This is a genomic window from Burkholderia sp. JPY481 (assembly GCF_038900515.1).
Taxonomy (GTDB): Bacteria; Pseudomonadota; Gammaproteobacteria; order Burkholderiales; family Burkholderiaceae; genus Paraburkholderia; species Paraburkholderia youngii.
Genome location: NZ_JAYMRT010000002.1, coordinates 684276 through 741946, shown reverse-complemented (window position 1 = coordinate 741946; position 57671 = coordinate 684276). Strand labels below are relative to the sequence as shown.

54 protein-coding genes and 1 pseudogene (2 of these 55 cut by a window edge) are annotated in these 57671 nt (G+C 59.7%); 13 read left to right on the top strand and 42 right to left on the bottom strand.

From position 1 onward, the window contains the following. From VSR82_RS08880 to VSR82_RS08870, 3 genes are all read right to left on the bottom strand, one after another. A protein-coding gene (locus tag VSR82_RS08880; RefSeq protein WP_498857634.1) for a c-type cytochrome crosses the window boundary here: on the bottom strand, positions 1-286 show its beginning. Its footprint begins 1061 nt before the window's first position; only the first 286 of its 1347 coding nucleotides appear in the window; it begins with the start codon at positions 284-286; the stop codon falls past the left edge of the window. Further along, on the bottom strand, positions 283-954 hold the full coding sequence (locus VSR82_RS08875; RefSeq protein ID WP_498857651.1) for a c-type cytochrome: 672 nt from the start codon (positions 952-954) through the stop codon (positions 283-285). Before VSR82_RS08875 ends, VSR82_RS08880 begins: the two co-directional genes overlap by 4 nt. Positions 955-1329: 375 nt before the next feature. Then, positions 1330-1641, bottom strand: a complete 312-nt coding sequence (locus tag VSR82_RS08870) for a DUF3331 domain-containing protein (RefSeq protein WP_498857650.1) — start codon at positions 1639-1641, stop codon at positions 1330-1332. Positions 1642-2518: 877 nt separating this feature from the next. Here VSR82_RS08870 and VSR82_RS08865 point away from each other — a divergent pair. Beyond that, the gene (locus VSR82_RS08865; protein ID WP_429455966.1) at positions 2519-3556 is read left to right on the top strand and encodes a LysR family transcriptional regulator; all 1038 of its coding nucleotides are present in this window, start codon (positions 2519-2521) and stop codon (positions 3554-3556) included. Positions 3557-3637: 81 nt separating this feature from the next. Here VSR82_RS08865 and pdxR read toward each other — a convergent pair whose 3' ends face one another. The 3 genes from pdxR to VSR82_RS08850 all read right to left on the bottom strand — a co-directional run bounded on the left by pdxR (position 3638) and on the right by VSR82_RS08850 (position 7449). Then, positions 3638-5161, bottom strand: coding sequence for a MocR-like pyridoxine biosynthesis transcription factor PdxR (pdxR, locus tag VSR82_RS08860; protein WP_429455967.1), 1524 nt, complete (start codon positions 5159-5161; stop codon positions 3638-3640). A 499-nt stretch (positions 5162-5660) separates the two neighbouring features. Continuing rightward, entirely contained in the window at positions 5661-6404 is a 744-nt protein-coding gene (locus VSR82_RS08855) for an SDR family NAD(P)-dependent oxidoreductase (RefSeq protein WP_368585518.1), read from the bottom strand. Positions 6405-6786: 382 nt separating this feature from the next. Beyond that, a complete protein-coding gene (locus VSR82_RS08850) occupies positions 6787-7449 on the bottom strand; it encodes a response regulator transcription factor (protein ID WP_429455968.1) in 663 nt (220 codons plus the stop codon). Positions 7450-7745: 296 nt separating this feature from the next. Here VSR82_RS08850 and VSR82_RS08845 point away from each other — a divergent pair, with 296 nt between their 5' ends. The 5 genes from VSR82_RS08845 (at position 7746) to VSR82_RS08825 (ending at position 11974) form a co-directional block, all read left to right on the top strand. After that, a complete protein-coding gene (locus tag VSR82_RS08845; RefSeq protein WP_429455969.1) occupies positions 7746-8123 on the top strand; it encodes a response regulator in 378 nt (125 codons plus the stop codon). A gap of 343 nt (positions 8124-8466) precedes the next feature. Further along, on the top strand, positions 8467-9039 hold the full coding sequence (locus VSR82_RS08840; protein WP_176368732.1) for a YbhB/YbcL family Raf kinase inhibitor-like protein: 573 nt from the start codon (positions 8467-8469) through the stop codon (positions 9037-9039). Positions 9040-9246: 207 nt separating this feature from the next. Then, positions 9247-10245, top strand: a complete 999-nt coding sequence (locus VSR82_RS08835; RefSeq protein WP_429457727.1) for a bestrophin family protein — start codon at positions 9247-9249, stop codon at positions 10243-10245. 255 nt (positions 10246-10500) lie between these two features. Further along, positions 10501-11337, top strand: coding sequence for an alpha/beta fold hydrolase (locus VSR82_RS08830; protein WP_368585514.1), 837 nt, complete (start codon positions 10501-10503; stop codon positions 11335-11337). A 178-nt stretch (positions 11338-11515) separates the two neighbouring features. Beyond that, entirely contained in the window at positions 11516-11974 is a 459-nt protein-coding gene (locus tag VSR82_RS08825; protein ID WP_368585536.1) for an MEKHLA domain-containing protein, read from the top strand. A gap of 134 nt (positions 11975-12108) precedes the next feature. Here VSR82_RS08825 and VSR82_RS08820 read toward each other — a convergent pair whose 3' ends face one another. After that, the gene (locus VSR82_RS08820; RefSeq protein WP_498857649.1) at positions 12109-12864 is read right to left on the bottom strand and encodes an SDR family oxidoreductase; all 756 of its coding nucleotides are present in this window, start codon (positions 12862-12864) and stop codon (positions 12109-12111) included. Between the two features lie 363 nt (positions 12865-13227). On the opposite strand from VSR82_RS08820, the gene VSR82_RS08815 reads away from it, so the two are divergent. Further along, a complete protein-coding gene (locus tag VSR82_RS08815) occupies positions 13228-14160 on the top strand; it encodes an MBL fold metallo-hydrolase (protein ID WP_498857633.1) in 933 nt (310 codons plus the stop codon). A 125-nt stretch (positions 14161-14285) separates the two neighbouring features. Here VSR82_RS08815 and VSR82_RS08810 read toward each other — a convergent pair. Next, positions 14286-14885 (bottom strand): annotated as a pseudogene (locus VSR82_RS08810) (sensor histidine kinase); the annotation flags it as partial. 148 nt (positions 14886-15033) lie between these two features. Between VSR82_RS08810 and VSR82_RS08805 the strand changes: the two are divergent. After that, positions 15034-15726 carry a cytochrome b/b6 domain-containing protein gene (locus tag VSR82_RS08805; protein ID WP_429455972.1) on the top strand — a complete coding sequence of 231 codons (693 nt, stop codon included), beginning with the start codon at positions 15034-15036 and terminating at the stop codon, positions 15724-15726. A 44-nt stretch (positions 15727-15770) separates the two neighbouring features. Here VSR82_RS08805 and VSR82_RS08800 read toward each other — a convergent pair whose 3' ends face one another. Beyond that, entirely contained in the window at positions 15771-16232 is a 462-nt protein-coding gene (locus tag VSR82_RS08800) for a CHRD domain-containing protein (protein ID WP_368585510.1), read from the bottom strand. Positions 16233-16569: 337 nt separating this feature from the next. Between VSR82_RS08800 and VSR82_RS08795 the strand changes: the two genes are divergently transcribed. After that, positions 16570-17778 (top strand): GGDEF domain-containing protein, encoded by a 1209-nt coding sequence (locus VSR82_RS08795; RefSeq protein WP_498857632.1) that lies wholly within the window; start codon positions 16570-16572, stop codon positions 17776-17778. Positions 17779-17896: 118 nt separating this feature from the next. Here VSR82_RS08795 and ilvD read toward each other — a convergent pair whose 3' ends face one another. From ilvD to VSR82_RS08750, 9 genes are all read right to left on the bottom strand, one after another. Continuing rightward, the gene (gene ilvD, locus VSR82_RS08790) at positions 17897-19759 is read right to left on the bottom strand and encodes a dihydroxy-acid dehydratase (RefSeq protein ID WP_368585508.1); all 1863 of its coding nucleotides are present in this window, start codon (positions 19757-19759) and stop codon (positions 17897-17899) included. A 274-nt stretch (positions 19760-20033) separates the two neighbouring features. Further along, positions 20034-21179: a branched-chain amino acid ABC transporter substrate-binding protein gene (locus VSR82_RS08785; protein ID WP_429455974.1), complete on the bottom strand. Its 1146-nt coding sequence runs from the start codon at positions 21177-21179 to the stop codon at positions 20034-20036. Between the two features lie 355 nt (positions 21180-21534). After that, entirely contained in the window at positions 21535-21966 is a 432-nt protein-coding gene (locus tag VSR82_RS08780) for an NUDIX hydrolase (RefSeq protein WP_368585506.1), read from the bottom strand. 24 nt (positions 21967-21990) lie between these two features. Then, the gene (locus VSR82_RS08775) at positions 21991-22635 is read right to left on the bottom strand and encodes a LysE family translocator (protein WP_429455976.1); all 645 of its coding nucleotides are present in this window, start codon (positions 22633-22635) and stop codon (positions 21991-21993) included. 78 nt (positions 22636-22713) lie between these two features. Next, positions 22714-23682 carry an amino acid ABC transporter permease gene (locus tag VSR82_RS08770; protein ID WP_429455977.1) on the bottom strand — a complete coding sequence of 323 codons (969 nt, stop codon included), beginning with the start codon at positions 23680-23682 and terminating at the stop codon, positions 22714-22716. 76 nt (positions 23683-23758) lie between these two features. Continuing rightward, positions 23759-25129, bottom strand: a complete 1371-nt coding sequence (locus VSR82_RS08765; protein WP_429455978.1) for an NAD(P)/FAD-dependent oxidoreductase — start codon at positions 25127-25129, stop codon at positions 23759-23761. A gap of 18 nt (positions 25130-25147) precedes the next feature. Next, positions 25148-25990 (bottom strand): transporter substrate-binding domain-containing protein, encoded by an 843-nt coding sequence (locus tag VSR82_RS08760; RefSeq protein ID WP_368585502.1) that lies wholly within the window; start codon positions 25988-25990, stop codon positions 25148-25150. 247 nt (positions 25991-26237) lie between these two features. Further along, positions 26238-27218 carry a substrate-binding domain-containing protein gene (locus VSR82_RS08755; RefSeq protein ID WP_429455979.1) on the bottom strand — a complete coding sequence of 327 codons (981 nt, stop codon included), beginning with the start codon at positions 27216-27218 and terminating at the stop codon, positions 26238-26240. Continuing rightward, positions 27215-28594 carry a leucine-rich repeat-containing protein kinase family protein gene (locus VSR82_RS08750; RefSeq protein ID WP_429455980.1) on the bottom strand — a complete coding sequence of 460 codons (1380 nt, stop codon included), beginning with the start codon at positions 28592-28594 and terminating at the stop codon, positions 27215-27217. Before VSR82_RS08750 ends, VSR82_RS08755 begins: the two co-directional genes overlap by 4 nt. A 299-nt stretch (positions 28595-28893) precedes the next feature. Between VSR82_RS08750 and VSR82_RS08745 the strand changes: the two genes are divergently transcribed. Beyond that, the gene (locus tag VSR82_RS08745) at positions 28894-29517 is read left to right on the top strand and encodes a methylated-DNA--[protein]-cysteine S-methyltransferase (protein ID WP_429455981.1); all 624 of its coding nucleotides are present in this window, start codon (positions 28894-28896) and stop codon (positions 29515-29517) included. Between the two features lie 133 nt (positions 29518-29650). Beyond that, on the top strand, positions 29651-29956 hold the full coding sequence (locus tag VSR82_RS08740) for a panthothenate synthetase (protein ID WP_368585498.1): 306 nt from the start codon (positions 29651-29653) through the stop codon (positions 29954-29956). An 8-nt stretch (positions 29957-29964) separates the two neighbouring features. Here the strand turns inward: VSR82_RS08740 and VSR82_RS08735 are convergent, their stop codons facing one another. The 6 genes from VSR82_RS08735 to VSR82_RS08710 form a co-directional block, all read right to left on the bottom strand. Continuing rightward, positions 29965-31206, bottom strand: coding sequence for a Zn-dependent hydrolase (locus VSR82_RS08735; protein ID WP_429455982.1), 1242 nt, complete (start codon positions 31204-31206; stop codon positions 29965-29967). Positions 31207-31210: 4 nt separating this feature from the next. Further along, on the bottom strand, positions 31211-32239 hold the full coding sequence (locus VSR82_RS08730; protein ID WP_498857631.1) for a helix-turn-helix domain-containing protein: 1029 nt from the start codon (positions 32237-32239) through the stop codon (positions 31211-31213). A 505-nt stretch (positions 32240-32744) separates the two neighbouring features. Next, the gene (locus VSR82_RS08725) at positions 32745-33218 is read right to left on the bottom strand and encodes a hypothetical protein (protein ID WP_368585494.1); all 474 of its coding nucleotides are present in this window, start codon (positions 33216-33218) and stop codon (positions 32745-32747) included. A gap of 106 nt (positions 33219-33324) precedes the next feature. Beyond that, entirely contained in the window at positions 33325-34890 is a 1566-nt protein-coding gene (locus VSR82_RS08720) for a methyl-accepting chemotaxis protein (protein ID WP_429455985.1), read from the bottom strand. Between the two features lie 344 nt (positions 34891-35234). After that, positions 35235-35774, bottom strand: coding sequence for a MarR family winged helix-turn-helix transcriptional regulator (locus VSR82_RS08715; RefSeq protein WP_429455986.1), 540 nt, complete (start codon positions 35772-35774; stop codon positions 35235-35237). Positions 35775-36100: 326 nt separating this feature from the next. Next, on the bottom strand, positions 36101-37288 hold the full coding sequence (locus tag VSR82_RS08710) for a porin (protein WP_429455987.1): 1188 nt from the start codon (positions 37286-37288) through the stop codon (positions 36101-36103). Between the two features lie 634 nt (positions 37289-37922). Between VSR82_RS08710 and VSR82_RS08705 the strand changes: the two genes are divergently transcribed. Continuing rightward, positions 37923-38963, top strand: coding sequence for a Bug family tripartite tricarboxylate transporter substrate binding protein (locus tag VSR82_RS08705; RefSeq protein WP_429455988.1), 1041 nt, complete (start codon positions 37923-37925; stop codon positions 38961-38963). A gap of 438 nt (positions 38964-39401) precedes the next feature. Here VSR82_RS08705 and VSR82_RS08700 read toward each other — a convergent pair whose 3' ends face one another. The 5 genes from VSR82_RS08700 to VSR82_RS08680 all read right to left on the bottom strand — a co-directional run bounded on the left by VSR82_RS08700 (position 39402) and on the right by VSR82_RS08680 (position 43785). Next, positions 39402-40757, bottom strand: a complete 1356-nt coding sequence (locus VSR82_RS08700) for an MFS transporter (RefSeq protein ID WP_498857630.1) — start codon at positions 40755-40757, stop codon at positions 39402-39404. Positions 40758-40852: 95 nt separating this feature from the next. Beyond that, positions 40853-41833, bottom strand: coding sequence for a TRAP transporter substrate-binding protein DctP (gene dctP / locus VSR82_RS08695; RefSeq protein WP_429455990.1), 981 nt, complete (start codon positions 41831-41833; stop codon positions 40853-40855). 167 nt (positions 41834-42000) lie between these two features. After that, positions 42001-42522 carry a DoxX family membrane protein gene (locus VSR82_RS08690; RefSeq protein WP_368585486.1) on the bottom strand — a complete coding sequence of 174 codons (522 nt, stop codon included), beginning with the start codon at positions 42520-42522 and terminating at the stop codon, positions 42001-42003. A gap of 24 nt (positions 42523-42546) precedes the next feature. Next, positions 42547-43050: a hypothetical protein gene (locus tag VSR82_RS08685; RefSeq protein WP_429455991.1), complete on the bottom strand. Its 504-nt coding sequence runs from the start codon at positions 43048-43050 to the stop codon at positions 42547-42549. A 471-nt stretch (positions 43051-43521) separates the two neighbouring features. Next, complete coding sequence (locus VSR82_RS08680; protein ID WP_498857629.1) at positions 43522-43785, bottom strand: DUF4148 domain-containing protein; 264 nt, start codon at positions 43783-43785, stop codon at positions 43522-43524. A gap of 424 nt (positions 43786-44209) precedes the next feature. Between VSR82_RS08680 and VSR82_RS08675 the strand changes: the two genes are divergently transcribed. Then, entirely contained in the window at positions 44210-45586 is a 1377-nt protein-coding gene (locus VSR82_RS08675; RefSeq protein ID WP_429455992.1) for a porin, read from the top strand. Between the two features lie 511 nt (positions 45587-46097). Here VSR82_RS08675 and VSR82_RS08670 read toward each other — a convergent pair. The 13 genes from VSR82_RS08670 to VSR82_RS08610 all read right to left on the bottom strand — a co-directional run. After that, positions 46098-46286 carry a hypothetical protein gene (locus VSR82_RS08670; RefSeq protein WP_368585482.1) on the bottom strand — a complete coding sequence of 63 codons (189 nt, stop codon included), beginning with the start codon at positions 46284-46286 and terminating at the stop codon, positions 46098-46100. A 12-nt stretch (positions 46287-46298) separates the two neighbouring features. Then, complete coding sequence (locus tag VSR82_RS08665) at positions 46299-46835, bottom strand: hypothetical protein (RefSeq protein WP_246391931.1); 537 nt, start codon at positions 46833-46835, stop codon at positions 46299-46301. Positions 46836-46954: 119 nt separating this feature from the next. Beyond that, entirely contained in the window at positions 46955-47149 is a 195-nt protein-coding gene (locus VSR82_RS08660) for a hypothetical protein (RefSeq protein ID WP_087738133.1), read from the bottom strand. Next, positions 47146-47661, bottom strand: coding sequence for a hypothetical protein (locus VSR82_RS08655; RefSeq protein ID WP_429455994.1), 516 nt, complete (start codon positions 47659-47661; stop codon positions 47146-47148). The genes VSR82_RS08660 and VSR82_RS08655 overlap by 4 nt, the downstream gene beginning before the upstream one ends. Positions 47662-47728: 67 nt before the next feature. Further along, on the bottom strand, positions 47729-48901 hold the full coding sequence (locus VSR82_RS08650; protein ID WP_429455995.1) for a mandelate racemase/muconate lactonizing enzyme family protein: 1173 nt from the start codon (positions 48899-48901) through the stop codon (positions 47729-47731). A 69-nt stretch (positions 48902-48970) separates the two neighbouring features. Continuing rightward, positions 48971-50311 carry an MFS transporter gene (locus tag VSR82_RS08645; protein ID WP_429455996.1) on the bottom strand — a complete coding sequence of 447 codons (1341 nt, stop codon included), beginning with the start codon at positions 50309-50311 and terminating at the stop codon, positions 48971-48973. Between the two features lie 38 nt (positions 50312-50349). Continuing rightward, positions 50350-51930 (bottom strand): FAD-dependent oxidoreductase, encoded by a 1581-nt coding sequence (locus VSR82_RS08640; protein ID WP_429455997.1) that lies wholly within the window; start codon positions 51928-51930, stop codon positions 50350-50352. Positions 51931-51965: 35 nt separating this feature from the next. Then, the gene (locus tag VSR82_RS08635) at positions 51966-53024 is read right to left on the bottom strand and encodes a Rieske 2Fe-2S domain-containing protein (protein WP_368585477.1); all 1059 of its coding nucleotides are present in this window, start codon (positions 53022-53024) and stop codon (positions 51966-51968) included. A 241-nt stretch (positions 53025-53265) separates the two neighbouring features. Beyond that, complete coding sequence (locus tag VSR82_RS08630; RefSeq protein ID WP_429455999.1) at positions 53266-54111, bottom strand: amidohydrolase family protein; 846 nt, start codon at positions 54109-54111, stop codon at positions 53266-53268. A 46-nt stretch (positions 54112-54157) separates the two neighbouring features. Further along, the gene (locus VSR82_RS08625; RefSeq protein ID WP_368585475.1) at positions 54158-55261 is read right to left on the bottom strand and encodes a zinc-dependent alcohol dehydrogenase; all 1104 of its coding nucleotides are present in this window, start codon (positions 55259-55261) and stop codon (positions 54158-54160) included. Positions 55262-55287: 26 nt separating this feature from the next. Continuing rightward, positions 55288-56082, bottom strand: coding sequence for an amidohydrolase family protein (locus tag VSR82_RS08620; protein WP_429456000.1), 795 nt, complete (start codon positions 56080-56082; stop codon positions 55288-55290). Between the two features lie 7 nt (positions 56083-56089). Continuing rightward, positions 56090-57343, bottom strand: a complete 1254-nt coding sequence (locus tag VSR82_RS08615) for a Rieske 2Fe-2S domain-containing protein (protein WP_429456001.1) — start codon at positions 57341-57343, stop codon at positions 56090-56092. Positions 57344-57402: 59 nt separating this feature from the next. Beyond that, positions 57403-57671 carry the 3' portion of a hypothetical protein gene (locus VSR82_RS08610; protein ID WP_368585472.1) on the bottom strand. Its footprint extends 37 nt past the window's final position, so only the last 269 of its 306 coding nucleotides appear in the window; its start codon lies beyond the right edge, outside the window; it ends in the stop codon at positions 57403-57405.

The window sequence follows — 57671 nt, the reverse complement described above, 5'->3', positions numbered from 1 at the left end:
GCCCGCCCGCGAAAAGCTTGCCACGCGGCGCGGTATGGCAGGCGATACAGTCGCCCGCGCGCGCGAGATATTCGCCACGCGCGATGATCCCCGACCGCGTATCGGCATCGGCGGATGCCGCCTGCCGAGTTTCCGCGCTCGCCGTGGTGCAAACGAACATCGACGCGGCTATAGCAGCGACGAACGAAACGACGGCTGTAGCGCGTTCGAACACGCGGCGCGAGCTGACGTACAGCGAACGCGGCTCCAGAACGCACGAAGCGGGACGGGAAATTCGATTCCTCATTGCATTTGGCTCCCGCATGCTAGCGGCAGCTTTAAACCGCCTGGCGGCGACGGCCAGGGATCGTCGGGCCGAGGCTGCCGCGCGAGCCAGCTGGAAACCGCATAGATATCGCGATCATTCAGCCTCGCGGCGATCTCATGCATGCAGTCGGGCGCGATTGCGTGTCGCGTGCCCGAGCGCCACGTCCCCATCTGCCCGGCGATATAGCTCGCATGGAGACCGAGCAGGCCGGGCACGCCGGGCTTCGCGCCGGTCAGGCGCGCTCCGTGACACGCCGCGCACGCGGGCAGCTTGCGTGACGCGTCGCCGTTCATCACGAGTTGCTTGCCGTGGTCGAGCACATCGGGCGGCACCGCGGCAGTATCGGGATCGGGATACGGAGGCTGAAAGCCAGCGAAGTACTGGGCGATCCTGCGCAGATCTTCATCGGTCAGAAACGCCAGCAGGTAACTCATCGGCGGATAGGTCCGGCCGCCGTCGCGAAACGCGGACAGCTGATTAAACAGATAGTCAGCAGGCTTGCCGGCAATGCGGGGGAAGTAGTCGTTGCTGCGCCCCTGCCCCTGTACACCATGGCACGACGTGCAGGCGCGCATACGCTCGTCCATCGCGGACGACGAAGCCGGTGACTGGGCGAATACGCACGCTGATGCGAGGTATAGCAACACGAAGAGCGACGCGTTAGTAAATGCGCGATGCACGACAAGTCTCACGGAAAAATATAGAAAGTTCAGAGCTCTGTGTGCGAGCCGAATATTGCTTTCATTCAGATGGCAAGTAGTGCATCGCAAAGAACAAAAAACTCAGAGCATTTCGCGGCGTTCAACCGAGCCATCTACCGGGCGGATCGGATCTGACTCACCATCATATGAATGCCTTGTCCCCGATAGAAGATCAGCAGTGCATGCTTCTGAGTTTCCAGAAAAGCAACAATCACAGCATGCTTGCCTCATCGATAACGTATGGGTTGTGATGGACCCCGCCTATAGCCGATAACGAACAGTGACCATCGATCGAATCCTGGCGTTGTCATTCCAGTGACTTCACTGATCGCCCTGTAACGCAATGGGATGAATCATCGCATTCGCGTTAACCGGCATCCTCGGGCGCGTTGCCCGAGGACGATAGACGATCTCACCCCGGCGGATTTTCATTCCACTTATCGCGCAAACTCCGGAGTGGCGTGCGCGAGTCAGATGCCACTCCTGATCATGGTAAGCACAACGCAAGGGATCACTCCAGGCGAGCGTAACTCTCGTGGCAGTCGAACGCTCTAGCAGCCGTACCGTGACGCCCACGACCGGCACCGTTGACACGTTCTGCACTTCCCGCTTGAACAAAGCGGCAACGCTCATTTCGCCGTTTACGGGTAGCTCGTCCGACAATTGCCCCAGCAACCCGACGGTCCTCGCCCATGGATCGCAAATATCCGATTGTTCCAATACCATACGGGTTCCTCCAAGTTGGAATGATTGCTGCTCGTCAGGCGGCTGCGAGAGGCGAATCGACGAATTCGATTACGCCGCGTCACACGTCATTTCGGCATTTCGGGACCGCTCGCCGCACAAACACATCAGAGGATTGCCGTCGGTATCGATCGGCTGGCGCTCTACTCGAATCGGTGTTGCGGGTGTGGGCGGGTCACAGTCAGGCAGATTTCATGGTCCGTCTTCCTATTGCTAGTCCGATCTCCGTGCTGAACAGATGCAAATGCAGGCTGAATCGTCATGGTCAACGGTATCCCTGATAGAGCCACGTCGCCACCCTACTTTGAATTGGCATAAGCTACTTACCGGATTGGAACGCTCATACCTTCGTATAGTAGAGACCACCGTACCGTCATCTCATCGTAGGTATCGGGAACGGTCCACTGTCGTTCGCGTCATTTCGGCGTCATGCAAGGTAAGCCTTTTAGTGCTCTGCAATCACGCACGATGGCAAGTGTCGGATTTGCTCTCTTACCCGATGTCCAATACAGCGTTGTTATCGAATCCGGCTCCGATTTCCACCTCTCTAATTTTTTCGATTATCAATTAGCGACGGTCGATTTTGAATCGAAACACTTGACCAAACAAAGGTATGCGGGGTCCGTACGATCGTAGACTGGTATGAGGTACGCGCGCGAAGTAACTTGGCTTGGGGAAACGATCGCTGTGGAGCTCTGTCCCGTTCGCGCGGGACGACATGCCCATGGTCTCAACGTCCGCAAGTCGAACAGCTTTGGAGCGTTTCATGAATCAATTGAATATCTCGCCACCCGCCTTTCCTGCCGATTTTCTGAACCACGCCGATCCTTTCTTAAACTGCTTTGCGAGCAGCTATGCAGGCATCGTCACGTTCATGGCGGTTGCTAAAGAAGGGAGTTTTGCCAAAGCGGGCGAGCGACTTGGAGTTGGACGCTCGAGCGTCTCGCGCAGTGTCCAGCGGCTCGAGAAGCAGCTCAGCACACGCCTATTCCTTCGAACGACGAGAACCACGCGCCTGACGCGCGAGGGAGAGCGCTTTTTTGAGCACTGCAATCTTGGTGTGGCTCATATCGTCGGGGCCGTCAACGACATGCTCGACCTGCGCCACGGTCCGCCTCGTGGCTTGCTGCGGGTCTCATCGGGCATCGGTTTCGGGCGCAATGTGGTCGCGCCGCTATTGTTGAAGTTCGCCGAGCTCTACCCGGACATCTCGGTCGAACTGCTTCTCGATGACAAACCGGTGGATTTCGCCGGTGGCCAGATCGATGTTGCGTTCCGCGATGGACACCTCACGGACTCCCGCATCGTCGCAAAGCGGCTGATTCCGATGCAGCTCATCGTTTGCGCGTCGCGTGCCTACGCCGAGCGGCACGGACTTCCTTCCAGCCTCGGCGAGCTTGGCCAGCACGAGTGCATCAACATGAAACATTCAACTGGGCGAGTGGTCGAGTGGGAGTTCATGGTGGAGGGCCGGACTCAAAAATTCCTCCCTCCCTCCAAGTTGACGTTCAATGACGCGGATCTCGTACGCGATGCCGTCCTCGGTGGTCGCGGCATTGCGCAGATGCCGGCGCATCAGATCTGGGACTGCGCGAGGCGCCAGGAGCTTGTGATGACGTTGACCCAGCATGTGTCGAAGGAGCGCGCCTACTACATTTGCTACCTTTGCCGTGAACACCTGCCGATCCGGGTCCGCGTCTTTATCGATTTCATGACTGAGCAGATCCGGGCGCTTGATCTGAATAATTTGGACCGCGCCAATGCGAGCGAGGCTATGAACTGCATTGCGGCGATGCCAGCGTAGTGTCCGACCGGCGGCAGCGTTGCACGCGATCCGGACCGTTCCATGATTTAAGCGGTCGCAACGCTTGATCGATTCGTGATGTCAGTCGTCCAGGCAGGCTCGCAACAATTGCGCGAGACGCTCGGCCTCCCGCGCATCGGCAACGTTCGCAAAGCCCATCACCAGACCGCGCGGAGTGTGCGGTGCGCGGCCATCCGCGTACCAGCTCGAAAGCGGCAGAACCGCAAGTCCGGCTTCGCGGGCGCGGGCGGCAACTGCGACATCGTCGATTGCGCCATTGGGGCCTTCGGCGAATCGGGTCGCAAACTGCACTCCGCCCGATGGCGGATCGACCATCAGCCGTTCTCCGAACGCCCCCTTCAACGCGTCCACGATCAGCATGCGACGCTCCTCGTACAACGCGCGCATACGCTTCAGATGGCGCGCGAAATGTCCCTGCCCGATGAAATCCGAAGCAACCGCCTGCAGCAATGTCGAAGCGCCTGCGTTCATGCTGTGCGTCACCCGCTCGACGCTCTCGATCGCCCGTTCCGGCACGACCACATACGCGAGCCGTAAGCCCGGAAAAATCACCTTGCTGAAGGTGCCGCAATAGATCACGCGACCGTGCCGGTCAATGCTCTTCAAAGCCGGCAAAGGTCGGCCCGTGTAGCGGAACTCGCTGTCGTAATCGTCTTCCAGGATCCAGCTAGAGGCGTTCTCCGCCCAATCGAGCAGTGCGATCCGCCTCGCGAGTGACAGCGTGTGCCCGAGCGGACTCTGATGCGACGGCGTAACGAGTGCAAAGCGTGCCTGCGCGTCCAGTTGTATGCCGCGCTCGACGTCGATCCCTTCGCCGTCGACCGGCACCGGCACGAGCCGCACGCCGGCATCGGCCAGAAAGCTGCGTGCGAGCAGATAGCCGGGATCTTCGAACCACATGCGATCGCCCGCGGATGCGAGACTGCGCATCACGAGTTCGAGCGTCGCGCGGTAACTCCCGGTCACGAACACCTGTTCGGGCAGGCAGGTGACGCCGCGCGACAGTCCGAGATGGGTAGCGATGTGTTCGCGCAGTGGCTGGTAGCCGGCCGGCGCTGGATAAGCGAGTGCCGCACGTTCGCCGCTGCGTACGCGAAACGAGAACAGCCGGTTCCAGACCTTGCGCGGAAAAGCGTCCAGCGCAGGCAAGCCCGGTTGTAACGGCAGCGGTTCGCCGCTGAAGGGGACGACCGGTCGATCCAGCGCCGATTGACTGCCGTGCGGCGCGACCGGCTCAGTCGTCACTCCGCCTGCGACCGCGCGAGGCCTGTCGAGCGAGTACCGAACGGTTTGCAGCCTTGACGATCGCATCGCCGACACCGGAAGCGATGGCGATACGAAGGTGCCCGCCGCGCCGCGCACCTGCAGGTAGCCCTCGTCGACGAGGGTCGTGTACGCGCGTTCAACCGTGCCGAGTGCGGTATTCAGCTGCGTGGCCAGACCGCGCAATGCGGGCACGCGGTCTCCAGGGCGCAGATTCCCCGCGGCGATCGCAGTCCGGAAGCGCTCGCAGATTTGCAGATAGATCGGCAACTCATGTTGCGGATCGATCTCGATGGTCAATGCCGGTAACGGTGCGGTCATTACGGTCTCGCGTGCGAACGAAGCAGAGGTGACGTTTTTGGTGAACTCGGGATTACAGACAGTGTAGGAGCGTGGCCTAACGAGTGGAGGGCAAGGCATGGGCAAGCGTCGGAGTATCGACCACAGGCTCGACGGCCCGCATCTCGCGCTCGCCACCCGTTTCAAGCGCCCGGGAAAGGCCGCGGGTCAGCCTGCGGGTCTATCGTTACCCACTCGTTCGCCGGTCTGAAACCGCAGTTGATGTCGAGCTCCCGCTTCGAAGCCGTTTGCGCATGGATGGCCATGCAAACGCGCACCTTGTCGTGTGCGAGACGAAGGCGGATGGAATGGTGCGTCAGGATAAGACAAATCGATTCTCGGCGCGCTTGAACAAGGCTTGAACAGCCGACCGAGAGACAGCAACGCAACATCGCGTTCAGTTCGAATGCGATGTTGGGTCCCAAATGTATTTCAGCGGAATAGCCGTCTGAGTGCAGACGCGCGGCCGAAGATAAATGTCCTAGGCCAACGTATAGCCATTATCGACTATCAAGTCTTGACCATATATCCCGCGAGACGCCGGCGACAGCAAAAACATGATTGTGTCGGCTACCGCATCGGCCTCGAGGAAGCGGCCAGGAAGCAAACGCCGATTGACACGTTCGGCAATCGCGGAAAGCTGATCATCTGGCAAGCCCAACGAGGACCAGATTGCTGTAGCGGTTGGTCCCGGCGAGACCAGATTGATTCTGACGCCATGTGGTGCCAGTTCCACTGCGAGCGTCCGCGCATGCGCCTTGACCGCCGCCTTTGATGCTATATACGCGCCCAGCCCCGGAAATGTTGTCTGTGACAGAAACGTCCCGATGAACACAACCGACGCAGGTTTCGCCAACTGTTCTCGCACCACTGAAAGCGTGTTCAGCGCACCCGCTCCGTTCACTGCCCATTGACGCTCGAACGCCGCGGCTTCAAGACCGTCGTCCAATATAGCGATGCCTGCATTCGGCACCAGAAAGTCGATCGGACCCAGCCGCTGGGCCTCCGCAGAAAGCAACTCGAGATCGTCACTTCGTGTGACGTCCCCTTTGATCCATACGAGCCTCTCGTCGAATGTCGACTGCAATGCCGCCAAACCCCCTTTCGTTCGACTCATCGCCAGCACGCGCGCCCCATTGTTTAATAAGCGACGGGTAGTCGCAAGCCCAATTCCGGAACTCGCTCCCGTGACCACAGCGAGACGACCTTCAAAATCCTTAAGCATCGTTCTTTCCTTCCTGGCGGCTGTTTTTCTGTAGGACAAATTGGTCCTTCAGAAAAATCATGGCAATAAGAGTGAAGCACTAAATCAAAATTCAACGCATGATGATCAAGGTCACAATTTCCAATCGGATATGGATTATTCTACTTCCTCGACAAGTTCGGCTAGTTAGATACCCATATCGAAGATGAGGCAAAATCCAGAGCGGCAGAGATGAAATACTAAAGCGATCAGGATGATCTGTTTCATGAAAAACCGGATCAACTGTTTGTCCGCGATGTCACAAATACGCGGAGATCGGTTCACTACAATTACGCACGCGAAACCTGTTCGGTCCGGCGGGAGGACATAGCGCCGCGCTGTCAGGCTCCGCGAAGGTGCGCTATCACCATTCCTGTTTCGTCGAGACACAATCCTTGATGAGGTCCGTCTTTCTGATCAGATCGGGAAGCGATAGCGCTTCAAGCTTCTTCATCGCAGCGCCGCGGTACATCTTGATGGTTATTTCGCTCAAGTTCATTTCAGCAGCGATCTGCTTGTTCAAAAACCCCTTCACAACGAACCAGATCACTTCACGCTCCCGCGCGGTAAGCGTGTTATAACGCGCCAGCAGCGCAACCCTTGTCAGAGATTTTTCCAATTGCTCGGCATGACGACCGATCGCCGATGAAACAGCGTCGATAACACGTTGCTCCCGGACAGGTTTGGTCAGGAAATCAACGGCGCCGGCTTTCATGGCCTCCACCGACATTTCAATATCCGCATGGGCAGTCATGACGATAATTGGCATGTCGACCTGATGCCTTCTCGCGCTCAACTGGAACGTCAAACCACTCTCCCCCTGCAGGCGAACGTCCAGTAGCAGGCAGCTCGGAACACCTGGTTTTTCGGCCGAAATGAAATCGCGCGTCCCCTCAAAGGTTCGCACCGAATATCCGCACGAACGCAGTAAGCTCGAGAGCGACGAGCGAAGCGACGCGTCGTCGTCGATTACATAGACAATTGCACCGTCGGTGTTAGCCACGGCTGGAAAGGTATTTTTCTCCATTCGCGTTCCTTTCCTGTACTGATGTGCACAACGCATCGGTTGCGCACCAAGATTTAAACTGCCTCCCGAAGTGTAATTTAAATGTAGGATTCTGGCGAGGCGGTGCCGGCATCGCCGGCACCGCCCGCTGCAGTGCGTAGCTCACTCGCCTCCCGCATTCCACCCACGACCCGCACTAACCTCTCGATATACCCGCGTATGCTTTCAACGGGGCTCTACGTTGAGTATCCTTCGTTTGCGCACACACGACACGGCGGCCAAACCGTCGCAGCCGGCGCGGACTGGGAGAAGGATAATTGCGCTCGCCACAGGTAATCTGGGTCGTTGATGACGATCCCTCGTTTCGATCTGGACTCTCAAGCCTGCTCAGATCGCTCGATTACGTTGTCTTGACCTTCGAGTCTGGAGCGGACCTGATCGCACGTACCGGAGAAACGCAGCCCGATTGCATCATTTCGGACGTACAGATGCCCGGCATGTCGGGCTTCGAATTGACTCTGCGTCTGATCGAAACCGGACGGTCCATACCAACAGTATTTGTCTCCGCCTATCCGAAGCCTGAACTGCAGCAGGAAGCGCTAGCCACGGGCGCCTGTGCGTTTCTGACCAAGCCTTTGAGTGCCAAAGACCTGACAGCTGCCATCGAGGCGGTGACGAGCACGCGTTCCAGTTAGCGTTATGAACGTCAGATAAGCGCGCATCCTTCCTTCAAGCCGCGCACAGTTTGTGTGATCGCGCGAAGTAACCAGCCGCAGTCCTGCATTGGATCTGGATCGATTCGAACAACCGAGAATCGCCCATCGTCCCGTTGAACGCCAGCCCCCCCCTCGCGCCCTCGTTGACCAGGCATCCGCACTGAGCGGGCGCCCTCTGGAATTGCATCACGCTCACGGGACAGGTGCTTGTTGCGCACGAGGCAACACAGTGGTTTCCGTGGCCCGGCTTCCACCGCGCACCGGCGCGCGATACCGTCTGACAGCGAAGTCACTGCACTTTCTTCAATCACAGGAGGCTGACATGGGACTCTTTGTCCTGCCACGAAAAGCTGTCTGCGTATGCGCGCTACTCGCAACGCTGCCCGCGGTCGCCGCCGCTGAACCGTTTTCCCTCAAAGTTGCCGACCTCGATCATGGCCGCTTCAGGAATGAACAGGTGTACAGCGGATTCGGTTGCCACGGCGAGAACGTGTCGCCCGGTGTGTCCTGGTCGCACCTACCGGCCGAAGCCCGCAGCGTCGTCGTGACCATCCACGATCCCGATGCGCCGACGGGAGGTCTGGGCTGGACTCACTGGGCGGTTGCCAACATACCGCCCTCGCAGACGTCGCTTCAGAAAGGCGCCTCCGGCAACGGACAACTGCTGCCGGCTGGCGCCATTGAAACGCTGACTGACTTCGGCATATCAAAGTACGGCGGGCCCTGTCCGCCGCAAGGCAAGCCGCATCGCTATGTGGTCACTGCGTACGCACTTGACGTGCCACATATCGACGTCAGTGCTGCGTCGAGTCCGGCGCTCGTTGCGTTTCAGATGCACGGCAAGATCGTCGCACAGGCGCGCTTCGTCGCAACGTACCAGAGTGCGCCGAATTGAACTGCGTCCCGCGCGGATTCACGTTAGCGACAAGCCGAGGTAGCCCCACGGAGCGTCAGATGATGGATGCACAGGTCATGCTCTGCGTGCCTGGTTGCATCTTTCACGTGCGAGTCGAAAGGCCTTATCCCGCCTGAGCCCTCAAGCGACTGTCCACGCATGAGTCAATCGCAGGCGAACGTCACCGCGTCACCAGGTAGCCGCGCCATGCACCTCGGCAAATCTTATAAGTTATCGGAGTTCCTGTTCTGGACGAGAAGGCAAATCTATGCCCTCATCATCTGGGGCACGTTGCCCGTCATTCTCTTCAAGTTTTGCGGCATGGCGTGGCTGTCAGTGCCGCTCACGATCGTCGTTCTGCTTGGCACCGCCACGTCGTTCATTGTCGGCTTCAAGAACGTTCAGACCTATAACAGGGCGATGGATGCCCAAACGATCTGGACAGGCATCGTGAGCGCGAGCCGGCGCTGGGGCCAGCTTGCCCGCGATTTTCTGGACGACGACAGCACCAGCCGGCAGTTGATCGACCGTCATCTCGCCTGGCTCACTGCATTGCGTTACTCGCTGCGCCGCCCGCGCGTGTGGGAAAGCATGAGCAAGCGATTCAATACCGAATACCGTCGGCACTACAGGGTGCCCGAATGGGAAAGGAGTCTCGAAGAAGCGCTGCGCAAATATTTGACTGTGCTGGAGACCGAGCAGACGCTCGATTCCCCGAGCGCCGCGACAAGCCTGCTGAGCGCCCAAGGCGCATGTCTGCAGAAGCTTCACGCGGCGGGAAAACTGCATCCGTCGTACTATCTGGAACTTCAACGCGCGTTGGGCGATTTCATTGATTTGCAAGCAAAGGCAGAACAGTTGAAGGAATTTCCGTATCCCCGTCAATACGCAACCGTGTGCGCGCTATTCGTCCGCTTCTTTTGCCTGCTTTTTCCGTTTGGCCTACTGCGAGAATTCGACAGGCTCAACGACAGCGTGAGCGGCTTTATGCACGGAAACATGATATGGCTCGTCGTGCCGTTCAGCGTGGCCGTGTCGTGGATGTACACCTCGCTCGAACAGGTGGGCGACAGCACTGAAAACCCGTTTGAAGGAAGCGCGAATGACGTGCCGATTTCGACGCTGTGCGCGCACATCGAGCGCGATGTTCGATCGATGCTAGGCGAGCGAACGGAGGATCTCGAACAGCAGACGATTGCCCTGTAGCCCGAGGACCGTGAGGCGGGCGGGACGGCTCACCGTGTTGCATGTCCGGCAACATTAAGCATGGTTCGCATACCCTTGCGACTGCTACGATGTTTCCGACGGTACGTCTTTGTTCCGTCCCAATGCCTGTCTTCACATCGCTTTGCTTCGTCCGCTTTTTGCGAGCGTTCGTGCCGAAGCGGTGACTTCTGTTGCGCGGGCGCCGGATCACGATGATCCGTCTCCTAGCGCGGATAACGTCAAAGGAGCATGACCATGCCGTACGTCAGGACTATGGACAATGTCGATATCTTCTACAAAGACTGGGGCCCAAAGGACGCCCAGCCTATCGTCTTCCATCACGGTTGGCCGCTATCTTCCGACGACTGGGATACGCAGATGCTGTTCTTCGTGCAGAAAGGCTACCGCGTCATCGCGCATGATCGGCGCGGCCATGGTCGTTCGTCGCAGGTCTCGGGCGGTCATGACATGGACCATTACGCTGCCGATGCCTTTGCCGTCGTTGAAGCACTCGATCTGCATAACGCGGTGCATATCGGCCATTCGACGGGCGGCGGCGAGGCAACCCGGTATGTAGCGAAACACGGGCAGCCGGCGGGACGAGTAGCCAAAGCCGTCCTGGTCAGTGCCGTGCCTCCGCTCATGCTCAAGACTGACGCAAATCCAGAAGGTCTACCAGTCGAAGTCTTCGACGGTTTCCGGAAAGCGCTTGCAGACAATCGAGCCCAGTTCTTCCTCGACGTCGCGGCCGGTCCTTTCTACGGCTTCAACCGTCCCGGCGCGACCGTGTACCAAGGTGTGGTCCAAAACTGGTGGCGGCAGGCAATGATGGGTAGTGCGGAAGCGCACTATGAGGGCATCAAAGCCTTCTCGGAAACTGACCAGACGGAAGATCTCAAGGCGATTACCGTCCCGACGCTCGTACTGCATGGAGACGACGACCAGATCGTACCGATCGCCGCTGCGGCGCTGAAGTCGATCAAGCTGTTGAAGAACGGGACACTGAAGACGTACCCGGCTTTTCCGCACGGCATGTTGACGGTGAACGCAGAGGTCCTCAACGCGGATCTGCTCGCCTTCGTGCGCAGTTAACGTTTAACATAGGCCCGCTTCGGCGGGCTTTTTGGTGCGGCAATGGTTTCGACCGGCCGCTCAACACCGCTGTCCCCGTCAGGTCTCTGTTGGTCGACCTGGATGCACCAATCATGGACAATCTGGATCAGGATTCCGCGACCCAGTGTCCCCAATGTTCTTCGTCGATATAAATCCGATGATTCCACTTCACCGTGATCCGTCTTTTTACCAACTCCTTTCCGATAGTTACGCCCGGCTAGTCGGCCACAGTCTGGTTCCTCACGTCATGCCCGTTGCTGAAGCGACCGAATGGCTCTATGAACATGCCTCATTCGCGGTACTCGCGCACAATACCGATCCCGACCCGGTCTTTATTTACGGCAACAAGGCCGCACAGCGCCGCTTTGGATATAGCTGGGATGAAATCACCAGGCTGCCGTCGCGGCTTTCCGCCGAGGCCCCGAATCGTGAGGAACGGCAGCAATTCCTCGAACGCGTGCAGCGGCTCGGCTACGAGACGAACTACCGGGGCGTGCGTGTTACCAAGTCTGGCGAGCGCTTCATGATCGAGCAAGCCACACTGTGGCAGCTACTCGACGCGAACGGCACACTGCACGGCCAGGCGGTGATCATTCCACACACGCGCGACATCTGATCGTGCGTATGGGCACTCCGGTATGAACAGAAAAAAAGCCCGCCTTACCAGACGGGCAAACAGGGGGAGCGCTAATCGACGAGTGGAATAGCTCGACGCTAAGACCTCTGATAACGCGCCTTCATGGGTCGCGTTTACTTCGCCGCCTGGGCCTGCCGGAACCACGCGTCGAAATCGACAGAGCCCAGCCGCGCATGCGGACCTGGCACAAGCGTGTCGTCCTGCAGTTGCGCGCCGAAGTAACGCGCGTCGGCATCTTCGAAGACCGTACGGTTATCATGCGTCGCCTGTAGATAGCGTCGCACCATTGCCGCAAGTCGAACGCGTTCCGGCCCGGCGATTTCCACGATGCCGTTGCGCGGCTCGCCAACCGCGAAGTCCGTCACGGCCACGGCCACGTCGTCGGACGAGATTGGCTGGAAGAAAGCGGGCGAGAGCCGGACGCTGTCGCCCTCGGTGCCCGATTGCGCAATGCCACCGAGGAACTCGAAGAACTGTGTGGAATGCACGATCGTGTATGGCACGCCCGAATCGCGAATGAGTTTTTCCTGCGCGATCTTGGCGCGGAAATAGCCGCTTTGCGAAAGCCTGCCGGTGCCGACGACAGAAAGCGCGACGTGATGCCGGACGCCGGCCTCGATTTCCGCCGCGAACAGGTTGCGGCCCGACGTTTCGAAGAAGGCCAAAACGGCGTTGTCCTCGAACGAAGGTGAATTGGCAAGATCGACGACGACGTCGGCCCCCTCGAGCGCCACCCGCAGTCCTTCGTTCGTGAACGTATTCACGCCCGTTGCTGGAGAAGCCGCGACGGCGGTATGGCCGCGCTCACGCAGGTTCTTCACCACCTTGCTGCCGATAAGTCCCGTACCGCCAATGACGATGAACTTCATGTAGTTTCTCCATGCGATGTTGCCTCTACAGATTGCCGCCGCGTATGGCGCCATATTCGGCGTGCGCGGCGACGGCGGTCCATCCACGAGCGATCGTACGTACGTGCTGCTTCCTGCGGTAGATCGTTGCCGGCATCCACAGTGTTGCGCGCGGAACATCAATCAACATGGGCTTCGATTGTTGCCATTCGGACAACACGATAAACGCATTTGCGACACTACTTACGTTCGCCAGCCTAACTAAAATCGCTCTGACGATCAGTCGAAACGCGAGCACAACGAAGCGCGCGAAACTCGTGGTCGTGCTCGTGAACCGCGTCGCCCAGTGCGGCTTACCCCACTTAATCAACAGGACTATTGAAGATGAGCGCAACTACCCGCAATGTGCAGCCGGTTATCGCCAACCTTGGCAAAGAAGATTCAGGCGAACTCGTATCTTCGCGCTACGCCGTGCGCGTGGGTGACATCGACGTCGTGCTGATCAGCGACGGCATTCTGCCGCTGCCCACCTCCACCATGTCCACTAACGTGAGCGAAGCGGACCGCAACGAATGGTTCGATGGCCGTTTCCTGCAACGTGACATGTTCGACTGGGCGCTGAATATCGCGCTCGTGCGCAGCGGCGAACGCCTGATCCTGATCGACTCGGGCGTGGGCGACGGCTTCGAATACTTTTCGCGCGCCGGTCGCTCGGTGATGCGCCTGGAAACGGCTGGCATCGACCTGGCTGCGATTACCGATATCGTGATTACGCATATGCACATGGATCACGTCGGCGGGCTCAACGTTGCTGGCGTCAAGGCCAAGCTGCGCCCCGACGTGCGCATTCACGTGTCGGCCACGGAAGTGGAGTTCTGGAAAAAGCCGGACTTCAGCAAGACGGTGATGCCGGAATCGGTTCCTCCGGCGCTTCGCAAGGCTGCTGCAAAGTTCGTGGAACTCTACGGCGAAAACATCGTGCGGTTCGATCGAACCGTCGAAATCGCAGCGGGCGTGTCGGCACGCGTGACGGGCGGGCACACGCCGGGGCACTGCGTCGTCGACGTCGCATCAAAGGGCGAGAAGCTGACGTTCGTAGGCGACGCAATTTTCGAGGTCGGCTTCGATAATCCTGCTTGGCAAAATGGCTTCGAGCACGATCCTGAAAAGGCTGTGGACGTGCGAATCGCGCTATTCAACGAAGCCGCTGAAACCGGCTCTCTGCTGGCAGCAGCGCATGTCGCATTCCCGTCCATCGGTCACGTTGCGAAGCACGGCGAAAGCTTCCGTTTCGTACCGGTGCAGTGGGACTACTGATTGACGCCTCGACTATCAACCATCGTCGTATAGACCGACGATTGTCGGAAGACCGCCACGAGTTCACGAGACTCGTAGCGGTTTTTTTGTTAACGACCACTGCCATTGCTTATTGCGTGTAAGTCTTTTTCTCGCGCGATCATGTTGGCCATGCGTCGGTGATAGTCGTTGAAAGCCTCGACCAGTCCTGCAATTTCGGCTTCGTCATACCTGCCCGGATCGATCAGCGCCGCGTTTTCGTGCCGAAGCGCATTGACCTGGCGGGCAAGGCCGGCAACCTGGCGTACCAGCAGTCCCGAGACGCCGAATGAAAGCCAGATGGTCAGCAGCGCAAAAAGCCCCGTACCGGCCATCAGCACGTTGATCATCTGCTTGAAGTGTTTCTCGTAACGGCTGAAGTCATAGACACGGTAGAGCCGTGCCCCTTCCAACCCGGCAATGGCGACGTGAATTTCCTGGTCGCCGACGATGATCTCGTGCGTTCCGGCAGGCATCCCGGCGACGCTCGACGGCAGCGTCAGCTGTGATTGGTCCGCCGCCGACACGTAGCCGTTCAGGCGCGGCTCGAACGGCGGCAGCAGCTTCGGATTCGCGCGATAGCTTCGCAGCACGCTGACCATGTCATCGTGGATCAGCGCGGCAATCAGCCGTTCTTCCTGCGCTTCGGCAAGCACCCTGACGCCCAGCGCCTGGGCGATTTTCGCCAAGGCGCAGAAGCCCGAAATGCTATTACGCCGCTAGTGCAGTTTATCGAAGTTCAGTTCGAGCGCATTCGGCGCAGTACGTCAGGCATCAGTGAGAGGTATGCTTAATCGCCCGCTACCGCCAGTCCACGCACCGCCAAACCGCCGATCGCGCACGTAGGCCCAATACATGGATGCACACAAACCCGTCACGCGGCCGACACAGCCAGTGCCCCGCCCGGTGCTGGTCTGGGACGCGCCGGTGCGACTCTTTCACTGGCTGGTGGTCGCGCTGGTCGCTGCGGCCTATATCACCCTGAAGCTGAACTGGATCGACTGGCACGTGCGCGTCGGCGAGACGCTGCTCGCCCTGGTGATTTTCCGGCTGCTATGGGGCTGCTTTGGCAGCGAAACCGCGCGCTTTCGCAGTTTCGTGGCATCGCCCGCGGCCGCGCTTCGTCATTTGCGCCGGCTGTTTCATCGCGAACCGGATGTGCAGGTCGGCCACAATGCAGCCGGCGGCTGGATGGTTCTATTTCTGCTCGCCTTGCTGCTGACCGAGACGCTGAGCGGGCTCTACGTCAACAACGACATCGCCGACGAAGGCCCGTTGAGCGAACTGGTACCCGCGTGGCTCGCCAACGCAATCTCGGCGCTGCATGGGCTGCTCTGGTACGTGCTGCTCGCGGCCATGGCGCTGCACGTTCTCGTGATCGCCGTCTACGCAGTCGCGAAGGGACACAACCTGCTGCGTCCGATGCTGACCGGCTACAAACTGCTGCCCTCGTCCGTGGACGCGCCGCGCCAAGCGCCAGCGCTGCTGGCGCTGCTGCCGCTCGGCGTCGGCGTTGCCGTGGTGATGCTGCTTGCGGCTTATCTGTGAGCAAGCCGCACACCCGAACTCGGGGCGCTGCTGCCGTGCCTGCTTCAGCCGCCCTTCGGCGGCGTCACCTGGCCACGAATCTCGCCGTTCGGATTGTTCTTCGTGTGGACGTTGATGTACATCTCACCCGCTTCGAACATCTTCGCTTCGTCCGGAGATAGCGTGGCCTGACCGGTCATCGGGCTCGTCACCTCAGTGGAGCCTTTCTGCGAGATCCAGACCTTTACGCCGGCGTTTTTACCGGCCGGAGCGGGTCCGTGGAAATGCGCCATCGTGGTCGGACTCGTCAATCCGCTGAAGGTGATGTTCCAGGTGACGACCCGAGTGCTGGAGTCGTACGTGAGCTTGGCGTTGCCGCTGCCCGGCGTCTGCACCGGGGGCACCTGTTGAGCGCCCGTCAAAGGCACCTCGAACGAGACGGGCGCCGCTTGCGCCAAAGTCAGCGTACCCGCTAAGGCCAAACCACCGAACACCATGAAAGCGCGCCGCGTGATGGATCGTGACATCTGGTTTTCTCCTGTTGGGTTTGCCCTTGGTGAACGGGCGATTATTGAAGACTGCAGAAGAGCTCGTCGACGTCGTAGACAGCCGAACAAGTGAGTCAAGCATAGACGCAAGCCGGCCGTTACGCGAAGTTCGCATAAGGCCGAACTCCGGTCCGGGCATGACGACCGCCCCGTTGCGTCGAGGTCCGAGAAGTGTGGACAGCGTTTCGAAAGGAAAACGTCGGGCGAAAATCGTTGAAAATCGATCCGAAGCGAAAAATTCTTCCGGTACGATATGCGCTTTGCGCGAAGGCAGCGGATGTAACCGGTGCGACCTCATATTGCGCCAGGCGCCTTCATGGATCACACCCATTGTTACGCTGCCATGTCCATCCCGAACGCGCTGATCGGCATTGCGATTTTGTCCTGCCTGATGAGCGTCGCCGTTCTAGGCTCGCTGTTTCACACTCAGGTTCCAGGAATACGTCGTTGGTGCGTGGCGAGTGGTCTGCTGGCCGTCACGGCCACGCTCCTCCTGTTCCGTAGGTCGGATCTCGTCGTACTGGGCGCGAGCGTATTGCTGCTCGTCGCGTCGCTCCTCGCGATTCACGGCTTCCGGCAATTCTTTCATCGGCCGCCATCGGTGATCTGGGAGTACGGCGCGCTGTGCGCGATCCTGGCGGGACTCGTTTATTGGACCTACGTGCGGCCTGACGTCAGTGCCCGGGGCGCGATGATCTCGGGTTTTCTCGCGTACATCCGATTTGTGATCGCCTGGGTCGTGCAGCGGTACCGGCCTGCGGGCAGACCGAAATACGGCTACCACTTCGTGGCTGTTGCCGCGGTGTTGGGGGCGGTCGTCCACGCAGTACGCTGTGTCGTCTATGGGTCGGGGCTAGCGCATGAATCGGTGTTTCTGGAGGAAACGCCGCTAAACGTCGCGTTTCTCGGCATGGCCATCCTGACTTTGCCATGCCTGTCGGTCGGCATGGTGATGCTGGCTCATGACCGGCTGGCGGAGCGGATGGAACGCCTCGCCACTATCGACGATCTGACTGGCGCGCTCGGACGGCGCGCTTTCATCGCGCGCGCGGAGGCGCTGTTCGAGCTGGCAAAGGTGGCGAAGTCGAAGCTGTCCATCGCGATCCTGGACATCGATAACTTCAAAGGCATCAACGACAGATACGGGCATGCGGCCGGCGACCAGGCCCTTGCGCATGTTGCGTTGACGATATCGCGCGATCTACGGCAAAGCGACGTCCTTGGCCGCATCGGCGGTGAAGAGTTTGCGCTGCTGATGCCACTGACCGGCAAAGAGCAAGCGGCCCGTCTCACGAACCGGTTGCGCGCACTCGTCGCGGCGTCTGTTGCGCGTGCTCCGACCGGCGACGCCGCTTGCACACTCAGCGCTGGCGTCGACGAATTCGGCGATGGCGATACCGTTGCGTCGGTAATGGCGAGAGCCGACAGGGCGCTCTATGCCGCGAAAGCCAACGGCAGAAACTGCGTGATGGTGGCGGGGTCTTCGCAGCCTGCCGATGACCTCGTTGCCAGTTTTCCGGCTTAAGGAAGGCGCCGCGCGGGGCACTGCGACTGCAAAAAAACCGGCATGCAGTCTCCCGCATACCGGTCCTTGTTCGGCCCGCCGCGTCACCGCGAACCGGGCCGCCGCGATGATCCGCGCTTTACTTGCGCTTCAATTGCGAAATATCGCGCACCGCGCCGCGATCGGCCGAGGTCGCGAGCGCCGCATACGCCTGCAAGGCCTGCGACACCACACGCTCGCGATTGGCCGGCTGCCATGCATCGGCGCCGCGCGCTTCCATCGCCGCACGACGGCGTGCGAGCTCTTCATTCGACACCGCCAGATGCATCTTGCGCTGCGGAATGTCGATCTCGATCACGTCGCCGTCTTCGACCAGACCGATCGTGCCGCCTTCCGCCGCTTCCGGCGACGCATGGCCGATCACGAGACCCGACGAGCCGCCCGAAAAACGGCCATCGGTAAACAGCGCACAGCTCTTGCCGAGACCCTTCGACTTCAGATACGAAGTGGGGTACAGCATTTCCTGCATGCCCGGACCGCCCTTCGGACCTTCGTAGCGAATCACCACGACGTCGCCCGGCACGACCTTGTCGCCGAGAATCGCATCGACCGCATCGTCCTGGCTTTCGAACACGCGCGCGCGGCCCGAGAACAGCCACTGCGATTCGTCGACACCCGCGGTCTTCACGATACAGCCCTTCTCCGCGAGGTTGCCGTACAGCACCGCGAGGCCGCCGTCCTTCGAATACGCGTGTTCCTTGCTGCGGATGCAGCCGCTCTTGCGGTCCGTGTCGAGCGTCGCGTAGGTCGCTTCCTGGCTGAACGCGACGGTGGTCGGAATGCCGCCGGGCGCCGCGCGGAAGAACTTCTGCGCTTCCTCGCCCGCGCCGCCGGCGATGTCCCACTTCGCGATCGCGTTGCCGAGCGTGCCGCTATGCACATTGCCGCACGACAGATCGAGCAGGTCCGCGCGCGCGAGCTCGCCGAGAATACCGATGATGCCGCCCGCGCGATGCACGTCCTCGATGTGGTACTTGTCGGTCATGGGCGCGGCCTTGCACAGGCACGGCACCTTGCGCGAGATGCGATCGATGTCCGACATCGTGAAATCGACGCCCGCTTCCTGTGCGGCGGCCAGCAGGTGCAGCACGGTGTTGGTCGAGCCGCCCATCGCGACGTCGAGCGTCATCGCGTTCTCGAAAGCCTGCTTGGTGGCGATGCTGCGCGGCAGGACCGAGGCATCTTCTTCCTGATAGTAGCGGCGGCACAGATCGACGACGAGGCTGCCCGCCTGCTCGAACAGGCCCTTGCGCCATGCGTGCGTCGCGACGACCGTACCGTTGCCCGGCAGCGCGAGGCCGATCGCCTCGGTCAGGCAGTTCATCGAATTCGCGGTGAACATGCCCGAGCACGAACCGCAGGTCGGGCACGCGCTGCGCTCGACTTCGGCGACTTCGGCGTCGCTGATCTTCGGATCCGCGGCCTTGATCATCGCGTCGATCAGATCGATCTTCGCGATCACCTGGCCGTCGGTCGGCGACTTGACCTTGCCCGCTTCCATCGGGCCGCCCGACACGAACACGACCGGAATGTTCAGGCGCATCGCGGCCATCAGCATACCCGGGGTGATCTTGTCGCAGTTCGAGATGCAGACCATCGCATCCGCGCAGTGCGCGTTGACCATGTACTCGACCGAGTCCGCGATCAGTTCGCGCGACGGCAGCGAATACAGCATGCCGCCGTGACCCATCGCGATGCCGTCGTCGACGGCGATCGTGTTGAATTCCTTCGCCACGCCGCCGGCCGCTTCGATCTGCTTCGCGACCAGCGCGCCCAGATCGCGCAGATGCACGTGGCCCGGCACGAACTGCGTGAACGAGTTCACGACCGCGATGATCGGCTTGCCGAAATCGTCGTCCTTCATGCCGGTCGCGCGCCACAGCGCGCGGGCGCCGGCCATGTTGCGGCCATGAGTCGAAGTGCGTGAGCGATAGTTGGGCATCTGTATCCTCAGGTATTGCTGTTATCGGTTTTGATGAGCGCCCGCGCGGGCGTGGGGATCGCAGCGCGGAGTCGGCGCTGGAGACGAATAGTGCAAGAACGCCAGTAAGACGTCCAATATATTTTTTCTGCTCAATTAGGTCGTAAAACATATTAATCGGTGTAACGGTCGTGTAACCGATTTGCGCCGCCCGGCTTCAGTCAACGCAAAGGGCCGATGAAGCGATGCTTCATCGGCCCTTCGTGCTTTCAACGCTTTTAATGCGTCCGCGCTCTTACATCTTCACGACGTCGAGCAGCGTCTTCTTGCCGTCCTTGTAGTCGTACAGCGAGATCACGCCGTGCTGAAGGTCGCCCTTCGCGTCGAACGTCGTTTGACCGGTCACGCCCTTGTAGTCGGTGCCCGAGACCTTGGCCAGCACCTTCGCCGGGTCGGTCGAGTTCGCGCGCTTCATTGCGTCGACGACGATATACACCGCGTCGTACGTGAACGGTGCGTCGAATTCGATCGGATGACCGAAGCGCTTCGTGTACTTCGCCGCGAATTGCGCGCCGCCGTTCATGCGCTCGACGGCCATGCCGGCCTGCGAGCACACCACGTTGCCGGCCGCCGGACCGGCGAGGTCCGCGAGGCTTTCGGTGCACACGCCGTCGCCCGACAGCATCTTCGCGCGCAGGCCCAGCTGACGCGCCTGCTTCGCGAACGGACCGCCGGTCGCATCCATGCCGCCGTACATGATCGCGTCGGGATTCTCGCCCTTGATCTTGGTCAGGATCGCGCGGAAGTCGACGGCCTTGTCGTTGGTCGCGTCGTGCGAGACGACCTTCAGGCCGAGCGACTTCGCGGTCTTTTCGAATTCGTTCGCGAGGCCCTGGCCATAGGCGGTCGAATCGTCGACCACGGCCACGGTCTTCACGTTCAGGGTCTTCGCGGCGTAGGCGGCGAGTGCCGGACCTTGCTGAGCGTCGGTCGCGACGACGCGGTAGGTCGTCTTGAAGCCCTGCTGCGTGTACGCTGGGTTCGTCGACGACGGCGAAATTTGCACGATGCCCGCGTCGCTATAGATCTTCGATGCCGGAATCGACGCGCCCGAGTTCAGGTGGCCGACCACCGCGACGACCTTGTCGTCGACGAGTTTCTGCGCGACCTGGGTCGCCTGGCGCGGGTCGCCTGCGTCGTCCTGCGCGTCGAGCACGAGCGTGACCTTCTGAGCGTCGATCGTCAGGCCCTTCGCGTTGATTTCCTCGATCGCGAGGCGCGCGCCGTTTTCATTGTCTTTGCCGAGGTGGGCGGAGCCGCCCGTCAACGGACCGACGTGACCGATCTTGACGACCTGATCCGCATTTGCCGTACCGGCAATGCCCGCGAATGCGACGACTGCTGCGCTGAGCGGCAGCAGTTTGTGAAGCTTGAACGACATACGATACATCTCCTCTTTACTTACCTTGCCAACCGGATGGCTGGGGATTCCTGATACTGATCAAACATTGCCATTCATCGATTCAGGATGAGTTGAGATACGGCCAAGCCGGCAATTAGCCAGCTCCGCCATTTTTTTGGTGCAGCACGATAACGCAAAACTGGCGCAAGCGACAAATTCCGGCGCAATGGGGATTGGCGCGGCGTCAATGAGCGGTCGTTCCGTCGCTCTATTGAAGCGGGAGATTGCGCGTTTGATTCGCGGAGGGAATCGTCATTAAAAGTGACGAAATAAGCAGTAACTCAGCCAATAAAACTGGATCTCGTGCTTATTCTTCGGAAACGGAATGGCGCAATCAAGGCTTGAAATCGGCCAGCATTACCCCCTCGCGGATATGCGCGAGAGCGGCCGCCACATAGTCGACGATCGGCGCCGGCGGCTGGTCCGGCTTCGCCCACACGAAGCCCGAGCACTTGTGCGGCTCCATGTTCGCCGGTTCGCCTTGCCATGAACGGCACGCGAAAAAGAAGCTGATGCGGTTCGTGTCCGAGTCGCGCCGCATCACGAGCTTGAATTCGAGATCGCCGGGCGCAATCGTCACGCCCGCTTCTTCTTTCGATTCGCGAATCGCACACTCTTCGATCGATTCGCCTGGTTCGAGATGGCCGGCAATCAGCGCGTACTGGCCGTCCCTGAAACCGGTATTCGCGCGCTGCATGAAAAGGCACTCGCCCTGCCCATTCAGAAACAGCACGTTCACATCGACGACGCTTTGCATTCGGCTCATTTTCTTGCAGTTCATCGTGATGGACTACGCGCGTTGCGCGGTCAATAGCTTGATGCCGAGCGCGACGAAAACGAGCCCGCTGCCGCGCTTGATCGCCGCGATCCAACGGCTGGCCCCAACGCGCTTATGGATACCGCGCACGCCGAGCGAATAAATGGTGTGCACGAGCGCGACCGTGACCGCGATTGTCAGATACATCACGATGAACTGCTCCGGCAGGCCGCGCTCGTGGTCGATGAATTGCGGCATGAACGCCGAAAGAAAGATCATCGTCTTCGGATTGCTGCCCGACACGAGCAAGGCTTCGCGGAATACTTTGTTGCGCTCGAATGTATAAGCGGGCGATGCGACGCCCGTGGGCTGCGTGGCCTGCGTTGCCTGCCTGTCGCCGCCGCGCAGTTGCCTGATGCCGAGATACATCAGATAACCCGCGCCGAGCAGTTTCATCGCGACGAAGAGCGGCGGCAGCGTGGTCAATACCGCGCCGACACCGAGCGCGACCAGCGCGACGACGACTCCTTGTGCGAGCAGATTACCGGCAACGCTCGCCGCCGCGCCGCGGCTTCCATAGCGAACCGAGTTGCGGATCACCAGCAGAACGTTCGGTCCCGGCGAAATGGTGGTGAGCAGATAGGCAGCGGCGAAAAGCAACCAGGTATGGAATGACATGGCAGGTCCGGGAGTTCGTTGTGATTGGATTCCAACAGACCAGACATGATGACACGGAAAAAAACGCCGCGACCGGCGTCATCGCGCGGACCTCCTGAAGCGGCGTTCGATCCGCGACTGGATCACTTCGAGCACCATCGACACGAGCCAGTAGATCACCGACGCGCTGATCAGCATCTCCATGTGACGGAATTCGCGCTGCCCCTCGGTGGTCGCGACATAGGTCAGTTCCCACACGCCGACGACGGACACCAGCGAACTATCCTTCAGCATCGCGATGAACTGGTTGCCGGTCGGCGGAATGATCACGCGCAGCGCCTGCGGCAGAATCACGAGCCGCATCATCATGCCGTGGCTGAGACCGAGCGCGCGTGCCGCATCCCACTGCCCTTTCGGAATGCTTTGAATGCCGGCGCGAAAGATCTCCGTCATATAGGCCCCATAGCACAACGACAACGCGGCCACGCCAGCGGGAATCGGATCGACGACATAGCCGAGCTGCGGCAGGCCGAGATACAGAATAAAGATCTGCATCAGCAGCGGCAGGCCACGAAACAGCGACGTGTAGAACGTCGCGATGCCAATCGCGATCCCGTTCGATGAAAGCTTCGCCAGTGCGCCAATTAGCGCGAGCACGAACGCGAGCGCGATCGAGATCGCCGAGATATAGAGCGTGGTGGTCGCGCCTTGCAGCACCAGATAGCCGATCTTGCGCTCGATGAAGTCTATGCTCAGATTGAACGTCGAGAAGAACAGCACGACCAGCAACGCGAGTTCACACCACGCGACGGTAATCTGCCAGCGCAGCGAAAGCCTCAGCAACAGATAGCAATTGGCGACCAGCACGGCAATCGCGACCGCGCCGCCGAGCAGCTTCTGCAGTAAGGCCGCGTCGATGCCGAGCGCGGGCACGCCGTGGTCGATGCCGGCCATCCAGTCCGGCGCGTGCTGCACCGCGAAGTATCCGCCGATCAGCAACACCGCGAGCAGGAAGAGAATCGTGCCCGGCTTGCGTTTCTCGACGCCGTCAGCATCTTCTGCAAACATGTGTTCCTCCGTAGATCCGCCGAGCGCGCGACGAACGACGGGCGGTCGTGTTCGAGCCCGTCGTGTTCGAGCCCGCTTACGCCGCGCGTTCGCGCATGAAATCCATCAGCTGGTAGTACCAGTACGTCAATTGAACGGCCGCCGTGCCGGCCGGCCCGCCGTTCCATTCGAGACCGAACGGCGCGAACAGACGATAGCGGTCGGTTTCGTTCGCGATGCCCTGCGCGATCAGCCTGCCGCCGAGCGCCGTCGTATTCATGCCGTGGCCGCCGAACCCCATGCAGTACCAGACGCCCGTATTCAGCCGGCCGATCAGCGGCATCAGATGCCTTGCATACGACATGCGTCCGGACCACGCGAGCGCGACCTTCAGCTCGGATAGCTGCGGATAGGTATCGACCATGCGCCGGCGCAACAGCTCGGCGAGCCGGTCCGGCTCGGACTTGCGCGTCGTGATCATGCCGCCCCACAGAATGCGCTCGCCGCCGTCGACGAGGCGGTAATAGTCGCTCGCACGGCGGCTGTCGCCGACCGACGCGCGCGTGCGAATGGCGGTTGCGATCAGATCCGGGGCCGGCTCGGTGACGAGCATGTAGGTCGAGATCGGCAGATAGCTGCGCGCGAGTTGCGGCACCACGTTGCCCGTATAGCCGCCGCAGGTGAACACCACGTCGCGCGCCGTTACCGTGCCGCGCGCGGTCTTCAGCCGCTTGATCGCCGACGAGCAATCGAGCGACAACACTTCGGAGTCTTCGAACACCTGGCCGCCCAGCCGCTCGACTTCCGCGACCAGCGCTCGCGCATAGTTCAACGGATGAAAATGGAAGCCGCGTTCGTTATAAAGCGCATGGCGGTACTTGTCCGATACGAGCCACTCGCGAATCTCGTCGTGCGTCTTGAACGTGACGTCGTACTGAAACTCGTTGGCGAGCCACGCCTGCTGCGCCTGCATCTCGGCGGTGTTCTCGTGACGCGACACGCGCAGCACGCCATGCACGGGCTGCGCTTCGTCGATGCCGAGTCGGCGGATATTGTCGGCGACGATATCGACGCCCTCGATCGACATCCGGTAGATCGATTTCGCGTCGTCGACGCCGACGCGTTGCGCGATCCGCTCGAAGCTCGTCGAATAGCCGGGACTCACCACGCCGCCATTGCGGCCCGACGCGCCCCACGACACCCGCTGCGCTTCGAGAAGAATTACCGAGCGGCCGCGGCGCAGCAATTCGAGCGCGGTCGTGATGCCGGCCATGCCGGCGCCGACCACGCATACATCGGCTTGCAGCGAACCGCTCAGCGCCGCGCGCGGCTCGACCGTGCGCAGCGTGCGGGTGTAATAGGTATCGAGGTAGGAAGCCATCTCGTGATGGAGTGCCGCCTTGTTGTTGGTGGCGATTGATGGCTGCGCGGCGGGCGCGGCAGCAGGCGCGGCGGCGGCATCGACCACCGCGTCTCGGGTTCGTGCTTATTGCTTCGTATAGTCGTTGCCGAACCACTTCATGCTGAGCTTGGTCAACGTGCCGTCCTGCTTCATTTGCGCGACGATGTCGCCGACCTTCTTGTCCCACTCGGCGTCGCCCTTGTCGGCGACGATCGCGAGCGGCTCACGGAACGCAAAGTCGCCAGGGATGATCTTCACCGGATAGCCGTTCTTGATTGCGTTGAGCGCGGTCTGCACCGGCGTCACGATTGCGTCGACGCGCTTGCCGTCGCCGAGGCGCAGATCGTCGTAAGGCAGCATCGAGTCCGCGTAGGTCTTGATTTCCTTCGGCGGCTGCGTCATGTACTGGAACGGCGGCACGTCCGGGCCGGCGATATTCAGGCGGTTGCGCACGTAGTCTTCCGACGTGGTGCCCGCCTCGACGCCGATCACCTTGCCGTTCAGATCGGCACGGGTCCTCGCCTTCGAATCCTTGTTCACGACGAACACATACGGGCTGTAGTAATAGATCGCGGGGAAGTCGAGCAATTCGGCGCGCGGCTTGGTCGGCGTGACGGAGAGCACGGACAGATCCCAGCGGCCGTGCCAGTGACCGCCGGTCATCAGGCTGAACTGCGGCGTATCGAATGTGACTTTGACGCCGAGCCGGCGCGCGATTTCCTTGGCGACGTCGATATCGAAACCGTCGAATTCGTGCTTGTCGTTCAGGAACGCTTGCGGCGGCCACTTGCCGCTCGTCGCGACCATCATCGTGCCGTTCTTCATCACGCGATCGAGCGTGGCGCCCGCATGAGCGCTGAAGGCGGTCAACGCGATGCCGGCGCCGAGCGTGAAACCGAGCAGGCGGTTCAGGATGGACTTAGCCATGGTGCGTGTCTCCGTTGTTTGTTTTGCGTCGCTCTTGCGTTCTTGTTCGCGTACCGGGCGCTTGCGGACTTCATCGCGACTGGTCCACGTTGGCGCGATCTTAAGTCGCCACAGAAACCCGAGCTATTGACAATTCGGCACCACCTGATTCCGAAAGCGCATCAAGTCGCGGCGCGGACCGGGCACGTGACCTGCTACCCGTATTCGACGCGCGGCGGCGGCAGGCGGCGCAATCGCGCGCCCCGCCTCAACGTTTCGAGGCCGTCACCAGTTGCAGCGGCGTCTCGATCACCCTCGACAGCTCGCGCTGCTTGCGCCGCTCGGTCACCGCCTTCAACGCGAAGTCGATGCCGAATACGGTCTGGCGGTCGGCGAACTGGTTCATCGTCGCGAGCACGCGGCCGTCGGCGAGCAGCGGCTTGATCGCATCGATCGCGTCGTAGCCGGTGACGTAGACGCCGCCGCCGCGGCCCGCGTCGCGAATCGCGTCGACCGCGCCCATCGCCATGTTGTCGTTGCCGCATAACAGCGCGCGAAGCTGCGGATGCTCGACCAGCATCTTCGCGGCCACGTCGCGGCCCTTGCCGTACTCCCAGTTACCCGACTCGACCGCGACGACCTGCACCTTCGCCGCATCCATCGCGTCGCGGCTGCCGGCCGTGCGCTGCTGCGCATTGCTGCTCACCGAAATGCCTTCGATGATGCCGACCTGATCGCCGGGCTTCAGCCGCGTGGCCAGATACTGGCCGACCTGCTTCGCGCCGCTGCGATTGTTCGGCCCGACGAACGGCACCGAGATGCCGGCGGCCGCTTGCGCTGCGTCGTCGAGCGGGTTGTCGATCGTGATCGTGATGATGCCGGCCTTGATCGCGCGTGCGATCACCGGGATCAGCGCCTTAGAGTCGGTCGGCGCGATCACGATCGCGTTCATCTTCGCCCTGATCATCTCGTCGACCATGCGGATCTGTGCGGCGGTGTCGGTCTGTTTGGCCGTGCCGCGAATCGTCAGGCTGAATTGCGACGAGAAGTGCTGCTGGTAATTGCGCGCGGCGTCGACCATCGCGACCGTAAACGGGTCCGACATGGATTTGAGCACGAGCGCGATCTTCGGCTTCGTGCCGGACGGTACCTGGGCATGGGCATCGTTCGCGAATCGCGCGATGCCGGTGAGACCGGTTGCGGCCAGCGCGCCCGCGAGCAGCACGCGGCGGCGCATGTTCTGCGTCATGGCTTGACTCCTTCGCGGAGGTGCTGGCTGCAGATGGACTGGTTGCGGATGTGCCGATCGAACGACGCGACGCTGGCGACGATTTCGTCGAACAGCGGGCGGCTGTCGATGTCTTCGCTCAGACAACGCGTCTTCAACGCGGCCAGTTGCCCGGCGATGTCCGCTTGCGCGTCGCAACGCTCCAGCAGTTCTTCGAGCAGACAGCCGTACGCCCTGACTTCGAGCCGCTGCAACGCGATAGCGAGCTCGCGATCGCCGGCATCGAAAAACGACGCCGCGCCGAAATCGCCGAGCAGCGCGCGCCCCGCGCCGTCGTGCAGGATATTGTGCGCGTACAGATCGCCATGCATTACGCCACGCCGATGCAGATGACTAGCGACCTTCGCGATGCCGCTCGCGATACCGAGCACCGTCTCGAGGTCGAAGCACGCGTCGTCGCGATAGATATCGCGCGTGCACGACGCGAGGCTCGGCGGACCGGCCAGACTGGCGAAGCGTGGATCGATCAATCCCATCACGAGGCCATGCGTATCCGACGGATGCCCGATCACCTTGCCGAGCACGGGAATCAGGTTCGCATGTTCGCCGCCGCGAATGCAAGCAGCCATTTCGCAGTCGGGCAAACCGTCGCTCGTCACCGCGCCCTTGAACAGCTTGACGGCGACCGCACGCGGCGCCGGTTCGTGGTCCGCATGCAGCGCCGCACGATAGATGACGCCCGATGCGCCCTCGCCCAACGGCCGCTCGAGCCGCAATGCATCCCAGCGAATGCCGCTGATCGGTGTGTCGATGAACGCCGCCTGTTCGAGCGCCGCGTTGAACGGATTGCCCGCATACGCGAGCCACGCAAGCCGCGGCAGACGCAGCAACCAGCGCGGCAATGCGTCGAAACGATTCGCGGCGAGCCGCAGCAGTTCGAGCCGCGTGCATGCGGCCAGTTCCTCAGGCAGCGCGCGCAGCCGGTTGCCGGCGAGCATCAGCTTTTGCAGTTGCGTGCAGCGGCCGAGTTCCGCGGGCAAGCTTTCGATGTCGTTACCGGTCAGAATCAGCCAACGCAACAGCGGCGGCAGCGCGCTCGCCGGCACCTCGCGGATGCGATTCGACTTGAAGCCGATCATGCTCAGTTGCGCGCATTCGCCGAGCACACCTGGCAGCTCGGTGAACGGGTTGTTGGACGCGAACAGGATGCGCAGTTTGCGCAGGCGCGGCAGATCGTCGGGCAGCGTCGTCAGTGCATTGTTCGACAGGTCGAGCACTTCGAGCGTATCGGCAAGATCGAAAATCTCGCGCGGAAATTCGCTGAGACCGCACGCGAGTTTGAGTTCGCGCGTACCCGCCAGTTGCCCGGCCCGCAGTTGTTCTAAAGTCGTGGTCACAGTCGTGGGAAAGAAGATCGGGTAGCGCGCGCAGCGCGTCGTACCGAAGCTGTCGATTTTACTGAGTCAAAGGCCATCTGGGGTTCTCTGCGGTACAGTGACGTGATCGCCGCGATGCTCATGATCGTCGCGGCCGTGTCGAATGCGAATGAGACAGCAATATCTGGAGGGCGTTCAGGCGACGCCAGCGGGACACTCCCGAGTATCGGCGCAGCCTTCATACAGCTTTCCGCGTCCGGTCGTTCAAGCACGTCCGTCTCGCGAGCCTTGCGCCTCCATCCTGTCAGGAGCCTGAGAAAGTGACGTACGCATACAAGTTGATCGATTCGCCGGTCGGTCAGTTGAAGCTCGTGGCGAAAGGCGAATGCCTTGCCGCGATTCTATGGGAACACGACAAGCCGAACCGCGTGCGACTCGGCGAAATGAGCGAAGCGAACGAGCTCGCGGTGCTCGTCGAAACGGAGCGGCAACTGCGCGAGTACTTCGCGGGTACGCGCCAGGCCTTCGATCTGCCGCTCGATTTTCAGGGCACCGAGTTCCAGAAGCAGGTCTGGCGCGCGCTGCTGACCATCCCGTTCGGCCAGACGCGCAGCTACTCGGAGATCGCCCAGCAGATCGGCAAGCTCAATGCAGTGCGCGCGGTGGGCGCGGCAAATGGCCGGAATCCGATTTCGATCGTTGCGCCGTGTCACCGCGTGATTGGCGCGTCGGGCGAGCTGACGGGATTCGCCGGCGGCCTCGCCAACAAGATGCTGCTGCTTTCGCTGGAGGCGGGGCAGACCTCGCTCGAGGCAGCGGCCGATGACGCGCCACGACCCGCGCCGGAGGGAAAAGCGGCGCGACCGGTCAAGGACGATGCACCCGCGAAACCGGCGCATCACCCGCCGAGCCGAGGAACGCAGGGGTCGCTGTTCGGCAGCTGAAGCAGCGCAGACCCAGCACAACGCGCCACCCCTCGGCCGTAATCGCCGATGCTTCGTCCGCGATCAACGCCATCGGCCGCGCATGCAACATCTATCCTTAAGATGCCCGTTGGGTATCGAACAGGAGGATGACATGCGCATGCTTCTCAACATACAAATACCGAACGAACCGTTCGGCACACTCGTGCGCGAAGGCCGAATCGGCGAGCTGATGCAAAAGATCCTCGAGGACATGAAGCCGGAAGCGATCTACTTCACGGAGCAGCAGGGCAAACGCGGCGCGGTGGCGGTTGTCGATGTCGCCGATGCATCGGCGATTCCCGCGCTCGCCGAACCGTGGTTCCTTAAGCTCGACGCCGAGTGCGAGCTGCGCATCGCGATGCTGCCCGAGGATCTGATGAAAGCCGGCCTCGACGCGCTAGGCGACAAGTGGAAGTAGCGCGGCCCTCAGGAATGCCCCGCCGATAGCTGCAACAGCATCGAAGCCGCCGCCGTCGCGGCGACCTGGCAGCCGAGCACGATATGCTCCTCGGCCGTGTCCTCGATGAAGTCGTGACTCACGCCGCCGATGCTCGGCACGAACATCATGCAGGCCGGCATGCAACGCGCGATCACCTGCGCGTCGTGCGCGGCACCGCTCGGCATGCGCAGCCACTGCCCCGGCGCGATCGCTTCGGCGGCTCGCGCGATGTGCTCCGCGAGCGTGGCGTCCATGCTGACGGGCTCGATCGGCTCGTCGATCGTCTGCGATTCGACGCTCACGGCGTTGTGCGCGTTGAAGTCGCGCACCAGTTCCGCGAGCGCGTGTTCCATTGCCTGAAGCCGCGCCGGGTTAGCGTCGCGGAATTGCAGGTACATGTCGGCAGCGCCGGGTACGACGCTCATCGAGCCCGGATCGAGATCGATGCGGCCCACGGTCCAGACGGTATCCGCGTCGGCGAGTTGCGCGAACGCGTCGTTCATCCGCGCGATGAATGCGACGAGCGCCGCGCCCGCGTCGCGGCGGATCGCCATTGGCGTCGTGCCCGCATGGTTGCGCTGACCGGTAAAGCGCAGCCGCGATTCGCGCAGCCCGACGATCGTCGTGACCACGCCGATCGATTTGCCGATCGCTTCGAGCCGTCCGCCCTGCTCGATATGCGGCTCCAGATACGCGACCTGGCGCCCTGCCTCGAAACGCGCACGCGGCCGGCCCGCGAGGCCCGCGGCCGCCAGCACGTCGGTTACACGTTCGCCCTGCCGGTTCGTCGCGCCGCGAATCGATTCGTCGACCGCCTCGCCGACGAAGCTGCGGCTGCCAAGCAGGCCCGAGAACGTGCCCTCCTCGTCGATCCACGACGCGACGTCGACGGCGAGGTGCCGCGTCGCGTCGTTCTCCGCGAGCGCACGGGCGATTTCGAGCCCGTAGATGACGCCCATTGCGCCGTCGAGCCAGCCGCCGGTCGGCTGCGTGTCCGTGTGCGAACCGATCACGAGCGCGGGACCGCTTTTGCGCGAGCGTCCGAACACGGTGCCCACGCCGTCGATGCGCGCGTCGAGCCCCGCCTCCGTCATCCTGCCGACCAGCCATTCGCGTGCCGCCAGATCGACCGGCGACAGCGCGAGCCGGACCACGCCTGGGCCGGTTGCGCCAAACCCGCGCAGCCGTTTGAGGTCGGCCATCAGCCGGTCCGGATCGATCTTCACCACGTTGTCATCTCCCTGAATTGATTGCGGATGCGGCCGCGCGAAAATCGCCCGGCGACATGTCGTACGCACGTCTGAATGCGCGATTGAAATCCGACGCGCTATTGAAGCCCCAGCCGTACGCGACGTCGATCACCGGCCTGCGCGGGTGGCGATGCAGTTCGTCGGCCGCCTCGCGCAGGCGCCGGTTTCGAATATACGCGTGGAGCCCGCCCTCCGGCTCGAACAATCGATACAGCGTGGGCCGCGACAGCTGCGACATGGCCAGCACGCTGTCGACCGTCAGATCAGGTTGGCTGAGATTCGCGTCGATATAGCGGCGCGCCGCCGCGAACATCGCGGTGCGTGCCACCGCCCGCGCTCCGCCGGTCAAGCCCGACTCCTTGCCGAACGCCGCGGCCATCAACAGCGCGCAGGTATGGAACGCTTCCTGAGCCGCGGGCGCGTCCATCGTGGGCAACCTGCGGCACAGATCGGCCAGATGCGCGGGAATCAGCCGCGCAAGCGGCGTTTGATATTCGATCATGCGGCCATGTATCGACTCCGCTTCCGGCAGCACCGGATCGATCAGATGGCGCGGCAAGAACAGTGCGACCAGGCGGCACGGCCCCCGCGTCATCTGCATCGGCTGATTCATGTCGAGCGCGAGGATGCTCGGCCGCGTTTGCAGCGCGACGCGCTTCGGATACAGGCCGGTGGTCGTCTCGAAGGTCCCTTCGACGGCCACATGAAACACGATCTGGCGCACGTTGTCGGTCGAAATGCGCGCGACCGAGCGCGTTTGCTCGACCGGATCGGTGCGGCAATCCGTGAAGGCCATGCCGCCGGCGCGATAGGTGTCGATGCTGCCGCGAAAGCCGTCGGCCAGTTGCCGGCGCGAGATCGGCACGTCCAGAAAATGGCCGACGCGCTCGCGCCACATAGGCAATTGCGCGCGCGGCGCCGTGGCGTAGGTGTCGAAGTGGGTGTAGTCGAAAGCCGCGGGCATTGTTGCGGCCGCGGTTGCGGTGCGGTTGGCTGCCTGATCGGTCGTCAAGGTCTCCCCGCCGGTTTTGTTGTGTGCGCGGCACGATAGCCGCGGTTGGCGAAAACGTCATGAGCGTGTTGCTAGCGGTTCGATGCCACGGCCGTCGAAGCTCATGTGCCCCCGCTCCGCTCATGCCCGACAGGCATCAGCGCCAGCCTACAAAGTCTTTATTCTTTGCGCAAGGCCTCATGCCGCAGCTCGAGCTCGCCTTCGTCCATGTCGGATGGAACTCGCGCGATCCGGCCGAGCAGCACAAAAAAATGGCCTCCAGACAGAGGCCATTTTTTCTTGAAGAATCGCTTGGAAACGTAAATCGTTTCAAATGAACGCGCATTCAGCGGCTATCGTTTCATCGCAGCGGCTCGAAGCATTGCCGCCAAGGTGATTAGCCCCGCCCCCAAAGGGGGCCCATAGTCATACAAGCGCAAGTGCCGTGCAAAGAAAATGGTGGACGTTGAAATTACTATCAAAACTACAACGGCAATGATCGAAAAAACCACCAGAAAATTTTTATTCACGATTGGCTCCTTGTGTCGAAATTCCCCCGCTTCCGCATTCCGTCCCAAAACCAAAGAGGCTCTGCTTTGACGCGACAGAAGTTTGCATAGTACCCTCCGTACGCAAGCAAGAGTCCTCCGTTCAACAGCAACTCCTGGAAGCCGGTGAACAGTTCGCGCGGATCCGGCGAAACGAAAAGATTGAGGAAGACAATGGTGACGCTGATGCCAGCCATTACGACCAATGCGAGCGGCACCCCGATGTTCAGCAGCAGCATGGACCCAAGCACAACTTCCAGGTACTTGACCATCTGGTAGAAGCCGATATCTGCCATAGCGCCTATATAGGCGCCCACTTTTCCTGCGTGGCTGAAATCCGGAATGTATCTGAAGACTACGAAATTCAGCCCGGAAGAGAGATAGTGGAATGCGAAATATAGCCTCATCCACATGACGACAAATTTCCAGGGTGATTCATTTGCTATTTTCATCGCTTTTTTATCCTTTCGCGGATTAGAAATTTTGCCATCGGCCTGTTACTCACTCAGTGAAAGGCATTGTGAGGAGCCAACCGCGTGGGTGTCCGAAGACCGTCAATCAAATGGCGCGTGCGATCTTGAAGTTGGTAACCAGTGACTGCAGGCGTTCAGCTTCCGCATGAACGCCACGGGCAGCCGCCGCGGCCTCTTCGACCAAGGCTGCGTTGTGCTGGGTCACCGTGTCGATTTCGCCGATCGCCTTGTTTATCTCCATGATGCCCCGGTGGCCGTCATCGGATGCATGGGTGATCTCCTCCATCAGAGTCGATACGTGGGCGAACTCATTCACCACCTCGTTGATTTTGGACCCGGCATCGTTTACCAGCTGAGATCCCTGGTCAACGCGGGTGACCGAATTGCTGACCAATTCCTTGATTTCCTTGGCGGCCGTTGCCGAGCGTTGAGCCAGCGTGCGGACCTCCTGGGCAACGACGGCGAAGCCACGACCTTCGTTGCCAGCACGTGCGGCTTCAACCGCCGCGTTAAGAGCCAGAATATTGGTCTGAAAGGCGATACCCTCGATAGTCGCAATGATGTCGGCGACTTTTCTGGATTGGTCAGCAATGCCTGTCATGGTGGTCACGACCACTTTCATGACCTCTCCGCCGCCGTTTGCCAGATCAGAGGTAGTCTGCGCGAGTTTGAGGCCCTGTCTGGCATTCGCCGCGTTGTTCTCCACGGTCGCCGTCAACTGCTGGATCGAAGCTACCGTCTGCTCCAGGGACGCCGCCTGTTCCTCGGTGCGCTGGCTCAGGTTCTCGTTACCTGCCGCGATTTCCGATGCGCCGGTCAATACGGCCTCACTACCGGAGCGGACCTGCTTCACGATATCCACGAGACTCTCATTCATGCTGCGCAGTGCACGCATCAATTGGCCGAGTTCAGTATCGGAATGCACCCTGACTTGCGACGTCAAATCCCCCGACGCAACGGCCTCGGCAATTCTTACGGCGTCGTTTAACGGGAACACGATTGACGTGGCAACCGTGTTGCAGACATATACCGTCGCAATGATAGCGATACAGATCACTGCGAAGGTCAGCATAAGGGCCATGTCATAGTCATGAATGGCCTTTTCCGCAGCCTCATCCGCATTCCTCTGGATGAAGTCCATATGGGCGCTGAGCGTGTTCTCCGTGGACTTGAAGACATCGAAGATCTTGGTGTTGGCGAGCACTCGCGCGGTTGCAAGATCCGGATTCTCAGTCATTGCGAGAGTGTAGAGTTCTTTGTTGATCACCGCATAGGCAGCAATTGCTTTCTTATCGTTCTCGAAATACTGACGATCCTCGCCCGGCAGCGCATTCTTCTCATAGTGATTGACACCATTTCTCAGTTGATCCAAGGCTTGGGTCCGGATCGCCGCATTGGTATCTTTGGCCTGTTTGGAATCAGACAAGACCAGACCGAGCGTGGCGCGACGATCCGTACTGAGGGCCAGACGAAGATCAGCAATCGTTTTGATTGACTCCATCCAATTCTGTTTGATGTCCAGAAGATGCGATTCAATCCGATGCGCCTGGAACAGCGCAAATCCCGCAGCACTGCATAACAGCAGGATAACGATTGCGAAGCTAACAAACAGCCGGTTGCGTACTTTGAGATTGCGAAGAAGCATTAGCATGTTTTTTTGCCTACATTGATTGTATACCGTTGGATTTCGGCATAAATCCCCTGCGTATGGATAGGGGGCAAGCATGATTGTGAATTCCGGTCCGATGTGTTAGTGCCGGGCTCGCGAGATTCATCGATGTCTAACGCGAAATCAACGCAGCACGGGGCGCCAACAATGGTCTCTGTTCTCGGCTCTTTCCTGCTCCTGGATGCGGCCTCCGGATAGCCGCATCGACAGCGACGCTCATCGAGCGCACGCGGGAGACGTTGACGTCGATAAGGACGTAGGCAAGAACGCGCGGAACTAGATAGTGCGCCGGCCACGTCGCGCTGCAAAGGAGGGAACGGTGTCGTTCACGCCGGTGCGCCAATGGCGCCGAAGGACCTCGGGCTGACCGTCGAGGCAACTGCCGAGACATCGGCTGGCCCATGAGCTGCCGAATTAGCGAGTAGGCGCTTGAGCAACACCATGAAAATATCCGCTTCGTCCTCGGTTAAGAGGCTAATCAATTTCTGGTCGGTTGCCCCGAGAAACGCTGTGATCTTCGCGGCCATGGCCACTCCGCTTTCCGTAAGCTGAACGCACCAGCAGCGGCAGTCGTCTGGATGCCGGGATCTCATTACAATTCCAGCGTCGATGAGACGCGGAATGAGTCGGGATAGCGACCCCATGTCGTAATTCAGCCTGCGGGCGAGTTGAACCTGCGTCATGAAATTCCGCCCAGCGAGGCATACAATGACCTTAGCCTGTGCGGATGAAATCCCAAGCGATGACTTCAGATGTCGATCAGCAGACTCCGAGATCGACTTGTCGACTTCGACAATATGGGTTAGCCAATTTAAAGCTCGGGCTTCAACTGCTTGGCTTAGGGGTAGGTCGTCCTCGCCCTTCATGTCTGCCGCTCCTTCAAATGTGATCGGAACCAGAAGCCGAGTTTGCGCCTATACGTCGGAACACCACCTCGTACTATGGTTGATCAGTCGGTTCTGCGCGCAACCACGTGTCAGGTGCGCTGAATTGCTCTCAGCTGGAGGGGCGAACCTTGCCGACTTCGTTTTTGCTTCCCTCAGATAATTCTAAATTGTATACTATCATAGTAGACGAAAAGAACCTCGTGGTACTCTCTGCGCTCGATCGGGGTGAGTTTGCTATTACATACCCGTCAAGATCACGGCAGCGATGACGAAAACTTTTCACCGCCGCCGTTCTCAATGCAGCATCAGAATCGATGCATCATGCCAAGCTGAAAAACTGACTGGATATTGCCGTTTGCCACGATGTTCCCAATTTCGGCAGCATATGCGCCATTGGTGCGTTGAAATACACCGGCGGCATACAGCGAGGTGCGTCTCGACAACGTGTATGTCAACTGCAATGCGGCCTGGTTGATCGTCACGTTCTTCAGCAACTCGTTACCATTTTCGTAGGTGTAGGCGCCGCCGAGGTTCCAGGCCGGCGAGAAGTCATACCCGACGCCACCCGCAAGCGCGTAAATCCTCGCACCCGTATGGGTATTGCGCGCCTGGCTGTACAACCCCGAGACCGTGAAATGGGCGTACTTCGTCCTTGCGCCGGCGAGCAGGTTGGCGATGCCACTATGCCCGTTGTTGACCGGCGCGTAGTTCTGCTCGGTGTAAACAACGGCAGCACGCGTTTCCCCATTCCTGTAATTGATTGCGGCGCTCTTTCCGGCCCCGTTGTTGAAGTCCCCCGCCGTGCCGCCGAAGCTATACATCAAGCCAACCGACAGCCCGGCATACTCCTCCGAAACGACCTTGACGGCATTCGACATCCGTTTGCCGCCGACACGGTCCCAGTTGATGGCCGCTAACCCAGTAATCTGACCGTTCCTTGTGATAGGTGCGAACGGCCCGCCTGGGACGGCACCAGCAATCTGGGCCGGACCCGAAACGCCGAGCAGATCGGCACCGAAGCTGCCGGTGCGGAAGTTCAGCATACCGCCAGCGATGCCAGTTGCGGGATCGATACCGCCGATCAGGTAGTAGTCGAAGGCGAAGTCGTTCTGCCGCCCGAGGCGGAAGCTGCCAATCCCCGTTTGACTGAGTCCGACCCACGACGAGTTCTCGAACATCGCACCGCGCGACTGCGGATCAAGCCCCCCTGTGCTCAGGCTGATCATCGAGTCGAGGCTGAAGTTTGCGCGCAGGCCGCCCCCCATGTCCTCGCTCCCGCGGAAGAAGAACTTTGTGGGGAAAATAGCGGAATCCTGCATTTGAAAAAAACGTGACCCACCGGAATCACGATAGGTAGCGACCCCTTCGTCAAGGAATCCGCCAAGCATCACGCTACTTTGCGCATGCGCGGCCGTAATGCTGATGCAAACCGATGCGCATGCCAACGGTATCGCGGTCCATCGGTGTTTCCTCCCGGCCCCCTGATGATTCATACATTCTCCTGATTGTTATTTGTGGTCTTTGAAACTGACTGGCGGTGAATCGTTTCGCTGGTCGCTTGTCCTCCTGAAGTTGTGCAGCATCCAATGCGGGCGTCGGGATCGCCGTTGAACACCCGAAGCAACTCATGAATCGTGCGAGCCATGACCGGTGCGAGCCGTGCGGCGGCACCGGCCGAATAGAGAGGGGAGCCGGTCTCAGCGTGACGAATGGCCGAGCTCGTCACGTTGGCGATCAGGGTGTTGCGTTGTTGCCGGCGAATCGATTGACCAGATCGGGCGCTGCCCCCCGGCAGCACATTTGCCGTGAACTGCTTGGCGGCCCAAAAGTTCGCGCAGGGCGCGTCAGCAACACCCCATTGGATCCGAGATGCGTGACAAGCCCCAACCGGATTCTCTCCGCACCCCGAGGTAATCGCGCACCAATTAGAATTCGTTATCATCAGTCAAAATAGTATTTACGACAGCCTACGATGTCAACGAACCATGCTCCGGTAAAAACCCTGGGCTTCCCCCGGTCGCGTCGCAATTGGTTGGGGCAATACGGAATCCGCGGGGGCGGCGTGGTGGCGATCAACCGTCGCTGCGCTCGCACTCGTGCCGAACCGTACGCGTTTGCCCTGGTACAATGGTAGTCTTTTTTGAATACAAAATCGCGACCATCCCATCTCTAACCCCAACACACAGGAGACGTTACTTGAACACGAATCGAAAGATCTTCGGTGCCGCACTCGCTTTCGCCGCGGTCGCCGGTATAACGATGTCGAGTTGTGGCTTCGCGGCACAGACGTCACCCGCCAAAGCTTCGGTCGCCAAAGCACCGGCGAAGTCGGCGCCGGTCAAGCTGATCGCTGCCGGACCGAACCAGAATTCAGACATGGTTGCCCGCGCACTGGCGCCCGCGTTGAGCAAGGCGCTGGGCACCGAGGTTGTCGTCGAAATTCAGGCGGACGCAGCCGCTTTGTCGGCAGCAAAAGCAGCGCCCGCTGACGGGCTGACGCTTCTCGTCGGCGATACCGAGCAAGTGGACGCCGCACGCCAGGATTTGACTCCGGTGGCACAAGTCACCGGTCACGCGGGTCTGGTTTTGGTCGCGGGCAACGGCGCCGGTTTGAGCGGCACCGACATCAAGGACTACGCCGATCTGATTAGCCGTCTGAAGGACAATCCGAACTGCTACATGTTTGGATCGACAGGCACCACGTCGCGTGAATATCTGGCGATGGTGGCGTTCCAGAAGCGTGCGGGCGTCAAAATGATTCATACCGCCTACAAGAGCGACGCTGACCAGATTTCAGCGCTCTTGAGCGGCAAAGTGCAAATGGTTGAAATTCCGTACGAAATGGCGGTGCCGCAGATCAAGGCAGGCAAGATGCGTGTGCTCGCGGTCTTGGGTTCGCGCCGTATTCCCGAGATTCAGAATGTTCCCGCGCTCGGCGAAATGTTCCCAGGCTTCGATTTCGCGTCGCATACAGGTGTGTTGGCACCGAAGGATCTACCGGCGCCGGTCCGCGATAAGATCGCGGACGCCGTGAAGATCGCAGTGCAGGACCCGAACGTCCAGAAAGCGCTGAACGTCAACGGTCACCAGGCTGCTTATCTCGCATCCGCCGACTATGCGAAGGTTATCGCCACTGATCACGACAGGCTGAGTCAGCCTGCGAAGTAACTCAGTTCGTTGCATGGGTAACGACAGGGGCTCGATGTTCTGAAAAGGCATCGAGCTTTTTTTTCTGTCGCGCATCCATCTCTTGTCGCAACTGGAGGCTACCGGAATTCTCCACTCAGTGCCTTCGTCACGTTAGAGCGACTGGCGACGGCTCGAACTGCACGCCACTCTATTCGACGTTGAATGTACCTCTCGCGCTGCCGAACCGTCCAATCGTGTTGATCACGCACGAGCGTCAACCTTACGCGTTCGTGAGTTTCCGTGCGCTTCGTCTCGCGGCGTCGCCTGCAGCTCAGTTGCTTGATCGGCCAAGCGCCGGTCGTAAAATTCCGCATCCAAGGCACCGAAGTGATCCGCCAGGTCTCGACCGTAGTCGCTCGAGCCCGGATGTGTATTGGCGTGTGACTTAAAGGAATAGCTCATATCGTTTATCGTAATCTAGCGCAGTTCCTGGCCTTCCTCCTTGGGAAGACCGGCGAATGCCACGACCGACAGCAGGGTAAAGGCCCCGACAACGAAAAATGTCATCGGGAAATCGTCGATTACCAGATGATCCGCGCTGTGCCCATGAACCTGTGCGGTGATCGTCAGGCATGATGCGCAGACTGCGACGCCAAAGCTAATCGAGGTCTGCTGCATCATTGTCGAAAGTGCCGTGGCCTTACTCATCAAAGTATCAGGGATGCCGGAATAGCCAACCGTATTCATAGTTATCATCCCCAGAGAATTAACGATCCCCGCTACGAAAAGGACGAAGCACATGAGCCCAACCGACGTCGTCGGTCCGAACAATCCATAGCAAGCGAATGTCGCGCCCGTCATCGCAGCGCCCAACATCATGATCGGCCTGAATCCGAACTTCCTTATTGCACGATCCATGATTGGACGGACACCGAATGCGCCGACAGACAGCCAGGCGCTCATCAAGCCAGATTGAATGGGGGTCAATCCCAAGCCGACTTGCAACAGGAGCGGTACGAAGATTGGAGCCGAGCCGACCGCGAGTCTAAGCGGAATGCCGCCGATCGTCGTGATGCTAAACGCTTTATATCCAAAAATCTTGAGAGGGATAATGACATCGAAACGTCCACGGCTATAGAGCCCGTATACGATCATTGCCAGTACCCCAATAGCCGTGATTCCAATCGTTACGCTCATAGGGACGAAATTCCGGCCAACGGTTTCCAGACCACATACGATGCCGGAAAGCCCTATCGCCATCAGAATGAATCCCGTCATGTCGAACGGCCCAGACTTTTCCGAGCGCGAATCCGGCACAAATTTCAACGACAGCAGGATGCCCAACACACCGAATGGAATGTTGAGCAGAAAGATCCATCGCCAGGAGCCCATCGTGACGATCAGCCCACCCAGAAGTGGCCCGATCACACGCCCAATGGTCCCCGGTACTGTAAACCACACCATCGCTGCGACCAGCTGCGTTGCCGGAATACTTCGCAGCAGAATCAGGCGCCCTACAGGCACCATCATGGCGCCGCCGAGGCCTTGCAAGACCCGGAACAGAACGATTTCAGTGATCGAGGTGGCCGCGCCGCATAGCGCGGATGCCAGTGAGAAGATCGCGACTGCCGAACCGAATACGCGCCGCGTCCCGAATCTATCGGTGAGCCACCCGCTTGCCGGGAGAAACAGTGCGAGGCTCAACAGGTACGCGGTTATGGCGAAGTTGAGATGAAGTATCTCGACATTCAGGGAAGTGGCAATCGACTGGAGAGCCGTGCCCAATATCGAGGTATCGAGACTCTGCAAAAACATCGGTACCGCGACGATCATCGGGATCAGTCGCGTACGCCTGGATGCAGAGCGAGACTCCTGGGCGGAGTCTCGCACATCCCCAATAGTTATATTTTTCTCAAGCACCGGATTGTCTAGCGTTTCGCTATTTGACGTCGATACATATCGACGATTATGGGATCGTAGTTGCGGAAGAATTGCTGTCTGACGGGGTCTGTCAGGGTGTCCAGCTTTTCTATTTCATCGCTCGCGACTGTATAGACCGTCATACCGCGACGCTCAAGCTCTGCACGATCGGCTTTCGCCTGTTCTCGAATCAGGTCGCGCTCAAAGCGCCCTGCTTCTATCGCAGCGTGTTGTAAAACATGTCGATCCTGAACTGTCAACTTCCGCCAGACCGCCGAATTGGCAATGACAGCAATGGCGCTATATGAGTGATTCGTGATCGAGACGGCCGATTGAACATCATAAAGGCGCCCGGCCAGGATTTGCGAATAGAAGTTATCCTCTGCAACGATGCGTCCACTCTTCAACGCTCCGTATAGCTCAGAATACGGAAGTCCCACGACGTCAGCGCCCAAGACCTTGAACGTCTCAACGAACGCGGGTTCCGGGATCACACGAACCGGCCGGTTCGCCAGATCGAGCGCCTGCCGGAACGGCTGGCCCGACGTCGTGATCTGTCGGAAGCCGTTCTCCCACCAGGCGAGACCCGTGAGGCCGTGGCTCTCTAGGCGCGACAACAGAGCTTGTCCGAACGGACCATCGAGCAGCGCCTGCGCCTGACGTTCGCTGCGGACAACAAACGGCAGATCCATGATTTCGAATTCGGGCACGAGGTGACGCAATGCCGGCGTCACCAGCAGCATCAAATCCGGGGCACCCGGGCCACCTGCCTGCAATGTCTTGATCTGCTCGCCCGGCGAACCCTGAACTGTATCCGCGCTCACGCTCACGGCCAGACGACCGTGCGACTCCCGGTTCACGATATCCGCGAACCTGGCCATGCCACGCATTGTCGGCTGGTCCGGCGACATATGCGATCGATACTCTATGATCGTGAGCGTTTGAACAGGCTGCCCATGCGCGATCAACGGCTGCGCGATCAACAGCATGCCAAATATCGCACCGCTAATATCGCCACAAACTCGGCTCAATGACCAACCCGATTTAAGACGCGAAAATCTTTTCGTCATGATTTAGGAAATATCGCCAAATACTTAAACAAAAAAAGCTACGTTACCGAAGCAACGTAGCCAAATCCCTCATTTCACATCCGAAATCAGATCAAATCAACCGCGTCCGACTTGAAAATTTTGGGCAGCTTCTTCCAGTCGCTGATGCGGCCGATCGTCGTTTTGAACGTCATCATCGGCAGGTAATACTTGATGTACCAGACCATCAGAATCAGGTTCATGTACAGGCAACCAACGCCCATGTACGGCGTGAACATCTTGTCGAAGCGATGGTTCAACACGATCGCGTTGTACCAGACGACGAACGACACCGGCAGAAGCATAAGCAGGCCGACCGGGACGAAGATACCGAGAATGAGCGAAAGGCCACCCAGAATTTCGCACGTCTTCACGATATGGAAGAAATGCGTGTGAACCATCGTGACCAGCAGCTCGTTCGACGCGGGCAGCGTGCCGAACGGTTGCGGGAAGATCGGCGACATGCCGAGAGCCGTACGCCAGTAGCTGGTACCGCTGACGACCATCCAGCCGCCAAGATACAGCCGGCAGAACGTCAGGATGACTTTGCCGATGAGTTGCGGCATCGTTTTGCGATCATCGTTGTCCATAGTGTGCTTTCGTCCTTTGCCGTTTTAGTTCGCAGCCTGCACCGGCGCAGCCTTCTGTTGCGTAATGCGGTCATGGCGAATGATCCAGCCAGACCCGCTGATCTCGTAGACATCGACAACGTCTTGCGCCGGTTGGCCACGGGTGGCGCCGATCGTCTGATAGACCGCGACGTCCATGCCCTGGACGATGATCTTCTTCACCTCGTGGGGAATGGGTTCGCCATCCTGATGATCGATCGTGTTCGGCGCGTTATCGACAGCCTTTTCCGAGAAATAAGTCTTGTAGGCCTCGGCTCCCTTGCCCTCCGTATAAGCCAGGTCCATGAACTCCTGAACAATGTCATGCGGCAGTTTGCCGGTGCCTGCATGCCAGTGCCAACGCGGATCCGAATGCAGACCGTGAGCGATCTGCGCGATGAACAGGAAGCCCACGATTGCCGTGACCACGCGTCCAGTCATGCTGTCCATCCACACGTTGACACGCGTGGCGTTACCCCCCGAGGAGAGAACCCCTTGGTTATTCGACATCCTGCCTCCTTGAAAGCATTGTGAAGAGTGAAACGCTTCGACTTGAGATGGTTAGGACCTGCGTTTTTGTATTTAATTTAGCCTACTTAATCGTATAGGCCAAAAGATCGCGTGTAAACGTCGGGGTTTCCCTATTTCCGTTGTTGGCGGATAGGTGCTATTTGATGTATGCGGCATTTCGTTCGCGCGGAGCGTAATGCACGGGAAGCGAAGGCGCCGGCGGGCGGCGAGGTCGGATTTGGCGCTGACGAGTGCGCCAACTGTGAGTCGGTCGGAGACGACGAACCTGTACGCCGCGATACTTGACGCGGCATGGTGGCGGAAGCCTGCCATGCTCCGCCTTCCGTACTGACTGAGTCCTCACCCGGATGGGTGGACAGGAAGATTCAATCCGCGAGCGAACACGATCCCCCACCGGCATTGGCCCTTGCAGCGCCGACGCCGGATGATTGGGGTGATTCGGTTATGTTACTACTGGGCCATCTGACCAGCTGGAGTGCCGGCCGCCGCACGCCATTGCGCCACGATCGCGCCCGCGCGGATCGCGCTATCGGGGTAGTCGAACCAGTCGTCGGACTGATCGTAGCCCGCCTTCCGCCATTCGATCAGGTCGGCGCGCACCGCGGCTCGGGTGAGCGGCATCGTCGAATCGTACGGTTGGGCCAGCGCCTCAACAGACGCGAGGCAGCACGCCGCGGCAAGAACGCCGAGCGCTACACGCGGAAAGGGGTTCATGGCAACACCTTTCTTATCGGGGTTATCGCTGATAAGTATAAGCGCTGTCTTGACAAACGAAAGGCAAATCGAAACATATTCACTTCTCGCGTAGTGCACAAACCAGGGGCGAGAAATATGGTGCGGTAAGTGGCGGACCAACGGATCACTAATTGCGTATCGTTCGGCGCTGTCCTGTCAGCGGAGGAATTTCGAGGACAGGGCCGCAGCCGGAACGAGGCGTTCGATGGAGCTCGCGAAATCGAGGCGCGCCGCAAGTGTCGATAGAATGCCCGCCGGAAGCTTCTGGCTGCGAGCGCCTTCTGCCCCGCCGAAATGACCTTCGCCCGCGGCCACTCATCATGCCGGCCTCAGTCGCCTGCAACCAACCAGTTGCGCAGCGTTTGCGTCGACATGCCAAGTTTTCCGCCCACGGCGCTCACGCGTGACAGCAGGTATTTCGGTCAACCAATGGTGCTTTATCTTTTCTTTTGAAGAATCGCTCTGCACCACCGCTTTTTCCTTTGCAATCCCAAGCAATGACGATGAAGTAAAAATAACGAGCCTCAGCTGTCATCCAGGGAATACCCTCGAACACAACATTTTTGAAATTCTCTATCAGCCATATGCAACATCGTATATTATTTTGCATGCGTGCCGTTGTGCATCGCTTTGCCGTTGCGCAACGTCGGCCACTCTACAAATTAACATCGACATGTGGGAGACACTGGAATTGCGTAAACTGCTCGTTAGCTGCGCCGTTGCGGCAGCAATCGCGCCTGTGATGGCACAGGCACAGACCAGCGTGACGCTGTATGGCGTTGCCGATGCATTCGTCGGCTACTTCGGAAACTCGGAAGGTCAACACGTCGTCAGCATGAACAGCGGCGGGGCCGGTGGGTCGCGTTGGGGCATTCGCGCGAAGGAAGATCTGGGCGGCGGTCTGTCTGCGATCGCCGTGCTCGAAAGCGGCTTCAACATCAACAACGGCACGTCCGGCCAGAGTGGTCGTTTGTTCGGCCGTCGCGCCTTCGTCGGCATCGACAGCCGCGACTTCGGCCAGATCATTGCAGGCCGCCTGCAAACAGCCGGCTACGAATGGGGCGGTACCTTCGACCCGATGCTGCTGGCAGCAGCATCGCCGCTCGGCTCGATTGGCGGCGAAGAACCGCGTCCGTGGATTTTCAACATGCTGCAAGATCCGGCTCGCCAGGACAATACGATCCAGTATTCGTCGCCGACGTGGAGGGGTCTGAATGGCACCGCAGCGTATTCGTGGGGCAACAATCAAGGTCTGCAGAACGCGACGCACTACCAACTCGCGACTCTTACCTACGCCAACGGCCCGTTGCTCACGAGCTACGGCTTCGGCCACAGCCTGCAACCGTCAGCGACCATTGCACGCAATACGTACGAACACGTCTTGGGTGTGAAATATGACTTCAACTTCGTCGCGCTCTACGGTACGTACCAAGTGCGTCTGAATGATCCGGGCCAGACCGATAAGGGCTGGCAAGCCGGTGTCACGATTCCGACCGGCCCATTCGGCACCATTCGCGCTTCTTACGGCGGACTGAGCGACCAGAACATTACCTATGCCAGCACAAACGGTCCGGTAACTGGCAATTGGGCGATTCGATCGGCTGCTGTCGGTTACACGTACCAACTCTCGAAGGCGACAATGCTGTACGGCTTCTTCAAGAAGCTCTGGAACAGCGGGATCGCGCACCAAACGATCTACCCGCCCGGTGGTCTCGGTGCCCCGACCGGCTACCACGCCAATGTCACGGCAATCGGCCTGGGTTTGGCAACGCGCTTCTAAGCCCTCCTACTCCTGTGAAAAAGCCCGCTTCTAGCGGGCTTTTTTTATTCATAGCCCTCCGCTTACCAAAACGTCGATGACCGTCCCGCTTATACGCTCCCGCTCATCGATCAACACCTGCATGATCTGTTCTCGGTCGCGTCGGACCAGCGCCGTCGTCAGCCTGCGCTCGAACTTAGCCTACTAATCCTCTGCAGGCAGGCATCTTTCTGTCGCCAGTGGCAGGTACTTCTCCATCCGTTCAAACAGACGGAGTGCCTCTCTCTAAGGACTTTCAAACGCACTGGAGAACCAAGCGAGATTGGGATATCTGTCGCAGCTCATTGCTCGACAGATCAGAGACGAACCGCCTGCGACTTGGGTCATGCGTACTCGCGCCCTGCGCCACCATCAGATCGATCCTGCTGAACCCAACTCAGATGGACACGCCAAGCCGTATATAAACAAAAAAAGTCCAGAGAGAAAATTCTCCCTGGACTTCCTTGAATCTAGAACCGCGGTGACCGAAGCCTTATGCTTCGCCCTTGACCTTGTCGCGCACGAGCACGAAGATGAAGAGCAGCCAGGAGACGCCGAGGCCGAAGTAGTCGAAATTACGCAGCGGACGGTACTCCGTCCAGCCCCAACCCGTCGAGCCGTCGACGGCCGCCAGCGTCAGTGCGATACAGATGGCGATTGCGATCCAGGTATTCTTTTTCATCGCGTGTGCTCCTTAAGCCAATTCTTTTTTCCGCTGTTCGAAGGCGGGTACATTTTGCTGCTGTTCGACGGCGGGTACACCCACCAGGCTCCCACCTTTGCCCTTCAGGCTGAAACCCTTCCAGCCGTCCCACAGCCACATCGGGTTGAGCGTCGGACGGAAGCAAACCGCCATGTAGCCGCTGTACGCGAGCAGCAGAATGCCGTTCATCAGGAGTTCTTGCGGACCCGAGAACAGTTGACGCGGCGTCGCCGAGATAAACGTGTTCAGCCAGAAAATCGTGACCGTCGTCGGCATCTCGAGAATCAGTGTCAGGAACACGAAACGGTTCATCAGCAGCAGTGCCCCGTAAACCGCTTCCATGTACTTAACCCAGTGATACATACCGATCGCATCGGCTCCCGCCACATACTGGCCGGCGAGACCTGGAATCATTGGCACATAGCCGTCGATCACGAATCGGATACCTGAGAAGAAAAGGTGGGCGCCGAAATACAGACGCAACCACGTGATTACATACTTCCACGGGGAAGAATTCGCGCTATTCATGGGAAGGGTATTTCCGTAAAGGTTCTTGCAGTACAACGTTGAAATATGGTGCCGCGGAAATTGCAATACGACAGGATATCTCAAAGGTGATGGAAACTTCCCATCACCTAAGAGCCATTTTAAACGATGCCTTTACGGCGATCGCGAATCAGTACAGTAATGACGCAGATCCACGGAATTGCCAGACCAAACATGTCACGCGCGCGCAGAGGACGATATTCCGTGTAACCCAATCCCGTCGATCCGAAGAAGACCCAGCACGTCATGACCAGACACAGGGCGAGACCGATATAAAGGTTCCGGTTGCTCTTCATTGCAGTTCTCCCGATCCGACGATATCACTGCTCGGTTCAGATGTTTTCTTGAACTTGAGAGACTCTTTCCAGACATCGACCTTGAACCCTTCCCATAATGCCAGAGGCGTGAGTTTTGGCTTAAATACCGAAGCCGTGTAGCCGCTGTAGGCCAAAATCAATAGACCATTCATCAGCAGTTGATTCGGGCCCGAGAACAATTGACGCGGAGTCGCAACGATGAAGGTATTGATCCAGAAAATCGAAACCGAAGTCGGGAACTCGAAAATCGCAGCGAGCAGCACGAAACGGTTGCTCAGCATCAGGATACCGAGCACGCATTCCATATACTTGACGACCGGGAACATGTGAATCGCATCCAGCGCTTGCACGTATGCACCTCCGGTGCCCGGAATGAATGGAACCCATCCGGTGGAGATATAACGGAAACCCGACCACAGCAAATCGGCTCCGAAATATATCCTGAGCCAAAGGACAGCGTACTTCCACGGCGGCGAATTAATACCTTGCATCAGATGTCTCCGTTGTTGGCTTTAGTTTCGCAACGCGGCGGAATCGAGTCAGCCGCTGAATGCCCGTTTACACCTGAACGACCCGATGGGCTGCGCCCGGCGTGATGATTTTGTTCAGTAGCTTTTCATCGACCTCGAATCCGAAGCCCGGGCCTTCGCTCGGATATGCGCGACCCTGAGCAAACCGCTGACCGCCGATTGCCAGATCTTCGCCCGCCGGAATCTCGTCGCTGTTGAATACCGAATGCACCGCCAGCGGCCCCATGCTTTCGCTCATGAACTGGCACGCCCACTGATCCGAGACCATCAAATGCGTGCTTGGTCCCGACTCGATACCGCCGCCAATCAAGGTGGAGCAGAACACGGGGATGTCGTAGATCCGGCATGCGGCCAGGAATCGTTGTGCCTTCAGCAGACCGCCCACTTTTTGAATCTTCAGAATCACGCCGTCAGCCGAGCGGCGTTCGGCGATCTCGCGCAGGTCGCCGAGTTCCTGCGCGCCCTCGTCCGCGTAAATCGGTGTGTTCACGCGCTCGCGGAGTTTGGACATGCTGTCGCGGTACTGATGCGCGAGCGGCTGCTCCATAAACGCGAGGTTGTATTCGTCCAGACGACGCACCGTTTTCAGGGCCTGCTCGTAATTCCACGACCCATTTGCGTCCAGCGTGATCATCGCGTCCGGGCCGAGTGCCTTGCGCACTTCACGGGCCGTCGCCACATCGTTGTCGAACGTATGGCGTCCAACCTTGAGTTTGAAGGCCGAGAAACCTGCCTCCCGAACCTGGACCGCTGCCTCTGCCACTTTTTCCGGATCGCCGGCCGAGAGAACCCAACCCAACGGTACCGACTCGCGAGTGCGGCCACCCAGAAGATCGTAAACCGGCCGACCGAGTGCCTTCCCCTTCAGGTCGTGCAACGCGCAATCGACGAGCGCTTTCGCCTGATTATTGTCGCGTGCGAGCTGACCCATCATGCCGACGATTTTTTCGATATTGCACGGATCTTCGCCGAGCAGGATTCGCGGAGCGAAAATATCGGAAATCATCGCCGCCATCGAGGCCTGGCTTTCGCCGCGATACCACGACGAAGTGTCGCCAGATTCAGCGACGCCCACCAAACCGTTATCGGCGTAAATACGCACCACGAGCGTATTCAGACAGGTGATCGTGACGTTCGGAAGCTTCAGTGGCTTCTTAAGCGGCATTGAAACCGGAACGCACTCAACGCGGGTAATTTTCACTGGATTGACCCTGTAGGAACTCGAGAGAGGAGTGCCCACACCGCACACTCCTGAATCAGATATCAGATATCAGCTATTCGCCGCCGCACGGCGCAGCGCACCACAGACACGGATCAACAGAATGACTGCCACTGCAACCGAGATCACATAGCAAATGACGAAGGAAGCGCCGAGTGCATTCGGACCCGAGAACAGTTTGGCAACGAGCGCAACGACGGTGGGCCCGAGTGCCAGACCGAGCAGGTTCGTGATCAGGTAGTAGACCGCCGTCAGTTTGCCCATCATGTTGCCCGGCGTGAAGTTGGCCATCGTTGCGCCGCCAGCTACCGCGAACATCGAGAACATGAACGTCTGCACGAAATAAGCGATCAGGCCGACATTCATCGAGTGGATCAGCGGGAAGCATGCGGTGACGATTGCAGCGATAGCCGTCGTGACAGCGGCGACGCGAACCGGTGCGTCGATCATGCCGCGTTCACGCAACCAGTCAGCGATACGACCCAGGATCAACAGGCCAGCAGGCGACGCCAACAGTGCCACACCCCCCAACGCCTTACCGATCTCCGGACGCGGGATATTCAGCGTGCGCGCGATGATTTCCGGCAGCCAGGCCATTTGCGAACCAACCGCAATGCCGTACAAGCAGATTGCAACCCAGAGTTGAACGTAGACGGCCTTGTTGGCCCACGCGAAACAAAGCGCTTCACGATACGTGACTCCACTGCCTGCGTTGACGTCGCGGCGTGCCGGCTCACGTACGAGCCACAGAAGCACGGCGAACGGAATGCCGATAAGTCCGGGCACCAGCAGCACGAAATGCCATGGTTTGAGGCCGCCAACCAGCGGCAGGCCCGCAAATGCACCCGCCGATGCGGCTTTCAGCAGAAAGCCGCCGAGCCCGAGAGCCAGACCGGTGCCGAGAAGCGGTCCGATGTTGTAAATGCCGAACGCGAGGCTGCGGCGTTGCGGCGGAAACGCATCGCGAATCATTGACGCGGCGCCAGGCGACAGCGCGGCCTCGCCAACACCGAGACCCACGCGCGTCACGAACAACTGGACATATGTCTGACTCAAACCGCACAGAACCTGGACGGCGGACCATGCCATGATCGCGCCACCGAGCAGGCGCCGGCGCTCGTACTTGTCGACCAGCGCACCCATGGGAATGCCAAGCACGCTGTACAGCAGCATGAATGAGAGCCCGAGAAGCCAACTGACTTCGAGGTCGGAAATTCCGAGGTCTTCCTTGATCGGTCCGACGACGAGGGAAATCGCACCCCGATCGATGAAGGAGATCACGTAGGTCGCCGTCAAAATGACGAGCATCCACCATGCTCCCTTCGACGTTTTCGAATCCGAAGCGGCTTCGGCGGGTGCGAACGTCGCTCGCACCTGTGCGGTCTCACTCATTGTTCTCTGTCTCCTGGTTTAGTTTTCCGTGCAATCAATCAGCGAATCTTCCGATCCTCGCTATCGGAAAGTGCGGTCTTCGCCGCTGTCATGCCTGATACGATGAACTCCGCAATATCGCCCATCGAGTTGTAAAACGGGCCCCACAAAGATCCGCACTCCCCAACTGCATAGAGACCGGGAATCGGCTTGTCCTGATGATCGAGAACACGTTGCCCCGCATCATGTTTCGGTCCACCATGGGTATTGAGGTACGTCGGCAGCATGGGTCCGATCGCGTAGTAGGGTCCCTCGTCGTTGAGCGGCACCAGGAACGTCTCACGTCCGAACTCGGGATCCGCATTCAGACGGCACTGCTCGTTATAGCGCTCGACGGTCTCACGAAGTGCGTGGGGATCGAGGTGACCTGCCTTGGTCACGCCGGGGATTTCCGGCCATTGGCACTTCAACGCCAGTTCTTCGAGCGTATCGGCCTTGGTGATCAGACCTTCTTCGAGTTCCTTGAGGTTGTCCTGGCTCCACGGCGGCACGCGCGAATTCAGCGTGGTCATCGCCGCGCCTCCGGCCCGAACCTTTTCGTCGAAGATGTGGAATGCCGGCACGTTGGTGAATTCCGGAATGCCCGGCGTCGTTGCCAGCCACGCGTCGCGATTCGCCAACCCGTGTTGAACGACCGACGTGTCGATCGTTTCGTTGTGGAAGCGCTTCGCCTGCCGGTTCACCCACAGCAGACTGCCGCCGTCCTTGAACGCGCCCGACTTGTAACCGAAGCCTGCAACCTTGTTAAGGTCGTAGGTGACGTAAACGTAGCCTTCCTTAGTCTTGATGCCCATGTTGAGCGGGCCTGCCACGGCGTTCATGTGCCACAGCTGGGCACCGACTTCCTGCGCCATGCGGATGCCGTCGCCGGTCAGATTCGGGCTACCCAGGAAATAGATCGGGCATGCGGTGAGGAACTGCTTGCACATGGCCTCGTTCGCTTCGAAGCCACCGCTGGCCAGCACCGTCGCCTTGCGACCGCGAATCGTGATCGTCGTGCCATCTTCGCGCTCGGCTTCGACACCGAGAATCGCGCGCGTCACCGGATGCTGAATCAGACGCGTGACCCGCGTGCTGTACTTGACACGCGCACCCGCCTTCTCTGCTTGAGCCGAGATCGCGTTATAGAGACCTGCACCGCCCGGTGCGGCCACGACGCTCATGCCCTTGATGCTCTCGGCACCCGGAGCGCCCGCGAACTCGGGAAAGAAACCCGGGGCCGAGAACGGCTGCGGGTTGTCTTTGAGCGGCAATTCCAGTTTGTGCTGGAACGCGGGTATGTCTTTGAGACTTGCAACGAAATGACGAAGAACGCTCTCCTCGGTCTGGCCTGCACACAACCAGTTCAGATACTTGAAAGACTCTTCTTCATCGACGGAGGTCATGATCAGACCACCCGCCACACAGACCGAGTTGCCGCCCCCCTGCGCACCCTTTTCGAGGATGAGCACGTCAGCGCCCTGTTCGGCGGCAGCGAACGCGAACGTTGCGCCCGCACCGCCATAGCCGACCACGACCATATCGGCCTGTTCATCCCATCGGGGCTCGGTCCAGTTCACTTCCATCTTTTCGTTATCCATCGTTTCTCTAAACATACCGGCGCGGGTTGAGCTACTTAGGCTGCAGGAGCTGCTGCCTGCTCGGCTTCTTCCTTCGTGCGAAGGCCGTCATAGATCTCGTTGTAACGCAGCACCGGCTGATCCATCGCCAGCATGATCATCTTGCGGCCCGGCACCTTCTTGATCATTGCCTGCTGCGCTTCGATGATTGCCTTGTCTTCGGCGAATGCTGCGTCCGCGATTCCGAATGCGTGTTCCTTCAGATCGGCGTGCCCATGATCCGGACCGAAGTTGTAGAAGAACATCGATTGCGTATCGTTGATCGGCGTAATCATCTGGCACGTGCAGCGACGGAAGATTGGTTCCTCGTTCGGCTTGCCGTCGACGAATCGATCTTGAACGCCCGGTGCGAAGGAGTTGATCTTCAGAATGAAGACGCCCGGCACGAGGAAGGTGCTGACCACGTTATCGTCGGAAGGCAGATCGAAATACGGGTTCGTCGGACGGCCCATGTGCCAACGGTCGGCGACCACGCCACGTTCGAGAACCGTCGTGCCGCGCTTGGTCTCGCCGTCCTTCTGGACCTTCAGCGACACCTTGTTGTTCGCACCGAACGTCGATTCGTGAATGAACGGTGCGTGCGACAGATCGAGCAGGTTGTCGGCCACGAGTTCGGCGTTGCCGTTCATCACGAACTTCGAGCAAACCATCGCGTACGTGTCGCTGTCCGGACCTTCGATCGGCGGAATCAGCGCGACGTCGGCCTTTGCCGGGTCGCCCATCCAGACCCACGCGGCACCGTGCTTTTCTTCGATCGGATAGCTGCGCACGCAGACCTTCGACGAGATGCGCTCCTGGCCCGGGATTTCGGTGCAGCGACCATCGGCAGCGAACTTGAGGCCGTGATACATGCAGCGCAGTTCGTCGCCTTCCTTGCGGCCAACCGTGAGCGGCGCCAATCGATGCGGGCACAGGTCTTCCAGAGCGACGAGGGTGCCGTCGTCCTTGCGATAGAGCGCCAGCGGCTCGTCCATCACGGTGAACGGGACGATGTCGGTAGCCGAGAACTCGCTCGACCAGCCAACCATGTACCAACAATTCCGAAGGAATTTCATTTGATGTCTCCTCAGAGAGAATCGAGAACGGACAAATCGAGCGTATTGCCTGACCCGTGCGGTACAGCCGACCAAAGTTGCCTCGGATCGGACCCACCGCGCTCGACCGCCGAAAGTATTCAATTGGGTATTCTTTATCTTATCTTGTAGCACCGCTCGACAAGACTCGGGGATACCCTTAAATGCGAGAAGCGGCGTCCCGCAATTTCTTATTGGAACGCCGTATTTAGGTGGGCGAATATCAGCTGAAGTACACGCGTTCGGCGGTCGTGTGCAGGACCTTCCGCTGATCCGCTTCAGAGAGCGACGACACCGCGTCCTTGGCCAACTGAACCATGTCCTTGTACTCACCCTTCGACTGCGCGATGTCCGAACCCCACATCACCCGGTCGGCGCCGAACGACCGGACAACACGCTCGACGACGGGCGCTGCCGGCAGCTCGAGTGCCTTCAGTTTGCCGAGGTTGATCATCGAGTACAGCAGATAGACGTTCGGCGAATCGACGAACGTGAGCAGCGCTTCGTCCACGCCGTAGTCCGGTGCACCCGATTCGCCGACGATGTTCGAAAAGTGGTCGAGAATGACCGGGGTGTTCGGGAATTGCTTGACGACGTCTCGAAGCGCTTCGAGCGCGCCGACGCGATTCCAGCGATAGAAGTGCAGACGCACCGAGCCGCCGAGATCCGACACGGCCGACCATGCACGCAGCGCTTCTTTCGACGCGAACCAGCTCGAGTCCGCGCCCTTGTTCGGCTCCGTCAAACGAATGCCGACCGAGCCGCGTTGGCCGACCCAGTAGCGCACGGTTTCTTCCACGTTGTCGGCCAGTGCATCGATCATGCACAGCGAACGCAGACGATCGGGATATTGCTCGGCGGAGTCCACCACATAGTCGTTGTGGAAGCCGTAGAGGTGAGCCCGCTGGACCGCGAGCGCCTTCTCGACACCATAAGCGTCGAGCAGGTCGATCAGGCGTTCGGCCGTCACCGGGTTGTCGAATGCGTTCGCTTCGAGCGTGCCGCTCAACGGCGACGGCGGATACTTCTCCACGTTAGTGGAAATCAGGTGGGCGTGACTGTCGATCATGACGTTACCTTCTCTGTAAAATTCGATATCAACAAACGGCAGGGCGTTATTTCCACGGATCAACACAGACGTGGATAGCGCCTTCGACGCCACGCCCGGCCGTCGCCAGGATCGCTTCGTGTGTCTGTGCGAGTCCGAACGTGTGCGAGCACACCTCGTCGATCGGATAGCGGCCCGAACCGATATAGCGCAGTGCGAGTTCGACGGCCGCATAGCTACGGCCACGCGGTGCGCGCACCGTCAGATAGCGTTTCTTGATCTCGCCGATCGGCACGTGTTGTTCCAGGCCGTTCAGGCTCAGGTAAGCGCCCTTCGCTGCCAGCGCGATCGCCTGCTTGACGATTTCGCCCTTGGGATCGCCCGTCGTATCGACAACGACGTCCACCCCGCGGCCCTTCGTGATACGCATCACTTCGGCTTCAAGGTCTTGCGTTTCGACATTGATCGCGTAGTCGGCGCCGAGGCGCAGCGACAGATCGAGACGAGTCTGGTCACGCGTCATACCCGCGAGAATCACCGTGTACGAGCCCGCGGCCTTTGCCGCCAGCACGCAGCCCAAACCCTGCTGGCCGGGACCGAAGACGAGCACGACCTTGCCGGGGCCTGCGCCACCGTCCAGACACGCCCACTGCACGCCGTTGCCGAACGGCACGGCCAGCGTCGCGTGGGTGGCCGGCAGGTCCTGGGGAATCTTGTGCATCACCGTGTTGAGCGGCATATGCATGTACTGCGCGTACCCGCCCCACAGATGCGGCGGCTTGTTGGCGGTGGACATACCGAATCGGTCGGTATTCAGGCGATCCTTCACGTTGAAGAAATCGACTTCCATGCACAGACGGAAATCGCCCTTCATACACCACTCGCAATTCCAGCACGGCAGGTATTCGTGGAGAGCCACGCGGTCGCCGGGCTTGACGCCCCACCGTTTAGCCGCGATTTCGCCAACCTCTTCGATCGTGCCGACGTTCTCGTGGCCCATGATCACCGGAACGTGACCTGCCTTGCGATACAACTCGGGATCGCTGCCTCCGACGCCGCTGGCTTCGATGCGCAAAATGCCGGTCTCTGGGCGCACTTGCGGATAGTCGAATTCGCGCAATTCGGTAGTCTCGACATCCGTTTTAACCGCGGCCAACACCTTCTTCGTCATGTCTGTCTCCTGCTAGTTTTTCAATCTCAGGCTTTCGAAAATACGCGCAGGGCGTTGCCGCCAAAGATCGCGTCGAGATCGTGATTCGTCAGTCCAGCGAGCGCCTGACGCGGGAGTTTCAACGCCAGACCATATCCCTCGCGTGAACTGACGACGGGAAAGTCAGAGCCCCACATCAAACGATCAGCGCCAAACGCGTCAACTGCTTCGTGTAGGAGCGTAGGATGAGCATCACCAAACGGCCGGCCCAGGTGCCATGTTTTCGGATCGCGAGGCAATAGTTCGCCAAGACCCGGCACTTTCAGCATCACATTGGGAAACGCCGCGAGTTTGAACACCTGACGGCGCAGGGCCAGCGCTTCATCCGTTGAAGCCGGTGCACTGGTGCCGCCAAGATGCTCGAGGACAATCGTCGTACCCGGCAATTTGGTGATCAATTCAATGAAGCCCGGCGCGTTGAACGTTTCAGCAGATCCCACGCAGCTCACTGGCAATCCCGAGGCCTGAACACCGCGCCAGGCCTCGGGAAGGCGACCGTCGTCAAGACATGCCGATGGTCTCAATCGAATACCGCTGGCACCAGCGCGTGCCAGCGATTCGATCGTCTTCGCAACGTCCGGGTCCTCGACATCGACCCAGGCCACGCTCGACAGACGGCCGGGAAATCGCTTAACGCATTCCTGCTGATACCGGTTGTCCGTCTGTCCAATCATCTGCGTGAGCACGGCATGACCAACACCGTATTCATTCATCTGATCGAGCAGCACCTCGACGGGCTCATACCAATGAGGCGATACGTGAGCGTGGCTATCAACGATCATGCGAACCTCAGGCCTTCAGAGCGACGGCCGGGTTGAGGGGCACTTCTTCCTTCCATGTGCGATCGTTCGGGAAGATCACCGTCGAAGCGTGAATCTGATTCCACGGAATCGTGTTCGTCAGCACGCTCGGCAGCTCGCCGCTTTGTGCGTACGCGCGTGCCGAACGAATCATCTGGCGACGCCATGCGACGACCGCGACGTCCGACGTGCCGAGGTGTTCCTTCGTGCGGTCGAGAATGCGGCCCTGCGTTTCGCTGACCGCGTGATCTTGCGTCAGGATGCCCTTGATGCCGGACATCGACGACGTCTTCATCGCCTCGCGGTCCTGCTTGTACCAGTTGTCGATGTTGAGTTCCTTGCGGAAGTTTTCATCGACCCAGTGGCCGCCTTCCTGGATGCGATATTCGATATCGACCGGCTGCGTTTCGTCGAAGAACCATTGGATGTGCCACGTCGATTCGTTGTCACGCGGAACGAAAGCGTTGGCCATGCGGCGGTTCTTGCGGACGCCGAAGCCATCGGGCGGGATCAGCGTGAAGAACGGCAGAATCACTTCCGTGACGCGGGCGTGCAGCTTGCCTTCTTCACGGAAATTGCGGACGCCGGCGTAGCGCAGACCGTACAGCGTGTATTCGACTTCGATCTTCGGACGCAAATCGCGCTCGTGCTCGTACTTCGCCGGCGCCGACCACGGCTGCTCGCGGTGAAGGACACCCGCGTGTGCCGAGTCGATCGTGCCTTCGACGGCTTGAGCGTAGTTACAGTCTTCGAGAACCTTGAACGCTGCGACCTTTTCTGCCGGGTACGACAGGAAATCGAAGTCGGGGAACTGCGGAACCTTTGCCGGGTCGCCCATGTACGTCCAGATCACGCCAGCGACCTCACGCACCGGGTAGGCGATCGCCTTGATGCGCGAGCACAGCTTCGAATCTTCCGGCTCGGTCGGGGTGTCCATGCACTGGCCATCGACGGCGAACTTCCAGCCGTGGTACAGACAACGCAGACCGCCTTCCGAGTTGTCGCCCAGCGCGAGAGAGGCACGACGGTGCGGGCACTGTTCTTCGAGCAGGCCGACCTTGCCGTCGCTGTCGCGGAACGCCACGAGATCTTCGCCGAGCAGACGCACACGCTTGGGCGCACCACCCGGCTCCTGAATTTCCGATGCGAGCAGCGCCGGAATCCAGAATTGACGAATCATGTCGCCGTTCGGGGTGCCTTTTCCTACTTGAGTCAGAACGTCGTTGTCTTCGCGGGAAAGCATGTTTGCTCCTAGTCTCTTGTATATGAATTTGCGTGGGAGACCGAAATCCCCCGACTGCCTTAAACGAGTGCGACGGCTTTTAGCAGTCGTTCGCGAGCGTCTACGGTGTTACTTTCGTTGCCGATCAGGTCGTGCGCTTCGATGATCAGATTGCGCAGCGCCACGAGGTTCTGCCCTTCGGCCGAGTTCGCGGCATTCCGTGCAGCCGCCGCGATATCGTTGTCGAGCAGGCGCCAGACTTCGTCCAGCTCGGACTCGCGATAAATCATCTGTTCGAACGTGCGCGAGTTCTCCACCCGTTCGACAATCTGACGCAGCGTTTCCGGCG

Coding starts and splice junctions, on each gene's coding strand:
- VSR82_RS08715 (WP_429455986.1), bottom strand. CDS start 35,774: ATGAAGGGCGAGGACGACCTACCCCTAAGCCAAGCAGTTGAAGCCCGA.
- VSR82_RS08635 (WP_368585477.1), bottom strand. CDS start 53,024: ATGAAATTCCTTCGGAATTGTTGGTACATGGTTGGCTGGTCGAGCGAG.
- VSR82_RS08855 (WP_368585518.1), bottom strand. CDS start 6,404: ATGCTTAAGGATTTTGAAGGTCGTCTCGCTGTGGTCACGGGAGCGAGT.
- VSR82_RS08840 (WP_176368732.1), top strand. CDS start 8,467: ATGGGACTCTTTGTCCTGCCACGAAAAGCTGTCTGCGTATGCGCGCTA.
- VSR82_RS08825 (WP_368585536.1), top strand. CDS start 11,516: ATGATTCCACTTCACCGTGATCCGTCTTTTTACCAACTCCTTTCCGAT.
- VSR82_RS08755 (WP_429455979.1), bottom strand. CDS start 27,218: ATGACGCAGAACATGCGCCGCCGCGTGCTGCTCGCGGGCGCGCTGGCC.
- VSR82_RS08830 (WP_368585514.1), top strand. CDS start 10,501: ATGCCGTACGTCAGGACTATGGACAATGTCGATATCTTCTACAAAGAC.
- VSR82_RS08770 (WP_429455977.1), bottom strand. CDS start 23,682: ATGTTTGCAGAAGATGCTGACGGCGTCGAGAAACGCAAGCCGGGCACG.
- VSR82_RS08665 (WP_246391931.1), bottom strand. CDS start 46,835: ATGAATAGCGCGAATTCTTCCCCGTGGAAGTATGTAATCACGTGGTTG.
- VSR82_RS08655 (WP_429455994.1), bottom strand. CDS start 47,661: ATGCAAGGTATTAATTCGCCGCCGTGGAAGTACGCTGTCCTTTGGCTC.
- VSR82_RS08630 (WP_429455999.1), bottom strand. CDS start 54,111: ATGATCGACAGTCACGCCCACCTGATTTCCACTAACGTGGAGAAGTAT.
- VSR82_RS08710 (WP_429455987.1), bottom strand. CDS start 37,288: ATGAATCATCAGGGGGCCGGGAGGAAACACCGATGGACCGCGATACCG.
- VSR82_RS08820 (WP_498857649.1), bottom strand. CDS start 12,864: ATGAAGTTCATCGTCATTGGCGGTACGGGACTTATCGGCAGCAAGGTG.
- VSR82_RS08740 (WP_368585498.1), top strand. CDS start 29,651: ATGCGCATGCTTCTCAACATACAAATACCGAACGAACCGTTCGGCACA.
- VSR82_RS08835 (WP_429457727.1), top strand. CDS start 9,247: ATGCACCTCGGCAAATCTTATAAGTTATCGGAGTTCCTGTTCTGGACG.
- VSR82_RS08760 (WP_368585502.1), bottom strand. CDS start 25,990: ATGGCTAAGTCCATCCTGAACCGCCTGCTCGGTTTCACGCTCGGCGCC.
- VSR82_RS08685 (WP_429455991.1), bottom strand. CDS start 43,050: ATGTCGAATAACCAAGGGGTTCTCTCCTCGGGGGGTAACGCCACGCGT.
- VSR82_RS08660 (WP_087738133.1), bottom strand. CDS start 47,149: ATGAAGAGCAACCGGAACCTTTATATCGGTCTCGCCCTGTGTCTGGTC.
- VSR82_RS08800 (WP_368585510.1), bottom strand. CDS start 16,232: ATGTCACGATCCATCACGCGGCGCGCTTTCATGGTGTTCGGTGGTTTG.
- pdxR (WP_429455967.1), bottom strand. CDS start 5,161: ATGACCGCACCGTTACCGGCATTGACCATCGAGATCGATCCGCAACAT.
- VSR82_RS08870 (WP_498857650.1), bottom strand. CDS start 1,641: ATGAGCGTTGCCGCTTTGTTCAAGCGGGAAGTGCAGAACGTGTCAACG.
- VSR82_RS08780 (WP_368585506.1), bottom strand. CDS start 21,966: ATGAGCCGAATGCAAAGCGTCGTCGATGTGAACGTGCTGTTTCTGAAT.
- VSR82_RS08640 (WP_429455997.1), bottom strand. CDS start 51,930: ATGGATAACGAAAAGATGGAAGTGAACTGGACCGAGCCCCGATGGGAT.
- VSR82_RS08725 (WP_368585494.1), bottom strand. CDS start 33,218: ATGAAAATAGCAAATGAATCACCCTGGAAATTTGTCGTCATGTGGATG.
- VSR82_RS08625 (WP_368585475.1), bottom strand. CDS start 55,261: ATGACGAAGAAGGTGTTGGCCGCGGTTAAAACGGATGTCGAGACTACC.
- VSR82_RS08690 (WP_368585486.1), bottom strand. CDS start 42,522: ATGGACAACGATGATCGCAAAACGATGCCGCAACTCATCGGCAAAGTC.
- VSR82_RS08705 (WP_429455988.1), top strand. CDS start 37,923: ATGGTAGTCTTTTTTGAATACAAAATCGCGACCATCCCATCTCTAACC.
- VSR82_RS08700 (WP_498857630.1), bottom strand. CDS start 40,757: ATGATCGTCGCGGTACCGATGTTTTTGCAGAGTCTCGATACCTCGATA.
- VSR82_RS08795 (WP_498857632.1), top strand. CDS start 16,570: ATGGATCACACCCATTGTTACGCTGCCATGTCCATCCCGAACGCGCTG.
- VSR82_RS08850 (WP_429455968.1), bottom strand. CDS start 7,449: ATGGAGAAAAATACCTTTCCAGCCGTGGCTAACACCGACGGTGCAATT.
- VSR82_RS08680 (WP_498857629.1), bottom strand. CDS start 43,785: ATGAACCCCTTTCCGCGTGTAGCGCTCGGCGTTCTTGCCGCGGCGTGC.
- VSR82_RS08620 (WP_429456000.1), bottom strand. CDS start 56,082: ATGATCGTTGATAGCCACGCTCACGTATCGCCTCATTGGTATGAGCCC.
- VSR82_RS08865 (WP_429455966.1), top strand. CDS start 2,519: ATGAATCAATTGAATATCTCGCCACCCGCCTTTCCTGCCGATTTTCTG.
- VSR82_RS08645 (WP_429455996.1), bottom strand. CDS start 50,311: ATGAGTGAGACCGCACAGGTGCGAGCGACGTTCGCACCCGCCGAAGCC.
- VSR82_RS08785 (WP_429455974.1), bottom strand. CDS start 21,179: ATGTCGTTCAAGCTTCACAAACTGCTGCCGCTCAGCGCAGCAGTCGTC.
- VSR82_RS08615 (WP_429456001.1), bottom strand. CDS start 57,343: ATGCTTTCCCGCGAAGACAACGACGTTCTGACTCAAGTAGGAAAAGGC.
- VSR82_RS08670 (WP_368585482.1), bottom strand. CDS start 46,286: ATGAAAAAGAATACCTGGATCGCAATCGCCATCTGTATCGCACTGACG.
- VSR82_RS08720 (WP_429455985.1), bottom strand. CDS start 34,890: ATGCTAATGCTTCTTCGCAATCTCAAAGTACGCAACCGGCTGTTTGTT.
- dctP (WP_429455990.1), bottom strand. CDS start 41,833: ATGCTGTTGATCGCGCAGCCGTTGATCGCGCATGGGCAGCCTGTTCAA.
- VSR82_RS08775 (WP_429455976.1), bottom strand. CDS start 22,635: ATGTCATTCCATACCTGGTTGCTTTTCGCCGCTGCCTATCTGCTCACC.
- VSR82_RS08815 (WP_498857633.1), top strand. CDS start 13,228: ATGAGCGCAACTACCCGCAATGTGCAGCCGGTTATCGCCAACCTTGGC.
- VSR82_RS08805 (WP_429455972.1), top strand. CDS start 15,034: ATGGATGCACACAAACCCGTCACGCGGCCGACACAGCCAGTGCCCCGC.
- ilvD (WP_368585508.1), bottom strand. CDS start 19,759: ATGCCCAACTATCGCTCACGCACTTCGACTCATGGCCGCAACATGGCC.